Here is a 56,060-nt window from a genome sequence, read left to right as displayed (position 1 = left end):
TACCCTTCCGCGCGCATGGCCGGCAGCGCGCCAAAGGAAACCGTCGCGTATGTGGCGAGCTTCGATCCGTCGCGCGAAACGCCCGACGAACTCGCCGTCGTCGATGTCGATCCGGGCTCGGCGGAATACGGGCGCATCGTCGGCCGTGTGCCGATGCCCAACGCGGGCGACGAACTGCATCACTTCGGCTGGAACGCGTGCAGTTCGTGTCTGTGCCCGAACGCGCCGCATCCGCATACGGAGCGCCGCTATCTCGTCGTGCCGGGGCTGCGTTCGTCGCGCATCCACATTCTCGATACGAAGCCGGACAAGCGGAAACCGAAGATCGTGCGCGTGCTCGAACCTGCTGAAGTCGCGGACAAGGCGGGCTATACGCGTCCACATACCGTGCACTGCGGGCCGGCGGGCATCTATGTGGTGTCGCTCGCGAACGCGCAAGGCGAAGCGCCCGGCGGCATCTTCCTGATGGACCACGAAACGTTCGATATCCGCGGCCAGTGGGAAATCGATCGCGGCCCGCAGGAACTCGCGTATGACGGCTGGTGGCACCTCGGCTACGACACCGTCGTGACGAGCGAATGGGGCCTGCCAGCGACCTTCGAAAACGGCCTCGTGCCGGAAGTGCTGCTCGGCGGGCAGTATGGGCACAGGCTGCACTTCTGGGACATGAACACGCGCAAGCACAAACAGGTCGTCGACTTCGGCGCGGAGAACCAGCTCGTGTTCGAATTGCGTCCCGCACACGATCCGACTAAAGCGTATGGCTTCGTCAACTCGGTGATCAGCCTGAAGGATCTGTCGGCGTCGATCTGGACGTGGTATCGCGACGGCGATCAGTGGGCCGCGCGCAAAGTGATCGAGATTCCCGCCGAGCCCGCCGACGCCTCGCTACTCCCGCCGATGCTCAAAGGCTTCGGCGCGGTGCCGCCACTCGTCACGGATATCGCGCTGTCGCTCGACGACCGCTTTCTGTACGTCTCATGCTGGGGTACGGGCGATCTCCGGCAATACGACGTCTCCGATCCGATGAAGCCGGAACTGACGGGCACGGTGCGCATCGGCGGGATTGTTTCGCGCGCGACGCACGCGGCGGCAGGCGGCCGGCCGCTGAACGGCGGCCCGCAGATGGTCGAGGTGAGCCGCGACGGGAGCCGCGTGTACTTCACCAACTCGCTATACGGTGCGATCGACGAGCAGTTCTATACGGATGGCCTCAGCGGCTGGATGGTGAAGCTCGACGCGGACAAGAACGGCGGCCTCAACGTGGCGAGCGACTTCTTCGTCGACTGGCCGAAGTCGCACCGGCCGCATCAGATACGGCTCGAAGGCGGCGACGCGTCGTCGGATTCGTATTGCTATCCGTGAACATGAGCGTGAGCGAGCAATGAACGGCGTGTGGGCGACGGTGATCGGCAGCGGGATTTTTCATGGCGTGAATCCCGCTATGGGCTGGCTGTTCGCAGCCGCGCTCGGGCTTCAGCATCGCAGCCGCAAGGCCTTGCTGATGGCGCTGCCGCCGCTCGCGCTCGGGCACGCCGTCGCCGTGATGTTCGTGACGACGTCGGCTGTGGCGCTCGGGCTTTTCACGCACACGGAGCATCTGCGGCTCTACATGGGCATTCTGCTGATCGCGTGGGCCGCGTATCACCATTTCTATGGACACCGGCAGCATGTGCGCGTCGGCATGACGGCGGGCTTCGTCGGGCTCGCGCTGTGGTCGGCGGCGATGGCGACGATGCACGGCGCGGGCCTGATGTTGCTGCCCGCGCTGCTGCCGCTGTGCGGCGCGGGTATGCCTGTCGGCAGTTCGCTCGAATCGGTCGGCCAGGTAACGGTCGTGCATACCGTCGTCACGCTCGCGACGGTTGGCGCGATCGCCCTCGCCGCCTATCAGTATCTCGGGCTTGGTCTGCTGCGCCGTGGCTGGATCAATTTCGACTGGCTCTGGTGCGGCGCGCTGACCGTTACGGGCGTGCTGCTGATCGTCACCGGCTAGCCGTGTTCTTGACCGACGCGAAAGCTCCCGAATAACCTCACCTTTAGCTACAGTGCCGTGCGGGTTGCAAGGCAACTCACCGTTGCGCGGCTCCCGAAACGTCTCACCTCAAGCCCATTCGTGAGCCTACCGACTACCGGCAAGCTCACCGTTCACCAAGGCCACGGAGACCCGCGATGACCACCGTCCGCCCGTTCCTGCTGTTCCAGGACCACAACGCCGAAGACGCGATGAAGTTCTACGTGTCGCTGTTCGACGACGGCAAGATCGTCGAAATCGTCCATTACGCGTCGGATTCGCCGGGGCAGGAAGGTTCGGTGATGAAAGGCACGTTCGAGATCGCGGGACAGACGGTGATGTGCACCGACAGCATCGCGAAGCACGACTTCGCGTTCACACCGGCGTTCTCGCTATTCGTCGATTGCGATTCGCAAGCGCAGCAGGAGCGGCTGTGCGCAGCGCTGTCCGAAGGCGGCGCGCAACTGATGCCGCTCGACAACTACGGCTTCAGCCGCCGCTTCGCGTGGGTCAGCGACCGCTATGGCGTGTCGTGGCAACTGAACCTGCCTTAAATGGTCCGCGCGGCATCCGTCATATCAATTCCGTTATGGAGCGCATAACGGATTTCAATTTCGACCTCGATATTGGCTTACGAACATCTTCGCTGACACTTTTCCCGTCTCCGGAGATTTCATGAAAACAAGAATGGCCCGCGCAGTCTTGCGCTCGCTGCGCGCCCCGGCCGCGCTCCTCGCCACGTTCGGCGCCGCCGCGGTCCTCAGCACCGCCGCAACCGCCGCTGAGCCGATGGGCGTCGCGTTCGTCTATCTCGGCAATCCCGGCGATGCCGGCTGGACCTACGCGCACGAGCAAGGCGTGAAAGCGATCGAAGCGAAGTATGGCGACAAGATCAAGGTCACGCGCGTCGAGAACGTGCCGGAATCGGCGGATTCGGAACGCGTGTTCCGCGATCTCGCGAGCAAGGGCAACAAGATCATCGTCGGCTCGAGCTTTGGCTTCCAGGACTTCGAACTGAAGACCGCGAAGGATTATCCCGACACCGTCTTCGAGCACGCGACGGGCTACAAGAAGGCCGCGAACTTCGCCACGTATGACGTGCGCACGTATCAGAGCGCGTATCTCGCCGGGCTGGTCGGCGGCTACACGACGAAGTCGAACACACTCGGCTTCGTCGCGTCGGTGCCCGTGCCGGAAGTGGTGCGCAACATCAACGCGTTCACGATGGGCGCGCGCTCGGTCAATCCGAATGCGAAGGTGAAGGTGGTATGGATCAACACATGGTTCGATCCGGGCAAGGAAAAGCAGGCTGCCGAAACGCTGATCGGCCAGGGCGCCGACGTGCTGATCCAGAACACCGATTCGACGGCCACGATGCAAACGGCCGAGCAGAAGAAGGTGCACGCATTCGGCTGGGACTCGGACATGAAGCAGTTCGGCCCGAACGCGCAACTGGGCGCATGCGTGAGCTATTGGGGCGTCTACTATTCGCATCTGATCGATCAGGTGCAGTCGGGCAAGTGGACTAATGCGCCGACGTGGTGGGGTCTCAAGGAAAAGGCAATCGATCTCGCGAGCATCAACACGCAAGCCGTGTCGCCGACTGCGCAGAAAGCGCTGGCGCAAAAGCGTGATGACATCATCGCGGGCAAGTTCGATCCGTTTGCCGGGCCGATCAAGGATCAGGGCGGCGTGATCAAGGTGGCGGCGGGCAAGTCCCTGTCGGATGCGGATCTGCTGCGCCTGAACTGGTTCGTGCAGGGCGTCGACGGATCGCTGCCGAAGTAAGCGCGAACGCGACCATATACGGAGGAGACACCGTTTGAGCCTGACCACTTCATCACAACACAGCGCGTCGGACTTCCCCGAACAGGGGCTTGCGCCGACGCGCGAACAGATCGTGCGCCATCTGCGCCGTGCGAGCGTCGTCGCGGAACGCGCAACGCTGATGGGCCATCATCCGTTTGGCGCGATACTCGTCGGCCCGGATCAGGAGACCGTGCTGATCGAGCAAGGCAACGTCGATACCGTCAATCATGCGGAATCGGTGCTTGCGCGTATCGCGGCGCTCAACTTCACGCCGCAGTATCTGTGGAGTTGCACGCTCTATACGACCGTCGAACCATGCTGTATGTGTGCCGGCACGGCGTATTGGGCGAACATCGGCCGCGTGGTGTTCGGGATGACGGAAGAGCGTCTGTTGCAAGCAACCGGCAATCACGCGGAGAACCCGACCATGAGCGTATCGTCGCGATACGTGTTCGATCATTGTCAGAAGCGCGTCGAACTGATCGGGCCTGTCGCCGAAGTCGAAGAAGAAATCATGCAGGTTCAGCGCGCTTTCTGGGCTTCGCGTTCTGACTGAGCGTGTCGATTCGTTGATTTTTCTCAGTGTCGAAAGGCACCATTCGGTGCCTATACTCGGCTCCATCGCTGGCTACTCTCCACAATCATGGACGCCCGGGTTTTGCTCATACCGCTTTGCATCGTCACGCTGACGTACGACATAATTGCGCGGGCCGCCGAGCGTGCCGACGCGCCCGTCACCACCTATCGCAGCCCGCTTCAGAAGAACTTCTATTCATCCAGCGCTGCGTCACCCAAAGACACCTCGGACTTCGACCGACGTTGCAGGGAACTCATGCATATCTATGTCGAGTCGTTCAGGCCACCGCAGCAGGATCGGACGAACGCGGTTGTGCCGAGGTTCTTAGGCAATAACGGTGAGCCTGAAACAACCTTGCAGGGCTACTTCAAACGTCAGGAAGCGGAAAAGGCTTATCGTGCAGCCCGATGTGACTAATCGGCGTAATTGTTAAGTGGATTTCCTGCACCACCGCAACAATCTGTTCTTCCCGATATAGCTATTCATAGGCATATTCGCCCACTACTATTCGCGTTCAATCAGAGGCGGCGTCATTGCGTCGCACTCTATAGCGAATTGATTACGCGAAGTTCATCGATTGCCTATGACGTCCCACGCTTCATTTCAAAGCGCCAGCAAGCCGCTGCGCTATAGCCGCACAGCCATCGCATTGCACTGGCTGGTTGCGCTGCTGATGATCTGCGGCTTCTATCTCGGCTGGATCATGACGGACATTCCGGGCTTCACGCCGACGAAGCTCAAATACGTGTCGTGGCATAAATGGATCGGCGTCACCGTGTTTGCGCTCGCCGTGCTGCGCGTGATCTGGCGCGCAACGCATGCAGCGCCGTCGATGCCCGCCGCGATGCCCGCATGGCAAAAGGCCGCGGCGCACGCAACGCATGGCCTGCTTTACGTGCTGATGCTTGCGATTCCGCTGACCGGCTACTTCTTCAGCTCGGCCGCGGGCGTGCAGGTTGTGTACCTCGGCGTGTTGCCGCTGCCTACCTTCATCGGCCCGGACCACGCGCTGAAGGCAATCTTGCGCATCACGCATATCGCGTTGAATTACACGCTGCTTGTGCTCGTCGCGATGCATGTGCTGGCGGCGCTCAAGCATCAGTTCATCGAACGCGACGGATTGCTTGCACGCATGATTCCCTTCCTCAAATGAGCGCGGTTTTCAGGGCGCTTTCACGTTGAACTTATGTTGGACTTAAGCTGAGTCATCGAATGAACATGAAGAACATCACTTACCGCCGTGTGCTCGCGGGCGCTGCCGCCGTTCTGTTCGCCGCCGCGCTGCCGGCCTTCGCGCAGGTCGATGCTGGCAAGAGCACGGTCGTCGCGACGTCGAAGCAGATGAACGTGCCTGTCGACGGCACGTTCAAGAAGTTCAGCGCGCAGCTGACGTTCGATCCCGCGAAGCCGACGGCAGGCAGCGCGAACCTGTCGATCGACACGGGCAGCTACGATCTCGGCGACGACGAATACAACAAGCAGGTGCGCGGCAAGGAATGGTTCGACAGCGCGAGCTTCCCGCAAGCCACGTTCGTTTCGACGGCGATCGCACCGGCGGGCGGCAACCAGTACAAGGTCACGGGCAAGCTGACCATCAAGGGCAAATCGCAGGTTGTCACCGTGCCGGTTGCGATCACGCAGCAGGGCGCGACGCAGACCTTCGACGGCTCGTTGCCGATCAGGCGGACGGCTTACGACGTTGGCACGGGCGAATGGAAAGACACGTCGGTGGTTGCCGACGACGTCGTCATCAAGTTTCACATCGTCGCCGCAAAGCATTGAGCGCGCGGGGCACACTCATCAATTCAGGAGAATAACGTGAAGAAACAACTGTTGATCGCAGCGGGCGCGCTGATCGCTGGTATGTCGTTCAATGCAATGGCAGCCGATACGTATCAGCTGGATCCGAACCACACGTACCCGAGCTTCGAAGCCGATCACTTCGGCGGCATTTCGGTGTGGCGCGGCAAGTTCAAGAAGTCGAGCGGCGTTGTCACGCTCGATCGCGCAGCGAAGACGGGCACGGTGGACGTGACGATCGATACGACGTCGATCGATACGGGTAACGACAAGCTCGACAAGCATCTGCAAACGCCGGAGTTCTTCGATGCTGCGAAGTATCCGACGGCGACCTATAAGGGCACGCAGATCCGCTTTGACGGCGACACGCCGGTTGAGGTGATCGGTACGCTGACGCTGCATGGCGTGACGAAGCCGCTGAACCTGAAGATCGATTCGTTCAAGTGCTTTATCAACCCGATGCTCAAGCGTGAAGTGTGTGGCACGGAGTCGAGCGCGACGTTCGATCGCGCGGACTTTGGGATTGATTGGGGTAAGGCGTATGGGTTCAATACGAAGACCGTGTTGCATATTCAGGCTGAAGGTGTGAAGCAATAAGCACTTCGTGCTGTGAGCCGCCTTCGGGCGGTTTTTTTGTTTTTGTTCTGGGATTCGCGGTTTTGTGTTTGTTCTGGCATCCGCGGTTTTGCTTTTGTTCTGGCATCCGCGGTTTGTCTTGCCTGCTTCACGCGTCGCCCCTGTGCGGGGCGGCACCTACTTTTCTTTGCCGCGGCAAAGAAAAGTAGGCAAAAGAAAGCCGCTGAACACCGCTAATTCTTGTTCCTGCCTGAGGGCCCCCAACGGGTCTTCCGCTTCACACGACAACCTGCTTTTCACTGCCCGTTGCCAACGCTCTTATTGAGCGCCTCACCCGCTTCACACTCCCGCGTCACCACATATGCGATCAAATCGCTCCCGTTCTATAGCGGCAAACTGTGTGTAGGGTTTCGCGGCGTACACGCACTCACTCCGGACTGAAAAAACACGGTCGGTGTCGTAAGAGCGCTGAGGTGTGAAGCACTACGACCTACACACAGTTTGCCACCTGGGCGGCCGTAACCATTCGCTGCCGTTTGCTGCGCTACGGGTGCTTGAAGTCGGTGAGGCGCCTGTTCGAAGCGCTGGCAACGGGCATTGAAAGGCAGAAAGCCGATTGAGGCGGAGGAACTGTTGGGGGCCCTCAGGCGGTGGTCAAGAGCGGGCGGTGTTAGCCCGCTTTCTTTGCTTACTTTCTTTGCGGCGGCAAAGAAAGTAAGTGCCGCCCCGCACAGGGGCAACGCGTGAAGCACGAAGGCAAATCGCGGATGCCAGCGAAAGCGAAAGCGAAACCAAAACCAAAACCAAAACCAAAACCAAAAAACCAAAACACCCCCGAAAACCCTCACCTAAAACCCAGCCAGGTCCCCGGCAAACAAAAACCATCACTCACCGTACTCCGAGTACTTGCGCGAATCGCCGCGCACCTTATGCGCCGGATACTTCACGCAATTCAGCTCAATCTTCTCCAGCACAGCCGCATACAAATCGACATCAAGCCGATCGGCAAGCATCACAAGATAAGCAAGCACATCAGCCATCTCATGACGAACCGCCACCAGCTTGTCGTCATCGAGCTCGCTCTTCTCCCCCGACTGCAGCCACTGAAACGGCTCGAGCAGTTCGCTCGCCTCGACACTCAACGCCGTCGCGAGATTCTTAGGCGAATGAAACCGCGACCAGTCGCGCTCGCGAACGAATTCCCGCAACAAATCCCGCACCGCGAGCAAATCGCTACTGCGTTCCTTCTCCATACACTCACTCCAGAATTCATTGTCCCGTCCGGCTGAGTACCAGCCGATGCACCGGCACGCCCGGCAGAAACGACGTCTTCTCGCCGCGCACCCACGCTTCGTGACCGGCAAGAAAATACGGCGACATCGGATGCCCCGACTGTCCGCCCGGCATTTCGAAGATGCCGCTCTGCTCGCGTCCCGGCGATACGACCATCCGCTCCGACGCACCGAAGTTCGGCGTCTGCACGCGCGGCATATTCATGTCGCCCGGCAGCGCGTCGTGCGGCGCGCTGAGCCAGCCGTGCACCCAAGGCAGCCAGGCCGGCACGATACGCGCAAACGGATGCTCGATGGCCGCGCGGTTGCGCTCGCCCCAGCGCGCGTCCTCGACCGGCATGCCGGCGGGCAACTGCGCAATCGTGCGATCAATGCGGTCGAGCACGAATGCGCGCCAGTCCGCGAAGCCATCCGGCACCCACGCGTGATGCTCGGCGAGCGTCTCCATCACCGCTTCGTAGCGCGAGTTCGCCACACGCAGACTGAGCGTCAGATTACCGATGCCGCCGCCCGGCACCGCGCCCGCGAGGTCGACATCGAGCCTGCCGAACCACGCGTCGTACAGCGAGAAAAAGAAGCCGCGCGTAAGCCGATAGCCGACCGCATCGGTATCCGCGCGCCCATTCCATGCGACGAGTTGCTGCCGGAACGCCGCGCGCTGCGGATGCCCTTCCAGCGCACCGGCATCGAGCGCGTCGAGCGCGACGCGCCGCCACACTTCGATCCATTGCGCCCGGTCGTCGGTCTGGATCGACAGCATTGCGTGTTCGTCGGGACTCGGCGCGGCGAGCAGATCGTCGCGAATCTGCGAGGCGCGCGCGCCGAGATCCGCCCCTGAATCGCCGATCAACGCGGCTTCGCCCGACATGATCACGCGGTTGTTCGCCGTCCACAGGCGGCCGAGCGGCGGATCGACGCGCTTCGGATACGACGCGGGCGACAAATAGCGCTGCCAGCCTTTGTATGTCGACGAATCGTAGGGTGTGTCGCTGTCGGGTCCGCTTTGCGTGTCGCCCGGATTGCGCTGCGGCAGCGGACCCGCGAGCGTCCAGCCAATCTTGCCGCGCGAATCGGCAACCATGAAATTCTGCGTCGGGATGCCACTGGTTTGCGCGACGCGCAGCGCTTCGTCGATCGTCTTCGCGTCTTCGAGTTTTTGCAGATTGAGGTTCACCGCCTCGGGATCGTGCGCGACCCAGCGCAACGCATACGCACGCGCGCCGATCGTCAGCTCCGGTCCCCAGCGCGTCTCAACGACCGGCAAGTCGACACTCGCGCCGCCCTTCACATCGATACGCTCGTGATAAACCGTCGCGCGCGCCCACGTGCCGTCGGGCATGCGGTATTGCAGCGGATCGGCGGCCTTGCGATGCAGTTCGATCAGGTCGATGTAGCGGCCGTAGCTGTTCGTGAAGCCCCACGCAATCTTGCCATTGCTGCCCACCGTCACGGTCGGCGTGCCGGGCAGCGTCACGCCCGTCAGCGTGTGCATCGGCAGATCGTCGCCCGCGGGCCACATCAGCGACACGCGGTACCAGATGTTCGGCAGCGACAGCCCGAGGTGCATGTCGCTCGCGAGAATCGCGCCGCCATGCGCGCTGTGTGCGCCGTCGACGACCCAGCCGTTGCTGCCGACGGCCGAGTCGCCCGCATCGTCGATAGGCTCGCTTGCGATGCTCGCGGGTTTCGGCGCTGCCAGCCAGTCGGGACGTGTGGAAGGAATACGCGCCGGTGCGACGTGCGGCGTCGATGCGCTGTCGAACGGCGCGTCCCAATGGCTCGCGGCAGGCAGCAAAAACGCGTACAGGTCGTCGCTCACACGGTCGCGCAGCACAGCGCGCGTGAGAATGCGGCGCGTCTCCGACGATTGCAGATCGAAGTACATCGCGTAGACGACCAGCAGCGAATCTTCGGCTCGCCACGGCTGTGGCTGCGTACGCAGCATCCAGTATTCGAACGGCCGCGACGACAGCGCCGCCAGCCCGGCATTGACACCCGCCGTGTAACGCTCGAGCCGTTCGCGCTGATCGGCGGGCAGCGCTTCGAGGATCGCATGCGCGCGCGCGCGGAAACGATGCAGGCGGTTGCGCCGGTCGAGTTCGAGCGCATTCGGCCCGACCAGCGCCGACATCTCGCCCGCCGCGACGCGCCTGAGCAGGTCCATCTGAAGGAAGCGGTCTTGCGCGTGCAGAAAGCCCGTTGCGTACGCGACGTCGTCGCGGGTTGCCGCGTGGATGGTCGGCACGCCGAGCGCATCGCGCTCGATCGTCACCGCCGACGACAGCGACGGCGCGTGCTGCGTGCCGTCGAGCTGCGCGAGACTGCCGCGCAGCAGCAGCCAGCCGCCGAGCAGCGCCGCGCACAGCAACACAACGATAAGACCCGCCAGCACGAGCGCGGCAAGGCCGACGGTTCGACCGATCGATCGGCTTGACGACTGACTCGAGACGGCGGGACGTCGGCTCATCGCTGGAATCGCAGTTGTTCAGGAAAGTCCCGACGAAACCGGGACGTCCGGGCATTGTGCACGAAGCAGTTTGCGCACTCACATTCGACTGTAGCGAAAGCGCACGCTATCCAACATACTGGAATTTTGATCCAGTATGCTAACGTCCATGGACATCAATACCCTGATTGCGCGCCGCGTGCGCGAACTGCGCGACTACCATGGCCTGTCGCTCGAGGCGCTCGCCGAACGCAGCGGCGTGAGTCGCTCGAACATCTCGCTGATCGAGCGCGGGCAGAGCAGCCCGACGGCGGCCGTGCTCGACAAACTGGCCACGGCGCTGGGCGTCGCGCTCGCGTCGCTGTTCGAAGCGCCGGCCGCAGCCGTTGCGTCGTCGCCGCTCGCGCGCGCCGCCGAGCAGGCCGTCTGGACGGATCCCGCGTCGGGTTACGTGCGGCGTGCGCTGTCGCCAGCGCTGCCGTCGCCGATCCAGTTAGTGGAGGTTCACTTTCCTGCCGGGCAGCGCGTGGCGTACGAGACAGGCGCGCGCGATGCCGAAATCCATCAGCAGATCTGGCTGATCGAAGGCGCCATGGAAATCAGCGCGGGCGACCAGCATTGGCGGCTCGAAGTGGGCGATTGCGTGGCGATGCGCCTCGATGCCCCAACCGTGTTCCACAACCCGACCCGCAAGCCGGCGCGCTACCTGGTCGCGCTGTCGACGCTGCCTTTTACGCCCGTCAGGAGAAGCGCATGACAGACGAAGCGATACGCGTGCGGCGCGTCAGCGCGCGCGAGGCCGCGCAGTGCATCGAAGCACTGGCGGATGTTTTGATCGATTGCGTGGCGGGCGGTGCGTCGGTCAGCTTCATGTGGCCGCTTCCGCGCGACAAGGCGGTTGCGTTCTGGCAGAAGGTGGCGGAAGGCGTCGAAGAAGGCGAACGCGCGCTGCTGGTCGCGCAAGATGCCGACGGCCGCATCGCCGGCACGGTTCAGCTCGTGCTTGCGCAGCCCGACAACCAGCCGCATCGCGCCGATGTCGCGAAGATGCTCGTGCATCGCCGCGCACGCCGGCGCGGCGTCGCGCATCGGCTGATGGCGGCCGCCGACGACGTCGCCCGTGACGAAGGCAAAACCGTGCTCGTGCTCGACACCGTGACGGGCGGCGACGCCGAGCGCGTGTACGAGCGCGCGGGCTGGCAGCGCGTAGGCAACGTGCCAGATTATGCGTTGATGCCGGATGGATCGTTTTGCGGCACGACCTTCTATTTCAAGCATCTCTGAAGCGGCCATTCAGCGCGCGATGAAAAAATCGGAAACATGAGGTTCGACAAACGTTTGCGGTTTAGGGAAATCAGCCCTTAACCTTTTCCGCCACGCGCCGATATCGCTAGAGCATTCCCAATTTTCTTCTCAGGCGACATGGCCAAGACCCTTCCGTTTCCCGGCGGCAACCAGGCAGCGCGCGCGCGGCAAGCAAAGGCATTGCTGCTGCCGATCCCGCGCAGCATGGCCGTCGAACTGATCCTGCCCGTCCACATCGCGCTCGACGCGCTGCGCCGCGGCGCAGGCAGCATGAGCGCCGTGCAGACACTCACGCAGACGATGCTGCTGACCGGCTTCCTGTGCGACCTCGGCTACGGTGAGATGACTTACGAGCAGCTGCGCACCGCCGATCACGCGCTCGCCGTTACGTTCGAGCGCGGCCGCGTGAGCGACGAATGGCGCTTCGACGAAGCGCATCTCGAACTGTTCTCGTACATCGTCAGTACTTACGACGCGCAATTGCAGCGCGCGCCGCTCAGCGCGCTAACGGATGCGAGCGCGCAACTCGACCGCATCATCGCCAATGGCGACGCGCAGCCGACGCTGCGCAAACAGGCGTAACGGCGACGCGACACACGCTCCCGAAAAGCCTCACCGTTGTCTCATCGTCAGGCACGCGCACGAACACCGGCTCGCCGCGCATCGCTTCGCGCGCGATGCGCGAGCCGGGCAAGCGCAGCAGCAAACATGCATTGCCTGTATCCTCTGCTGTACCCGACGCGCCACACATGGCGAACGTTGCCCGACAGTGGAGAGGCTTCATGACAGACGACAAGCGCAGCCCCGAGGACATCGATCCTGAGCTGCTCGAAGTGGCGCGCGAAATTTTCGACGCTGCCCGGCGCGGCGAAGCGAACATGCTGGCCGCCGTCATCGAGAAAGGCGCGCCGCCGAATCTGCGCAACGAGAAAGGCGACAGCCTCGTCATGCTCGCCGCGTATCACGGCCATGCGGACGCCGTGCGCGTGCTGCTGGAACGCGGCGCGGACCCGAACCTGCGCAACGACAACGGACAGACACCGCTCGCGGGCGCGGCTTTCAAGGGCTTCAAGGATGTCGTGCAGACGCTGCTCGCCAATGGCGCGGACGTCGAAGGCGCATCGCCCGATGGACGCACCGCGCTGATGGTCGCCGCAATGTTCAATCGCACGGAAATGGTCGAATTGCTGCTCGCGCATGGCGCCGATCCGAACGCGCGCGACGCGAACGGTGTGTCAGCCGCCGACGCCGCAAGCCGCATGGGCGCGCCCGAAACCGCTGCACTGCTCGCGAAGAAGGCGGGCGCATGACACTGGAAGGCAAGACCGTTGCCGTCGTCGCGCCGGCAGGCGTGCCCGATATGGAGCATGTCGAGCGCAGCGTTGCATTGCTCGAAAGCTGGGGCCTGCGCGTGCAGGTCGGCGCGCATGTGCGCGACCGCTTCCGCTATCACGCGGGCAAGCATGAAGACCGTGCTGCGGATCTGCATCGCGCGTTGACCGATCCCGCCGTCGATATCGTGTGGGTCGCGCGCGGCGGCTACGGCAGCATTTATACGCTGCATGCCGTGCCCGAAACCGTGCCGTGCGCGAAAACGCTCGTCGGATTTTCGGATGCGACTGCACTATTCGGTGCGCTGCATGGCAAGCCGAACGTGCGCGTCATTCACGGTCCAACCTTGAACGGACTCGCGACGAAACACGACGACGCATCGCGCGCAAGCGTGCTCGCCGAGTTGCGCGAAGAGCGCGCCGCGCCCGTGCCGTTGCAACGTCTATATGGTTCGGATGCGCGCCGCGTCGAAGGACATGTTGCCGGTGGCAACATCACCGTGATGGCGAGCCTCGCCGGCACGCAGTGGCAGGCGAGTTGCGACGGCGCCATCGTGCTGCTCGAAGACGTGACCGAGCTTGCCTACCGGATCGACCGCAGCATCATGCAGTTGCGCGAAGCGGGCGTGTTCGACGGCGCGCGTGCATTCGTGCTCGGCGAATTCGTCCGCTGTCCGTTGCCGCAAAACGCGGACTTCACGCTGCATGACATGCTCGTCGATCTGCTGAAGCCGTACGACGTGCCGATTTACGCAGGCTTTCCGATCGGCCATGGTACGCAGAACCATGCGTGGACCTATGGCGCGCCTGCCGCACTCGAAGGCGATCAGCTGGTGCGCTAGCGCGTCAGTTGAGTAACGATGCGCCGGATCGTTTCGATGTCCGGTGCGTCTTCTTTCAGCGCTTCGCGCGCGCACCACGGATACGGCAAGCGGCTCACCCAATGCAACACGCTATCGGCCTGCGCTGCGGGTAGCGTCGCCATCTCTTCGATCGTGATGTGCAGCCGCGTCACCCGCGACGTTTGCATGTCCCCCGTCCAATCGTATCGTCCATAACCGGTGCGCGCTGCGCCTGTCGACTTCTCTGTCATGCAGACGAGCCAGTCGCATGAGAACGCGTGCTGGTCATCGGCAGGGATCGCGCCGACGCAAAACGTGTACACGTTCTCGTACTTCAGTGCGAAGTCGCTTACGAGCACCGCTGCAATCGCATCGCGGCCCTGCGTTTCCTGCGGAAAAGTGATCGAATCTGTCTTCACCGTCATAGCGAGCGACGCATCGTGCGCGAACGCATTCATCAAGAGATGCGGACGATTACCGTCTTTCGCCAATATGTAGGATTCGATTGCGTCTTTGAGTTGCGTCATTTGTCAGAGCGCGTCAGCGTAACGAGCCAATCAGTCTAAGCGCTTCACTTCGTTGCAATGCGCTTGCCCTTGATGCCGTGCGGGCTTCTGCCGCTTTTTCGAATGCGCCGCGCATTCTTTGCACAACATGACGAAACCAGCGTTGCGCGCGATGTGCATTGCGGCCGACAATGCCTTTTCCGTGCGCCATTCCCCGCTCGTGCACGCATCCCACAGTTCGAACACGCGCCCTCGATGAACTCCCGCTTCGCCAGTCTCACGCGCATTCATTCTTTCATGCCGCTTGCCGGCGCGACGCTGATGCTGGGCATCGCGATGTCGTTCACCGCGCCGTATCTGTCGTTATTCGGCGTCGAGCAGGCTGGCATGACGCCGCTGAAACTCGGTCTCTTCATGACGCTGATCGCGGCAAGCGGCGTGGTCGCAAGCGCGTGGGCGGGCAAATGGTCCGACAAGCATGGGCATCATCGCGGCTTGCTGCTTGCAGCGTTGATCGCGGCGTCCCTTGGCTTTCTGCTGCTTTGTTTCGTGCGCAACTATCCGACGCTGCTCGCGATCGGCGTTGCGTTTCTCGGCGCGGGCGGCTCGGCAATGTCGCTGGTGTTTTCGTTCGGCCGCTCGGCGCTGCCCGTGCACGACGAAGCCGAACGCTCGTTTGCACTGGCAACACTGCGCACGGTGCTGTCGATGGCTTGGGTGTTCGGGCCGTCGGTCGGCGCACTCGTGCTGGCGGGCGCGGGCTTTTATGGGCTCTTTCTGTTCGCGGCCGCATGCTTTGCTGCGTGCGGCGTGATCGTGTGGCGCATGCGCGAGTCGCCCGCGGGCGATCCGCACAGCACGCCCACGCACTATGCGGGCGACCCGGCGTCATCGCTCGAAGTGACGACGGTGACCGAACCTGCCGAACCGCCTCCGCCCTCGCCGCCTCATGCGCCCGGCACGCAGCGGCAAATCTGGCGCTCCGTCGTCGCGCTGACATTGATCGGCCTCGCCGCGAACGCAACGATGATCGTGTTGCCGCTTTATGTCGTGCATGGCCTGAAAGGCACGCGGCTCGATGTGTCGATCATGCTCGGCCTCGGCGCATTCCTCGAAATCCCGATGATGCTCGCGCTCGGCGCGCGCGGCTCGACGCTCAACAAGCTGCGATGGCTTGCGGCGTGCGCGGCCGTGCATGTCGTGTATTTCATTGCCGTCGCGGCGGCGGGCACGATCGATGTGCTGATTCCGATGCAGGCGTTCAACGCGTTCGTCGTGGCCGTCACGTCGTGTCTTGGCATGACGTATATGCAGGATCTGATGCCGCGCTCGCCGGGCGCGGCGACGGCGCTGTTCTTCAACGCGTCGCGGGTCGGCTCGATTCTGTCGGGCGTGTTGTCGGGCGTGCTGGTCGCGGGTCTTGGTTATCGCGGGACGTTTCTGGTCTGCGGATGCCTTGCGCTCGGTGCGCTGATCCTGTTCGCCGATCCACCGTGGAAGCGCATGGCGTTGCGCGTGCGAGGGTGGTGGGAAGAGTGGCGGGATCGCGGGCAATGAGTATCGTCGATGTTCAATCCAATGGAGAACCGTCATGAGCCGTCCGGATTTCATCAAGCACTGGACTGAACTCGAAGATCCGAAGCCGCATGTCTATCGCGGCGATACCGAACCCATGGCGCTCGACTCACCGCTTTCCGCCGCGCTCGGCATCACGCGCATCGGTATTCACCATGTGAGGGTTCCGCCCGGCCGAAGGACGTCGTATCCCCATGCCGAGAGCACCGAGCAGGAGTTCGTGTTCGTGCTCGAAGGCACGCCCGACGTGTGGATCGACGGCACGCTTCATCGCATCGGTGAAGGCGACTCGGTCGCGTTTCCGGCAGGCACGGGCATCTGTCATACCTTCATCAACAATACGAAGGAGGAAGTCCGGCTGATGGTGATCGGCGAACGTCCACGCGACGATAACCGTGTCCGGTATCCCGTCAACGAAGCGCATGAACTTACACGCGCGGATCGCTGGGTGGACTGGCCAGAGCGGCCGCTTGGCGACCATAACGGCAAGCCGGATTGACCTGCGCGCAAGCCGCGCGCCAGCTCCCGAAAACCCTCACCTTACCCGCTCACGCCCGCCACCAGGCAGACCCATCCGATGACAAGTAGAATCAGGTAGAGCCCACTGCGGTGAGGTCCGGCAGGACGCACAGGCTCAGCAGTCGACCCGTACCAGGGATACCAGTCACGAAAGCCCGGCGCGGCACGTCCAGCACGCGCGCGCCCTTTCCGACGCAAGGAGATCTCATGAAGGTGCTCGCTGTTCACCCCAGTGGCCTGATGTACACCCGCGTGTATCTGCGCCTCGAACCGCTCGGACTCGAAACGGTCGCCGCCGTGATACGCGAAGCCGGCCACGATATCCGCCTGATCGACCTGCAGGTCGAATCCCATCACGCGCTGCACAAACTCGTCGGGACATGGCGGCCCGACGTCGTCTGTTTCTCCGGCAACTATCTTGCCAACATTCCCGAGATCATCGATCTGTCGAAGGCGATCAAGGCGCAGTTGCCGGGCTGCTTCGTATTCGTCGGTGGACACAGCGCGTCGTTTACGGCACGCGATATGCTGCGTCACGCGCAAGGCGCGATCGATTGCGTGCTCAAAGGCGAAGGCGAAGCCAAAGTAGTCGAACTGCTCGCCGCCGTGGCGCGCAAGGACGAGCTGCTGCGGATTCCCGGCGTCATCACGCGCGAAGGCGAAGGGCCGCCGCCGGGCTTTGTCGAAAGCCTCGATCAGATACGTCCCGCGCGCGATCTGCTGCGGCATCGCCGCAAGTACTTTATCGGCGTGCTCGATCCGTGCGCGTCGATCGAATTCGCGCGCGGCTGCCCGTGGGACTGCACGTTCTGCAGCGCGTGGACGTTCTATGGGCGCAGCTATCGTTCGCGCAGCCCCGAAGTGGTCGCCGAAGAGCTGGCGTCGATCCGCGAGCCGGGCGTGTTTATCGTCGACGATGTCGCCTTCGTGCATGCCGATCACGGCATGGCGATCGGGCGCGAAGTGGAGCGGCGCGGCATCCACAAGAAGTATTACCTCGAAACGCGCGGCGACGTGCTCCTGCGCAACAAGGAAGTGTTCGAGTATTGGCGCAAGCTCGGCCTGCAATACATGTTCATCGGACTCGAAGCCGTCGACGCCGAAGGGCTGAAGGCGTTTCGCAAACGCATCGATGTCGACAAGAACTTCGAGGCGCTCGCGTTTGCGCGCTCGCTCGGCATCACGGTGGCCGTCAATCTGATCGCCGATCCGGACTGGGATCACGCACGCTTCGAGACGATCCGGCAATGGTGCCTGGAGATTCCCGAGATCGTGAACATCAGCGTGAATACGCCGTATCCGGGCACGGAAATATGGTTGCGCGAGCAGCGGCAGCTGACGAGCCTCGACTACCGGCTCTACGACATCCAGCACGCCGTGCTGCCGACCAAACTCCCCTTGCCCGAGTTCTACGCGGAACTGGTGCGCACGCAGCAGGTGCTCAACCGCAAGCATCTCGGCTGGGGCGCGCTGTATCGCGCGGCTGGCGAAGCCGCTTCACTGCTGATGCGTGGACAGACGAACTTCGTGCGCATGCTGTGGCGCTTCAATTCGGTGTTCAATCCGAATCTGCAATTGAGCGACCACGCGCGCGAAGTGCGCTACGAGATGACGCCGCCGCCCGCGCAACGGCCCGAAGAAAGCAACGTGAAGGTGCTGTACGTGCACGGCCCGACGGGACGCAAGGGCCGCAAGATCGACGACGCAACCGAAACCTTCGTCGATCAGAGCCGCATGGGAACGGGCTGATATCGGTCCAATCGCGCGGACTAAATGGCGAGCGCGATCAGAACGGCTCCTTGAACGGCCGCAGATCTATTTCGTGCGTCCACGCGGACGGATGCTGTAAATGAAGCTGCCAGTACGCTTCGGCGATGGCATCGACATTCAGCAAGCCGTTCTCGCCGCGCTCGGCGGCCGCTTGCGGACGCCGGCTATGCAGACGCTCCCCGTCGATACCGCCGTCGATCACCACATGCGCGACATGCAGCCCGAGCGGCCCGAACTCGCGCGCCATACTTTGCGCGACCATCCGCAGCCCCGCTTTTGCCGCGGCGAAATGCGCGAAGCCGGGCTTGCCGCGCAAGCTTGCCGATGCGCCCGTGAAGATCACCGTGCCGCGCCCGAGCGGCGCGAGACGTCGCGCCGCTTCGCGTCCCACCAGAAAACCGCCGACCGGCCCAGAGCGCAGGAAATCCAGCATCTGCGCTTCCGTGAGATCGACAAACGGAACGTGCAGGTTGTTGCCCACGTTGTAGATCACGAGCGAAGGGACGTCGACACCGTCGGGCGGGGACATCGCCTTATCGAACAGGCGCACCACATCCGCTTCCGACGCGCCGTCCATTGCAAATGATTCGGCCGATCCGCCGTGGCTCGCGATGTCGTTCGTCACGGCATCCAGCTTCGCCTGCGTGCGCCCTGCGACGTACACGTGATATCCGTTGGCGGCAATTTTCCTGCACAGCGCCGCGCCCAGACCGAGTTCGGCGCCGACGCCGATCACCAATGCGCTGTTTCGCTTCATCGCGTGTCTCCGTTGTCCTCTCGCGCAGGCCGCGCGGGAATTGTCGCGTGATTATAGGCAGCGGGGGCGCGCGGCTGCCCGTGAACTGCCACGCGCGCGGCAACGGCATACGCGTCAGGGCTCCGGATTGTCCAGGTCCGATTGCACGACCGTTTCGCCATGGCGTTGCGCCGCCTCGCGCGCGAGGTCGCCGTCGATGAACGGACCGATGTCGGGTGCGCCCGTGAACGGAAACAGCAGCCGGCCGTCCGTCTTGCGCACGACCTTCAGCTGGCCCATATACGAACCGTCCGTCGTGCGACGGTAGGTTGCGTAGATCTGATAGTCGTCCTTCGACTCGGGCTTCGCGGCCACAGCGTTGCGCGCTTTCGGGAAAATCATCCGTGGCCTTGTCATCTTGCACTCCCGTACTGTGGATGCCGGGTTCGGCGCTTATGCCGGCATACCGGTTGAAATGACGCATCCGTAATCGCGCTGTGTGCGCGGGCGAATGCGCGACGATTCGATTCATGCGTTGTTACCAGCGCGGCAAAAATTGCCGCTGTTGCACTGCATGCGATGGAAACGGCATGCACGCGGACGGTCCAGCTTTCAGCGTCCCTGTCCGTTCTTTCAGCAAGCGACGTACCGCTTTTCGGCCAACGCTTCACGCGCGAGCGTCTGGTGCGATTCAGGACCTATGGCGAACGTGCCGGGAACGGCAGATGCTCGTCTAAGCGCATGCCGGGTCGTGCGCTGGTGATGCAGCGCAGGCAAGGCGCGTTGGAGCAAGCAAAGGAGAGCGACATGCCACTGAAACGAGGCACATCGAAGGAAACCATCGGCCACAACATCAAGACAGAAAAGAAGGCGGGCAAACCGCAGAAACAGGCGGTCGCGATCGCGCTGAATCAGGCGCGCAAGTCAGGCGCGAAGATTCCGAAGAAGCAGCATCAATAGCGTTATCGATGCGCGTGTGAAGAAGGAAGAAGCAGCGCGGGCAGATCGATTCCCGCCCGCGCTGCGTATCTCCGCCGATGTACCGCTCCAGCTAGTGCTGGCGTTCCTCGTCGTACTCCGGCCGCACGCCGCGTGGCAGCCACGGTTCCTTGCGCTTGCACCAGAGTTCATATGCGGGTTCGAACAGTCCGGTGTCGTCGAATGCGCCTATCGGTACGGCAATTTCATCGCGGTTGGTGTACACCATGAACGCAACCGACCCGCATTGCGGGCAGAAATGCCGCCGGCCATGCTCCGAACTCTGCCATTCGCTCGTGTTACCGGTCAGCGTGACGGCATCGCGGTGATAGATCGCGTATGAGCCGAAAGCCGACCCATGCACCCGCCGGCATGTCATGCAGTGACACATGCCCACACGGGTGGGCGAGCCGCTCGCGCGAAAACGTACGGCGCCGCAGGCACATCCGCCTTCGTAGCTCTGTTGCTGGTTCATCGCTTTGCCTCCATGAGACTGAGCATGACGGGAACGCAGGGAACATACCCACGTCAATACCGCGAATAACGACGCAATGCCTCCAACGTAACACCTATACTCCTTCGATAACGGCCCGTCTGCCGTTGGCACGCGCGACAACGCGCGGCGAACCCTTCTCCACCGAGCATCATGAGCGACGGCATCGAAAACGCCCGCAGGGCGGGCGTACTGCGCACTGACGATCTGAAGGACCGGCCCGCGCGCGCGCCCGACCACGCCGCCGAAGTCCGCACGCTCGTCACGGTTGCCGGCGCGCAGACAGGACGCCGCGACACGTTGCTGCAAGCCATCGCCGATGCCGCGCTCGCCGCATGCCGCGCAGGCAGTGCCGGCATCAGCCTGCTGGAAACTACTAGCGAAGGCGAAGCGGTGTTTCGCTGGCGCGCGGTAGCGGGCGCGTGCGCGGCGTTCGAAGGCAGGACCACCGCGTGGGCCGAGTGTCCTTGCGGCATGACACTCGAACTCGGCGCCGCGCAACTCTTCGTCGAGCCGCACACCTTCTTCAAGAGCTTGCGCGATGCCGGCGCGGTGATCACGGAAGGCATCATCACACCCATTCCGATCCGCTGCCCCGAGTCGAAGCAGCTTGGCGCGATCTGGGTCGCGTCGCACGACGCGCATCGCTTCGATAGCGAAGATGTGCGCCTGCTCGGCAATCTCGCCGTGCTCGCCGGCGCGGCGCTCACGTTGCTCGATGCACAACAGGCGGCCGAAGCGGAAGCCGCCGCCGCACAACAGGCAAGGCGCGCGCTCGAAGACGCGGCACATCGGCGCGACGAGTTCATCGCGATGCTCGGTCACGAACTGCGCAACCCGATGGCGCCCATCGACAGCTCCATCGCCGCACTCAGGCTGCTATGCGCCGGCGAAGAGCAAGCCACCGATGTCCTCGCCATCGCGCAGCGGCAGATGCGCCAGCTGCGCACGCTCGTCGACGATCTGCTCGATGCTGCGCGCCTGCGGCACGGCAAGCTTGCGATCAAATACAGCCGCACGTCGCTGAACGAGATCGTCTATGACGCGATCACCGCGCTCAAGCATCACATCGACGCGCGCAAGCATCGGCTGGTGATCGACGGATTGGATCAGCCGGTTCATGTGCGCGCCGATCATGTGCGCCTGAGCCAGGTGGTTGGCAACCTGCTGTCGAACGCGGCGAAGTACACGCCTGCGGGCGGCACGCTGCGACTGGGCGTGCAGACCGGCGCGGACGCGCATGACGGCATGGTGTCGATCGTCATCGAGGACAACGGTGTTGGCATGAGCCGCGAAGCGCTCGACCACGTGTTCGAGCTGTTCGCGCAGTCGCCGTCGAGCATGCGGCGCTCGGAGGGCGGACTGGGTATCGGGCTCGCGGTCGTGAAGCGGCTCGTCGAACTGCACGACGGCACGATCGCGCTCGACAGTCAGGGCATTGGACGCGGCACGCGCGTCACGCTGCGGCTGCCGATACTCGACCGCGATCCGCGCGTCGCGCACGAGACGACGGTGATCGCGAGCGCTGCGCCGAGCCGTATCCTGCTGGTCGACGACAACGCCGATGCGCTCGACGCGCTGCATCTGCTGCTCGAACTCGAAGGCCATCAGGTGATCGTCGCCCGCAGCGGCCACGATGCATTGAAGATCGCGGAGAAGGAAGCGCCCGAAATCGGCATCATCGATATCGGCATGCCGGAGATGGACGGCTTCGAAGTGGCGCGTGCCATCCGCGCGAACGCGGCGCTCGCGCACATGTTTCTGATCGCACTGACGGGCTACTCGTCCGAGTCGGACAAGTCGCGCGCGCTCGCGGCAGGCTTCGACTATCACCTCACGAAACCCGTTTCGATGGAACGCCTCGCCGATGTGCTGTCGCATCGCGACGGCAGGCACATTAGCGGTCTTGTCTGATGTAAGCCCGCGCGCGGTAAAGGTGAGTCGTGTTGCGCGCACCGGCGTCACTTTTCCTGGGTCCCGCAAAGCCTCACCATTGATCCGGCAGCGCCTTCAAACGCATCCTTAACGACTCAAGCGAACCCTTATGTATCAAGGGTTTGCGGACAGCTACGGTGCGCATACCAACGGGTTGTTGCTCACTCCCGAATCTTCTCACCTTTATGCTGCACGTCCCGTTCGCAACGAGCTTCTGTTCGCAGACCCAGGTAAAGCGCGGCGCTCGCCCGTGCCTGTCCGAACCCATGCATTTGTGTTTGGACGTCGTGCTAAATCGTTGATTTACCAGGGTTCTGCATTCGCCCATCATGTGTTTCGTCAACAGCATTCCTCTTCTGCCGGAGCACATCATGTCCATGCAAGCCCTCGTTCTCAGCCAGTACAAAGGCCCTCTCGTTCCGACGACGATGCCGATTCCCGAACCCGCGCGCGGCGAAGTGCTCGTGCGGATTCACGCAAGCGGCCTCAATCCGCTCGACACCAAGATTCGTGCAGGCGCCGCCGCGCATGCACGTCATCCGTTGCCGCTCGTGCTCGGTATCGATCTGGCGGGCGTGATCGTCGCGCTCGGCGCGGATGTGTCGGGCTTCAAGGTCGGCGATGAGGTCTATGGGATGACGGGCGGCGTCGGCGGCATTCAGGGTTCGCTGGCGCAATACGCGGCCGTCGATGCACAACTGCTCGCACACAAGCCATCCAATCTGTCGATGCGCGAAGCCGCCGCGCTGCCGCTCGCGTTCATCACGTCGTATGCGGGGATCGTCGACCGCGCGCATTTGCAGGCCGGTCAAACCGTGCTCGTGCAAGGCGGTGCGGGCGGTGTCGGGCATGTGTCGGTGCAACTGGCGCGCGCGCTCGGCGCACAGGTCTACGCGACGGCCAGCGCCCGCGATCAGGATATCGTTGCGCGCTTCGGCGCGACGCCGATCGACTACGCGGCGCGTACGGTCGAGCAATATGTCTTCGAACTGACGGCCGGCGAAGGCTTCGATCTCGTCGCCGATACCGTTGGCGGCGCCACGCTCGATGCATCGTTTGCGGCCGTCAAGCACTTTGGCCATGTGGTGAGCGCGCTCGGCTGGGGCACGCATGCGCTTGCGCCGCTGTCATTCCGCGAAGCGACGTATTCCGGTGTGTTCACGCTGCATCCGCTACTCACCGGCAAGCATCGCGCGCATCACGGCGAGATGATGGCCGAAGCGACACGCCTGGTTGAGCAAGGCAAGCTCACGCCGCATCTCGATCCGCGCCGCTTCGATCTCGCCTCGGCGGAACGTGCGTACGATGCGATCACGGAGCGCACCGCTCGCGGCAAGATCGTCGTTGAAATCGAATGATGATGGTGTGACGGCTCACACGTTGGCGAGCCGCTCGATCACGACATCGAGCACTGCGCGCAGGCGCGCAAGGCGCTTCAGGTCGCGATGATAGCCAAGCCATACGTCGCGGCCAGGCGGCGCTTCGCCCAGATCGATGCGCCGCAAGCCCGGCGTGTTGTCGCCGAGCGGACACGGCAACACCGCAAAGCCGCCGCCTTCCGCGCACATGCGCGCCTGCACGCCGCGGTTGTTGCTTGCGTAAGCGACATGCGCGTTTGGCAGCATCTGCCTGATCCAGGCAACGTCGGGCAGTTCGCCGAATGCCGAGTCCATGGTGATCAAAGACTGGCCCGCGCCATCACCGCGCGTGGGCGCGACGAGATCGATACGTCCGTAGAGCGCGTAATCCATGTGCATCAGCTTGCGCTGGATAACGTCCGGTTCGTCGAACGGCGTGATGCGGAACACCAGATCGGCTTCGCGACGCGCGAGGTTGTAGCGGCGCGAGTCGGTGATCAGTTCGATCGACATCTGCGGATGACGCGCGAGGAACGAAGCGAACACGGGCGTCAGCACATGAATGCCGTACCAGTCCGACGACGATACGCGCAGACCGCCCGTCAGCTGCTGTTCGTTGCCCGCAAGCGAGCGCATGAACGCGTGCGCTTCTTCTTCCATGCGCTCGGCGTACATCAGCACGGCATGGCCTTCATCGGTGAGCACGAAGCCTTCGGCCGTGCGCTGAAAGAGCGCGTGGCCGACCGCTTCTTCGAGCGCACGCAGACGCCGGCCCATGGTCGGCTGGGTCTGCCCGACTTCGCGCGCAGCCGCGCCCAGCGTGCCGCAGCGGGCGACCGCGAGGAAGATGCGCACGTCGCTCCAGTCCAGTTTTGAATCGTTCATAACCGCCTTTAGCCGCATGCGATGGCTCGCGTTGCCTGCGATTATGAACGGCACCGGCATGCTTGCGGTGATTGTCGTGCTCGAAGAATTTGCACGGTTGGGCGGTGAAGGTGAGGAGTTTCGGGAGCCGGCACTGCTTGCGATCCAGCACCCGAAAAGGCTCACCTTTGATGCATCGATGGCCGGTCTGACATGTACCGAATGCTGGCCGTCGAAATTTTTATGCCTTGTTTTCAGGGGTTTTTTCGCTTCAGGTGATGTGCGAATCCACGTTCACGATCACCGGAAGCGAGACTCCCGAAAAGCCTCACCGTTTGTACATGGCGCGCGTTTGTGGATTAGTAAGCCAGCGCGTCGCCAGTTTCGCGCGATGTCTTTCGCGCGACCCATTGCGCGCTTCGACGCTCATCTGAAGACGATTCGTCACGCGGAACGGTCCATCCCATGCCACGGACGTTGCGGATCAGGTTGCGGCCGAAGCGCTTTCTCATTGCGTGAATCAGCACGTCGATCGCATTGCTTTCGACTTCTCTGCCCCACCCGTAAATACGTTCTTCGAGCTGGCCGCGCGAGAGTATGCTGCCGCGCCGTTCGATAAACGCATGCATCAGCGCGAATTCACGCGCGGACAGTGCAGACACGGCACCGTTACGGCAGATCGTGCGATTGTGCAGATCGAGACTGAGCGCTTCGTCGCCAATGCGCGAAGTCGCGTAACCCGCGGCCCTGCGCAGCACGGCTCGAATGCGCGCCAGCAGTTCGCGGATATCGATTGGTTTGAGCAGACAATCATCGGCGCCGATGTCGAGACCACGCACACGCGTGTCGGGATCATCGCGCTCGGTGAGCAACAGCACGGGAACCCGGCTGCCCGCGGCGCGCGACGACCTCAGCAGATCCATCCCGCAAACGCCCGCGACACCCGGATTGAGCAGCACGAACGCGTAATAGGCGGAGGCGATTGCCGTGCTGCCGGACTTTCCATCGCGAACCCAGTCGACGTTGTAGTCCGCGCTTTTAAGTGCACAAAACAGTTTCTGGCCAACATCCAGATCATTCTCAACCATCAAGACTCGCATTTTTCCCTCATCGCATAGCCGCAGGCGCCCGGTGCGTGCCGTCCGCGCCATTGGGATCGGTAACCTCCCCGTTCAATTCGGATTACGTTCAGCTTTTGTGGATTTGTCAGACGGTTGCGCGTCGCGTGGCTTTGGTTTGTTCGCTTGATCGTTTGTGCCATACGCTGAACCGCTCTTCCTGTTCGCTGTTGCAAAGACTGCAACGCGCGCGCTTTCTATAGATGATTGTGTAGTAGTTGTAGTAGCGCGTTACTAGGAAGTGAGTGAATTCTAGTGCGGTTCTTAAAGCCTACAATAAGGGTAAATACTTATCTTTCGTGCTCGTTTTGATGGTGCGCCGCCGCAGCGTGTGGAAACGCTTCCTCGCAAGCCAGTATTAGGTTCCGCAATACCCGCTGTAGCACGCGTGCAGCAGTTGATGTGCGCTCGCCGGCTCCCATAACGCTGAATGCCAAGTAGCGAGTGCTTTCGATTTTTAGTTTAGTTTCAGTAGCGCGTTACTGGCTGAAACACAGAAGCGCGTGACGCATTACTGCGTAGTTCTCCAGTACACTCGAGCGCAAATCGGTCGACACTGAGGTTGAGATGGACGTATTGCAGGGTGCAGGCAATCTCCGCGAGCAGGTTCTCGAGCGGGTGCGCTCAGAGATCGTATCGGGGCGCATACCTGCTGGCACTGTCTACTCGGTGCCGGGCCTCGCAACCGAACTGGGCATATCGACCACGCCCGTACGAGAAGCATTGCTGGAATTGACGCGTAACGGTCTGCTCGTAGCAATGCGAAACCGCGGGTTTCGCGTCGAGCCGCTTTCTCTCGAAGCGCTGGATAACCTCTTCACCATGCGCGAACTGCTCGAGCGCTTCGCACTCGAGACACTCGCCCGTCAAGGTCTGAAAGACCGCGCCCCTCTCGTTGCACTCGCGGATGAAGTGGCACAAGCGGTCGAAGCGGCCGACGTCCCCGCATACATCGCCACCGATCGCGCGTTTCACGAAGCGCTAGTCGGGCAGGTCGGCAATCCTTTGCTGACGAAAATGGTGATGCAGTTACGCGACGACATGCGCCTGTATGGGATCGATTCTCCTGAGGGCCTGAAGCGCCAGGAGGAATCGGTGAAAGAGCACTATCAGATGATCGATCTGGCCGGCGAACAGGACGTCGATCAAATCGGAAAGCTGATCAGCCTGCACATTCTTGCGTGGAAGCCGCTTTTCGAAGCGACTCTCGATCCGGACAGCGTTAGAACTTCACCTTCACCTGAAACCCGATCGTGAACGGCAGGTTATCGGAAGGAATGGGCGGAATCAGAATGAAGTTCGCGCCGACGCGCTTGTAATCGACCATCACGATAGGCGCAGCGACAGGCCCGACCGAGTGATTGTGGCCGAGGCCCCAGTTGCCGTAGTTGTAGCCGGAAATGATGCCGCCCATCACCGCGAGGCGGATGAAGCCCCAGTGCACGAACTCGGGTGCCCACACGCCACCGCCATAGTACGACGGACGACGCAATGAGTTGCGAAAGCCGCCTGCCGTCAAAGCCCACTGCCCGTTGAGCCAGCACTCGACGCCAAGACCAGGATTGAACTGCTCGAAATCGGTGCCCGGGTCGGGATCGATGTGATACGAGCCGAGCATCGCATCGACCCATACGCCGCCGCTACACCAGTCGGCCGCCTGTGCGCCCGACGCGCCCATCAGTCCGATGCCCGCTACCGCTGCTGCCACGCATGCTCGACGAATCTTGTTCTTGATCTTTCCAAACGGCATGTGTTCTCCGCAACCGGTCGCGCGCCGGCGTCTGAATGTCGGGATTAGTATCGAATTGCTCTCCAGTCGCGCACTGTACCCCACAAGCCTGCGGTTGAGATGGAGTGTGCGCTCGGAACGACACCACGCATAAAGACGGCAACGATAGCGAATGAACGGTTGCAGCTTCGTGAACGCGCCGCGCGCGCGTTCACCGTTGCAACGACTGCGTATTACAGGCCCAGATCCGACAATCCCGGATGATCGTCCGGACGGCGACCCAGCGGCCAGCGATACAGGCGCTCTTCTTCGCGGATCGGCTTGTCGTTGATGCTTGCGTGGCGATACGCCATCAATCCGTTCTCGTCGAACTCCCAGTTCTCGTTGCCATACGAACGGAACCAGTTGCCCGAATCGTCGTGCCATTCATACGCGAAGCGCACGGCGATGCGGTTATCGGTGAACGCCCACAGTTCCTTGATCAAACGGTAGTCGAGTTCCCTCGCCCACTTGCGCTGCAGGAACGCGACGATCTCCGCACGTCCCTGAGGGAAATCCGCACGATTGCGCCATTTACTATCCGGCGTGTAAGCGAGCGATACGCGCTCCGGTTCGCGCGTGTTCCAGGCATCTTCAGCAGCGCGCACTTTCTGGATGGCCGTCTCGCGCGTGAACGGCGGGACGGGAGGACGTCTTTCGATTTCGGCCATGATGGTTCCTCGTTGAACTGCGTCAGGTGGATGCTCGCGCGTTCGGCGAGCGGGTGCTTGCATGGGTGGAGTCGAGCAGATGCCCGGCTGCGGCGCGTGCGTCGAGCGCGGCGTCGGCATCGCCGCTCACGAGTGCGACGCCAATCGCGCCATCGATCAGGATCAGCCACTGCCGTGACAGACGCGCCGCGCGCCGGCTGTCGCTGCCCGTCGATGCTGCATATTCGTCGCATTGCGCGCGCACGAATTCGAGCAGTCGTTCCTTGTGTTCTCGCGCAACGACGCGGATCGGATCGTCAGGCGAAGCGATCTCGCCCGCGGCATTCAGAAACGCGCAGCCGTGAAAATCGTCCGACACGAACCATTCGCGCAATACGTCGAACATCGCGAGCAGACGCGCACGTGGCTGCTTGCCGCGACGTAATGTTCCTTCGATAAACCATTTCATCCAGCGCTCGTCGCGCCGCTCGAGCGCGGCCGCCACCAGCGCATCTTTCGATTCGAAGTGCGTGTAGAAGCTTTTGCGCGCCGTGCCCGACTGCCGGACGATCGCATCCACGCCCGTTGCGTGAATGCCGCCCGCGTAAATCAACGCTTCCGCTGCGTCGAGCAGACGCTCGCGCGCGCTACCCGCTGTGTCATCAGATGTAGCCATGCGCGAAGGGTAGAACGATCATTCTCCTTCGTCAAGTATTCGTTATACGTTGGCTCGCTTCGCATTGCCTGTCGCTTTGGCGCGGCATGCATTATCGTGTTGTGGAATCGTTCAAAAGGATGAGTGTCATGGGCATCGATTTTCGCCGTGCTGCGCTTGTGTCCGTCGTTGCGTTGTCCGTGGTGACGGCGCTGGGCGCGTGCACACCGCTGCAGGTCGTCACGCACACAGTCACGCAGACGGAAGCGCGCGTGCCTGCCGGTCAGTACAAGCTCGACCCGCATCACACGAGTGTCACATTCAACGTCGATCACCTGAAGTTTTCGCGCTTCATGATTCGCTTCGATCGCGTGGCGGGTGAGATCGACTGGAAGGAAGGTGGGCTCGACAAGAGTCAGGTCGCGGTGACGATCGACGCGGCGAGTATCGACACGAATGTTCCACTGCTCGACAAGATGGTGAAGGGGTCGGACATGCTCGATGTGGAGCGCAATCCGCAGATCCGTTTTGTCAGCACGCGTTTCGAGCGCACGGGCGAGGCGCGCGGCAAGCTGACCGGCGATCTGACGATACGCGGCGTCACGCAACCCGTGACGCTCGATGTGACGTTCAACGGCTACGGACTCGATCCGCTGACGAAAGCCTATACGCTGGGCTTTTCGGCGGACGGACAGTTCAGCCGTTCGAAGTTTGGTCTGACGACATGGTATCCCGCGGTGGGCGACGACATCCACGTCATCATTCAGACGGAGGCCGCGCGACCTCCTGAGGGTTGAGTTTTTGCGGCTCTGTTAAGCGGCTCTGTTAAGCGGTGCTGTTAAGCGGTCCAGTCGAGAACCACTTTGCCGCTTTCACCCGACAGCATCGTCGCAAACGCTTTTTCGTAATCGTCGACGGCGAAGCGGTGCGTGAGAATCGGCGAGAGATCCAGTCCGCTTTGCAGCATCGCGACCATCTTGTACCAGGTCTCGAACATCTCGCGGCCATAAATGCCCTTGATTTCGAGGCCTTTGAAGATGACCTGATTCCAGTCGATCGCCGTTTGCGCAGGCGGAATGCCGAGCAGCGCAACCTTGCCGCCGTGGTTCATCGCTTCGAGCATCGACGTGAACGCGCTCGGCACACCCGACATTTCGAGGCCCACGTCGAAGCCTTCCGTCATGTGCAGTTCGCTCATCACGTCGCGCAGCGATTCACGCGACACGTTCACCGCGCGCGTCGCGCCCATCTTGCGCGCGAGCTCGAGACGGTAATCGTTGACATCGGTGATCACGACATTACGCGCACCGACGTGTTTCGCAATCGCCACGGCCATGATGCCGATCGGGCCCGCGCCTGTGATCAACACGTCTTCGCCGACCAGATTGAATGACAATGCCGTGTGCGTCGCGTTGCCGAACGGATCGAAGATCGCCGCGAGATCGTCGGAGATTTCAGGCGGAATCTTGAACGCGTTGAACGCGGGAATCACGAGATATTCCGCAAACGCGCCTTCACGATTCACGCCGACGCCAACGGTATTGCGGCACAGATGGCGACGTCCCGCGCGACAGTTGCGACAGAAGCCGCATGTGATATGCCCTTCGCCCGACACGCGATCGCCGATCGAAAAGCCGCGCACTTCCTGGCCCATTTCGACGATTTCGCCGACGTATTCATGGCCGACGTGCATCGGCACAGGAATCGTTTTTTGGGCCCAATCGTCCCACTTCCAGATATGAATATCAGTGCCGCAAATGGCCGTGCGCGTGATGCGGATCATCACGTCGTTATGACCCACTTCGGGTTTCTTCACGCGGGTCAACGTGAGGCCCGGTGCGCGTTCGAGTTTTGCCAGTGCTTTCATTGCTGTTGATGCCCCGTTTCAGATCACGCCAAGCGAACGGCCGACGCGCGCGAACGCATCGACGGCACGATCGATCTGTTCTGCCGTGTGCGCGGCGCTCATCTGCGTGCGAATGCGCGCGCGGCCCTTCGGCACAACGGGATACGAAAAGCCGATCACGTACACGCCTTCCTTCAGCAGCGCGTCGGCCATGTTCGACGCGAGTTGCGCATCGCCGAGCATCACGGGAATGATCGGATGTTCGCCGGGCACGAGCGTGAAGCCGTGCGCGCTCATTGCCTGACGGAAATGCGCACCGTTTGCGCGCACGCGTTCGCGCAATTGCTTGCCTTCGTCGCTGGCGAGCAGTTCGAGTACTTCCAGCGATGCAGCAGCGATGCTCGGCGTGAGCGTGTTCGAAAACAGATAGGGACGCGAGCGCTGACGCAACAGATCGACAATTTCCTGGCGCGCCGCGACATAGCCGCCGGATGCACCACCGAGCGCCTTGCCCAATGTGCCCGTGATGATGTCGACGCGATCGAGCACACCGCAATGCTCAGGCGTGCCGCGTCCGTGTTCGCCGATGAAACCCACCGCGTGCGAATCGTCGACCATGACGAGCGCGCCGTAGCGGTCAGCGAGATCGCAGATGCCCGCGAGGTCGGCGATGATGCCATCCATCGAAAACACGCCGTCGGTTGCGATCAGCTTGAAGCGCGCACCCGCGGCATCGGCTTCGCGCAGCTTTGCTTCGAGATCGGCGAGGTCGTTGTTCTTGTAGCGGAAACGCTTGGCTTTCGACAGACGCACGCCGTCGATGATGCTCGCGTGATTCAGTTCGTCGCTGATGATCGCGTCGTTGTCGTCGAGCAGCGTTTCGAACAGGCCGCCGTTCGCGTCGAAGCAGCTCGAGTAGAGAATGCAGTCGTCGGTTTTCAGGAAAGCCGACAGCGCGCGTTCGAGTTCCTTGTGCACGGTTTGCGTGCCGCAGATGAAACGCACCGACGCCATGCCGAAGCCATCCTTGTCGAGCCCGTCTTTTGCTGCGGCGATCAGGCGCGCATCGTTCGCGAGACCGAGATAGTTGTTCGCGCAGAAGTTCAACACCTCGGCGCCGCTCTGCAGACGAATATCGGACGATTGCTGGCTCGCAATCACACGTTCGGTCTTGTGAAAACCATCGGCGCGAATCTGGTCGAGCGTGCTGCGCAGATGCGCGAGGAAGGGGTCACGCATGAAACGGCTCCTTGAATGGCCGGCTCTGCAGCGCACCATGCGGCGCGCCGGCCTGTTATAGTCGGCTTCGGTTTTATCGGAAATTTTCGTTTTTTCGAACTAAAGTTCGATATGTCGAACAACTCTAAACGATAGGTCTGGAAATGGCAAGTTCGGGAACGCGCAGGAGTTCGTCGACTACGGCGACGACGGCCGCGCAGTCGATATCGGCGCCGCCGCGCGTCGGCGAGCAGATTCAGCGGTTGCGCAGTGAACGCAAAATGACGCTCGACGATCTGTCGCGCGCAGCGGGCGTGTCGAAATCGATGTTGTCGGAAATCGAGCGGGACAAGGCGAATCCGACGATTGCGGTTGCATGGCGGCTGACGAACGCGTTGGGTGTGAGCCTCGATTCGCTGTTCGCGCCGCAGAAGGCGCCGGATCCGATTGCGGTGTCCGGGCCGCACGAGATTCCGACGCTGAGCGGCCACGAAGCGAAATATCAGTTGCGCGTTTGGGGACCGATTGAACTGGCCGGCAAGTTCGAGTGGTATGAACTGACGCTGCAACCCGGTGGTGCGCTGGTGTCGAGCGCGCACGAGCCCGGGACGCGCGAGCACCTGACGGTTTTGCACGGCACGATCGATATCGACGCGGCAGGGACGACGAAGCGCCTGAAAGCCGCCGACACCGCGCGTTACGTCGCCGACGAGCCGCACGCGATACGCAACGGCGGCAAAGGCGAGGCGAAAGCGTTGCTTGTTGTCATTCACGGGTAGCCTGAATCGCTATTCTTTGGCGTACTCCCCGGTTGCAGTCAATACTGTATGTTTGTACAGTATACGCAGTCCGACGGAGCCGAAGAATGAATGAGTTGAACAACGAACAGGATCTGGCTGCGCTGCGCTTCAAGTCCGCAGCGCGTGACCTCGAACACATCGTCCGGCACATCGCGCGCCGGTATATCGTGCAGCAGGTGCCGCTGACATGGCGGCTTCTGCATGCGATCGAAGCAGAAGCGCTTGCGGATCTCGGGTTCGCCAGCCGTCACGATCCCTTCATGCTCGGGCTGTTCCAACGGCCCGACGATTTCCAGTTTCCCGAAACAGATGACTGCGTCGATTTCGGCCGCTCGAATGCGCTGCCGGCTGTCTTCGCGTTCGCTGTTGCTGCCTATGACGAGGCGGCGAAATCGAAGTCGACTGCAATCGACACTATGGTTGTGGCCCGAGACCGGGCAGTCGGCAGAGCGTGGGGTGGTTGAGCAACCGGGGACCCGTTGAGGGTCGGGCTCAGGCGGCGAGAGTTTATGCGCGTAAAGTCTGCGCGGCTGACCAAACCTCGCGCGCCGAGCCGCCTGACAGACGTCCGGTCTTGTACCGGCTACAATGATTTTGACGCAACTAACGGAAGCATAGTTTATGGTCTCCATCGATCCCGTTGGCTCCGCTGGAACATCCACCTCCAGCGATGATCTGTTCGATCGCGAACGTCAGGACTGGCTGGTCGATCCCCGTGCCGCGTTCGACGCATGGCTGGCCGGCCAAAACTTTCGGAACTCGTCGGCCGACGTGTATCGCGCCCAGTGGGGACTGTTTCTTGAGTGGCTGCAGGCACGACATAAGAATCTCGTCACGGTCGACATGCCGTCGATTGCAGAATTCGTCGGAGGCTTGTCTATCCGGAAACCGCAACGCGCGCGGTATTTGCGACTGATCGAACGTGTGCTCGATCATGTGCGTGAGATCGAACTTGCGTCGACCAATCCCGCCCGGTTCATTGCTCAGGATGGCGAAGCAGAATGGCGCAATGCACGCGACAACGAGCCGACGGGATTTCTTTCCATTGGAGAACGTTCCGCGTTGATCGCTTATCTGTTTTCGCCCGTGACTGACATGACTTCCGCGCAGCGCTGGCGCGAGCGTCGCGACCGCGCATTGATCGCTGTGTTCCTGGGTGGCGGAATCAAGACGGGCGAGGCTCGCACGCTTTCGGTTAGTTGCGTGATGACCAGTTCGCCGTGGGTCGTAATCGAGGCGTCCAACCCGTTGTTCACACGCAGAACGCGCCTCGCGCCGTTCGCGGTCTCCGTGCTCGACGCGTGGCTCGACGAACGTAGGGAAGCCGGATTGCCGGGCGAACTGGTTTTTCCCGCTTCGCCATCCGGACGTCCGATGCACAAAGCGACAATGCTTCGCGCCGTCGATGCGCTCATCGAAGCGGCCGGAATCAGCCAGGCGCGCGACGCGCGCGCGAGTCCGCACACGTTGCGCAATTCATTCGCGGCCGATCTGTTCGAAAGCGGGGTGGAACCAGACGTCGTCGGGCAATGGCTTGGATTCGCACAGGCCGTTTCCGCAAATCGGCTGCATCGCGCATGGAAGAACTGGAACGATCAGGAACAGATCGATGCGCAGATGCAGCGCGAAGAAGCGCCGACTTCTCTCGAAGACCCCAGTCAGATGCGGGACGACGGCTAGAAGTCCCCCGTAAACCTTCACCTTTGGGCTCCTGCAAACGCTCACCTCGAACGCGTTCGCGGAAACGCGCCTGATTGAGATCAGGTCAATGCTGACGTTTTCCCCGTGGACATGAAGCGCGTCACGGCCGCCAACCGGGAAGCGCCCGTTCCCGACGAATGCTCGCACTCGGGGCAAAGCAATTCGTAGTGGTGATCGACCTGCGAAAGCTCCGGCTCACCTTCGACGCATTTTGGGCAGCGCGCTGGCAGCGCGACATGTCCATCGACCGCCGTGCCGATCGACTCCAGTTCTTCGCCGCTTAATTTTCCATTGCTAGCAAGCTGACACAGCAATTGCGCGATGCCGGGATCGATGCCTTGCTGGGCACGCAGCGCAGCCATCTGGCGAGTCAGGAGATCGAGTTCGTCCGACTGCTCGCGCATTTGCGCTTCGAGCCTGTCCCCGCGGGCTTTGGCGGCAGCCAGTTGCTGGATGAAGTCGAATTCCTTCCTGTTCGCATCGCGTACGCCGGCCTGATACGTCGCCGCCATTGCACGCAACGAATCAAGTTCGACGAGCATGGGCTTCACGCGGCGCTCGGCTTCCGCGACCGCATCCTTGATCTGTTGAGCGTAGTGCTCCGCGTTTTGGCGCATCTCACCATGCAGTGCATCGAGGCGGTCCCGCAGACCTGCATTCGTCGACTGCTCGGTGTCGAGACGCTTATGAAGCGACTCGTTTTCGGCTTCAAGCCGGCGCACCGAAGATTTCAATCCTTCCTGATGTGCCGATCCGCTGGTATTGGCTGCGGCAAGTTGAGTTTCAAGAACGCGAACGCGTTCCCAGGCAGCGTCTGCGCGTGACTCGCTGCGTTGAATAGCCTCTTCAGACACTTCTTTTCGAATCTTGCCTTCATGCGAATCGCGTTCAGCTGCAGCGCGTAACGTCTGAAGTTCGTGGCGCTCTTCATCGAGCGACGCTTTGGCATGAATCAATGCGTCTTCAAACAACGCGCCGAGCAATTCGCCTGCTTTCTCTTCTAGCGCTTTAGGAATGACACCAGCGCCGACGCGCACGCGCGACGCAGATCGAATGCGCTCCCAAAAGCTGTCGATGTCTTTCGGGATATCGCTTGCGCTACCTGTTTGTGTCAGGTCTCTGACAGCGGCCATGGATGGCCGGATACCAAGATCGAAGAAAAGACGCTTGCAGGCGTGGAGGGATAATTCCTGTCGGCGGGCGCCGTTTGCGCGCAACGTGTCGAGTTCTTTTCGGATGGCCTGGCGTTCTTCGTCGAGGTTCATGGTTCTCTCTGCGCTGCATGAATTCGACGAATAATAACAATTTACGTAGTGTTTGATACGTTTTTTGGTTTCTGTGCGTCTTTCTCGCCACAAGGTAGCTGGTAAGGCTTCGATTACGCGTGTTCGCTTGAACAGTGCCACCTGATTCGTGAAACAAAACGAAGAGTGGCCACTAAGTTATTGTTAACGAATGGATTTCCGTGTTTGCAGATTGGTTTGGCACTGTTTCACGGAAGTGCGTGAGGGTTTGGGTGTCGATTCTTCGTTTTTCGGAAGACTCGCGGGGCGGTTCTAGAGAGTAATAAAAGTAAACACCTTTGAACCTTAGTTAACTACGTTAACGCCAGGCAAAAGCCTTACTGGATAAGGCTCGACAGGCAATCGGGTGAAGCTTTACGGGAATCATGGTGAGCTTCGGCAGGATAGCGCAGTGATGGGGTTCGGGGATAGTGGTGAGCTATCTCAGGAAAGATCGTGAGTGGCTTCGGGAACACCCTGATGGCCAGTTGCGAGGATAGGTGAAGGTTTTCGGGAACCGCGGCTGATCTGTGCCCCGTAAACGCTGATTCGCCTGTTTTTGCGATAACGGAACGCGGTGAGGGGATTCAGGAGGCTGCCTGGCGCGCGTTTTTGAACGATTTCACGAGCTCGAAACGTGTTCGGTGAGCGCTCACAGGAGAAAAATGGATTCGAAGGTGAGGTTTTTCGGGGTTAAGAAGCCGTTTTCGTGTGAGATTTCGCCTGACTAGACGAAAAGGTGAGGTTTTACGGGAGTTTGCGAGGTCCAAAGGGAGCCGAAATTCGCTTTTACAGCGCATAAAATCCAAAGGTGAGCGAATTCAGGACCCGAAAAAGACACGCATTTCTTGCGCCAGAATGCACCCGGAAAAATCAAAAGGTGAGCGTTTTCAGGGGGAGTAAAAGACCCGTTTGAACGCAAAGGTGAGGAAATTCGGGATAGGTAAACTGACCGTCGTCGCGGATAAGCAGTGCTGATGCGGGTATTGTCGAGCGGCGTTGGTCCCGAACATTTTGGTGCAGGTGAGAATTTTCGGGAGTTTTGGACGCCCAGTTTTTGAGCATAGGTTTCCCGCGCTGTTGGCTAATGGTGAGAATTTTCGGGGAGTGTTCAGCGCATCGCATGAAAAATGGTCAACATTGCTATATTTTAAGTAATTGAATTTAAATGGATTTTTGTCATTTCCTCGTCAAGGTGAGCATATCCGGGAGCCAGTACGCCGGAGGTCGGCTCGTCGCTGATTTCCGACGATGGCGGCTAAAGGTGAGGATTTTCAGGAGCGAATCGGCGCCGCCGACTCGTGGTTCAGGCGAGGAACGCTGGCCTGTAGTGGATTGCGTCCCGGTGAAGGTGAGAATATTCGGGACCATTGCTCGAGTCGCGTTTACGCACGCCGGTCGCGAGAGGTGGCGCGTCGCTGGCCGTCTGCAAGCTTCCTGTATCGGGAGCGCGACATCGAGTTTGCGAACGAATGGATCCGCGGTGCGTGCGGACGCGCTCGGGCACTAGAAGGCTGTCCAATGTCTGTCCGGCCACATACTAGGCCGGATCCATGCTCCTCCCTGTTAAAGCGAAAGAAATAGAAGTGCCGCGAAACGGCGGGCGGCTCTCCCGTGCAGGCGAGCACCGCGCGCCCTTGCGTCCAGCTGACGCTAATCAAGAAATCGAGTCGTATATTTGCGACGTTCGTAGTGGTGAGTACTTTCGGGAGTCGATCGGCCGGGTTGAAAAGGACGCGAGTCGACACGGTTTACACCTGGCCCACGAGTATCAACGATGCCAGAACAGGCGTCGGGCGATCCAAGGTGAGGCTTTTCGGGACCCGTCGCTGGTGAGTCAGGTGACGTAAACCGATTTCACCCCAGGTAGGTGAGAGAGGTGCTATAGACGTGCATCACCACAGCCGGTATGCTTTCGCGAAATCTCTTCCCGACTCGACGCATGGCTACGAAGCGCGCGAAAAAAACCGATGTGGTGAGCCCAAGCTCCGCCGAATTGCGCAAAGCCGTCGAGGCGATCGCCATTCAGCCCAAGAGCGGCAAAATCACGCTGCTCACCCGCAAACTGTTCAACGTCTTGCTAGCCGTCGCGCAGCAGGCGGACGAATCGGGCGACACGTATCGCGCGCTGCTCTCGGACATCGTCGCCAACTCCGCGTTCGATTCGAACGACACCGCCCTCGTCAAGGAGCATTTGCGCCGCATGGTTTCCGTGCAGGTCGAATGGAGTCAGGGAACATCCAGTCAGAAGCCCGGCCGCAAGTGGGGTATCTCGACGCTGATCGCCGATGCGGAAATTCTCGAAGATCCGGCGACGCGCCGCGTCTGGGTCGAATTCTCGTTCGCGCCAAAGATCAAGAAGAAACTGCTGGACCCCGTGCAATACGCACGCCTGAGTCTGCAGTTCCAAAGCCAGTTGCGCAGCAGTGCGGGACTCGCGCTCTACGAAATCTGCGTGCGTTACCTGACCAACCCGAGCCATCTGACGATGCGTGAGGCGTGGGAATGGTGGCGACCCATCCTGTCGGGCACACCCGACACCGAAGCCGGCGATGAAGCCAAGCGCGAGTACAAATACTTCAAGCGCGACTACCTGCGTCCGGCAATCGCGGAAGTAAATGCCGTCACCAATATCTTCGTTGAACTGATTGAACATCGCGAAGGTCGTCGGGTGGCCGAAATCCAGTTCCGCGTGACCGAGCGCAAGCAGCCTATGCTAGCGCTCGATGAGCATCCCAATGTTTTCGACAGCACGCTCGTCGACCGGATGGTGAAGATCGGCATTCCGCTCAAGGAAGCTCAGACGCTGTACGCGGATAGTGAGGAAAACCGGATTCGCGCGGCGCTGCAAATGACCGAGCAGCGGATGCGCAGCACGACGCTGCCTCCTGTGCGCAGCGCGCCAGCGCTGTTCAAGGACGCGTTGAAGAAGGGCTATGCACCGCCCGTCGATGCGTTGCCTTCGGCACCGGCCGGCAAAGGCTCCGCAGGCGTGCCTGCAGACGATCTGAAAGCGCGGTTGCTCGGCGAGTACATGGCGCATCGGCGCAAGGAAGCGCAGGCGCTGTACGAAGAGCAGGGCGATGGTGAGCGCGAAGTTGCCCGGCATTCGTTCGAGGAAGATGAGCTACCGGGCCTCGGCGCTCACCTGCGCGACGATTGGCGTCGACGTGGGCTGGAGTCGAAGCTGACGGAAACGGCTTTCTTCGACTGGCTCGCTCGCAAGACATGGGGCGAGCCGACGGACGGCGATCTACTCGCGTTCACACTGAGCCAATCGCGAGCTGCCTGATTCTGATGAAGCGCGCCGTGTCCGGCGCGCTTTTTTTTCCTTCCCAGGTTACGACTGTTCGGCCAGCATCTGTTCGATTTGCCGAAGGATCTCGTCGCGCTTGTCACGCGATAATCCACGCAATTTCAGTTCGAGCCGGTCGTCGCCGTACGACTTCAGATCGCCGACAGCGACGCCGCCGAGCTTGATGTCGAGCCGCTGCGCGTAACGCTGACGTCCCGCCGGCTTCGCGCTTTCTTGCGCCGTCGCTCTTCCCTTCACGATGTCCGCGACCTGACGCGTGCTCAGATCGTCAGACAGGATCTTGTTGATCAGACGCAGCGTCGAGTCCGTGCCGCGGGCTGAGTGATATCGGCCAACCTGATACGCCATGTTCGAGCCGAACCGATCGGGCCGCGCCACCATCTCCTGCATCACCGTTTCCGGCAGTTTCGCGATCGACAGCGCGACGGCGATCGTCGATTCGTCCAGACCTAGATGCTCTGCGAGTTCCTTCTGACTCTGAAAGTGCTTCTCGTCCAGAAACCGGCGCCACACGACGGCGTTATCGAACACCGTCTGTGAATCGCGCTGAACGTTGAGGTCGTATCCGAGCTTGTAGCTCTGAATGCCGATGGGCAGATCGATGACGATCGCCTTTACCGTTTCCTTGTTTGCTTCTTTCAGCGCGCGGACGCGTCGTCCGCCATCGCTGACGAAGTAGCTTCCCGGGTTGTCGTAATCGGGAATGACGTGGATGGCTTGTTGCTGTCCTTGCTTCGCGAGATTGACTGCAAGCTCGGCAATCGACGACTTCACGTAGAAGTATCGTGGGTTGAACGGACTCGGCTTGATCGCCTTCAATGGAAGTTCAACGATCTGTCCAGGGCGATAGGCGTGTTCGGCGCGCCAGGCGCGGTATTCGATCGATTCGTTTGCGGCATCGGTAACTTCCGCTTCGCCAGACGATGCGGGAGATACAACAGGACTCTTGAATGCGGCGATGTTCGCGTTCTTCGGAGCGTTCTGCACGAGTCCGTCGATCGCATTGAGCCGGTCGAGCGCCGTGCGCTTTTCGCTGCTGGTCGAATCGGGACGTGCCTGGAAGCCTTTGGCGAATTGGGACGGTTTCATTCAAGTACCTTTATGCGCATAAATTCAGGGAAGCAGAGCCGCGATCTCATCGGCGCACGCGCGAATTTCGAGGCTGGCGAGCTTGGCGCCTCGGTCGTTCATCTGCAATACGGTTTGACCTAATGCCATGGCCTGTTTGTATGCCTCGCGCGTCGGGATCTGGGTGCGCAAAAGCGGGAAACCGAGTTCCTCGAGCGCGCGCTTGAGCTCGCGGGTCAGCATCCGTTTCTCCTCCGTCTTGTTGAGGAGAAAAACGGCACGAAGGTCTTCATTCATGACCTGTGCTTGTTGAACCAGCTTGACGAGACCGACACTCGACCAATAGTCGGCGGGCGAAGAAGACGTTGGAATGACGGCAACCGTTGCGGCGAGGAGGACGACGCCTGAGACCTTTTCCGTGATCGACGGAGGGCAATCGACGACGATCAGGTCGTAGTCCGCGACGAACTTCTTGATCTCGCGATGGATCTGCGCGCCCGCTTCCGAGAGGTTCACAACAGGAAAGGGAATGCCGGAGTCGCTGTCCGAGGAGGCGCTGGCCCAGTGGATGAGGGTGTTTTGACCGTCGGCGTCGACGACGAGAACGCGCTTGCCTCTTTCATGGAAGGCTGCGCCGAGGTGCATCGCAATCGTGCTTTTACCGACCCCGCCCTTCTGCTGTGTAACTGCGATGATTTCTGCTGCCAATGTTCACCTCCTCTTTTTGCTCGCCGCTGAATTTTACCTGGATGATTTTGTAATTCAAACATTTTTGGTTACATGCAACGGTTATAGGCCGTTTGACGTGGCTTTATGCGCATAAAGGTCGGGCGCACTGTGTCGTGCGCATAGAAAATGGACGATGCTTTGCAGATGCGTGAGCAGGAAACCGCGGATCCGAGGGCGAACACCAAACGCGAAAGCGGTGCCTTACTCGACGTTCGCGGGTGACGTAGGGTGAGGGCTGTGAATGTGTGATCGCCGGACCGAACAACATCCGCTCGGTTTATGCGCATAAAGATGACGACCAAACGGACAGGTCTGCTGCGCTAACACGCGAAAGCAATGACCTATTTCGTAGCAGTTGGTCCTCGCGTTTATGCGCATAAAGTCGATCAGAGAGTGATGTACCGACAGAGCGCTCGTCGCCTGAACAGAGAATGTTTGACCGGGCTCATGCCTTCAAGGCATCAACTTGCGCGCTAGATCACGAACGCACCCGGCGCCCATGGAAAGGGCCCCGTCTTCGATGGATCGATCCGGACACGACCCGAGGCAGTCATACCAACACCGAGTCGAACTCATCCGCGACTGGCACCACGACACACCCTCCGCGCACCCGCTAAAATCTCCAACCCGTCTTCCACTCCCGCGTGACGCGCATGATCACCATCTACCACAACCCGCGCTGCTCGAAATCCCGTGGCGCTTGCGAGCTCATCGCTGATGTGTACAACCCGAAGAACGAGCCTGTCGAGGTGGTCGAATACCTCCGCACGCCGTTGTCTGTGGCGCAGTTGAAGGAATTGCACCGGATGCTTGGCTGTCCCCTTCGCGAGATGATGCGAGACTCGGAATCGGTCTACAAGGAACTGCACCTGGACGATCCATCGATGAGTGACGATCAGTTATACGAAGCGATCGTGGCGAATCCGATTCTGCTCCAACGTCCGATCGTGGTTCGCAATGGCCGTGCAGTGATCGGTCGGCCGCCAGAAAACGTCGAGGCTTTGTTCCCCGAACTGGCGAAGTGATGTGACGGGCGCGGTACGACACTTACCCGCACCGCGCGTGCAACGGACGACCGCTTACGCTTTTGCCCCGAGAACGGCTTCCTTCGTCACGATTTTGGACGGAATGATGCGCAACTCAGTGAATGTGTCTGCGATTCTCTGCTGCTCTGCGAGCACGCCGGCATCGATGGGCTTGTAGACGTGCGCATAGTGCCGCAAGCTCGCCTCGACCACACTGGCGTCGAGTCCCTGAATTGGCGCCAGCTGTGCGGCTGCTTCGCCGTAGTGCTCGCGGACCCAGGCGCCTTCCTTGCCGACTTCGGCGATAACGGCATCGATCAGTTCAGCGTTTTGTTGCGCAAACGGGCGCGCGCTGAGAAAGAACTGGTGATGGCTAACAATGCCCGCACCGTCGGTCAGGAGCCTCGCATTCGATTGCCGCTTTGCTGCTTCGAGAAACGGATCCCAGACGGCCCATGCATCGATGGCGCCTCGCTCGAACGCGGCCCGCGCGTCTGCGGGCGGCAGGAAAACAGGCTGGATATCGGTGTACTTCACTCCCGCTTTCTGAAGGGCCGCGACCAGAAACCAGTGCACGTCGGAACCCTTGTTCAGCGCGACGCGCTTGCCTTTCAGGTCGGCAACCGACTGAATCGGCGCGTCGCGATGGACCAGAATGCCTTCGGCCTGCGGCGTCGGGATCTCATACGCGGTGTACACGAAGTTCGCGCCAGCCGCCTGCGCAATCACGGGTGGCGCCTCGCCGACGTAGCCAAAGTCGATTGAACCGACGTTCAGTCCTTCAAGCAACTGCGGACCCGCCGGAAACTCCGTCCATTTCACACTGATGCCCTGCGGCGCGAAGCGCTTTTCGAGCGTGCCGTGGGCTTTCAGCAATACGAGCGTACTCGCTGCCTTTTGATACCCGATGCGAATTTCCTTCGCCGGGGATTGCGCGAAAGTAGGCCAGGCGGCAGACGCCAGTAGTGCGCCGGCCCCCGCAAGAAAGGTGCGGCGCGTGAATGTGGAATGTTGAGACATGGCAGGATTCGATGTAGCGGCGACGGTCGCAACAGGGACCGATTGCGCTCAACGATAAGCTGGCGGCTATTCCACGCGAACCGATAATTTCGCATAAGCAAATCACGATGTCGCGAACATCGACCGATGCATACGGCATGGCAGGAATTGATGCCTTACTGACGCAATTGCCTTTTCCCGTCTCTTTACACTGCAAGCTCCGCTCTCCCACAGCGGCGAAGACGCCCAGACCTTTTTGCTCCGGAGATTGAAGATGCTCGAATTGAGACCGTCGTGTGAAGGCTGCGGCAAGGCACTTCCGCCCAACGCAAGCGATGCAATGATCTGCAGTTACGAATGTACGTTTTGCGAAGTCTGCGCGTTGACTGCGCTGCGTAACGTGTGCCCAAACTGCGGCGGAAATTTCCAGCATCGGCCGGTTCGTCCCGCCGCAATGCGGGAGAAACACCCGGCTTCGTCCGAACGACACCCCGTCGGCGTAGACGAGGTCTCGCATAGTGCGTTCTTCGCGCGGTATCGCGACGTCCCGCCGTCGGAACGCTAACCGGTGGGGGAAGGGCCTCTATGGCGGGCCCTACCCAATCCCTCCCCTTCAATTCCCAGCGAAACTCGCCCGAACTCAGATTTTTCTCGGCAACAGCAACTTTCAACAATCCATAAATCCGTTTGTCCACAAGTTCGTCGCAGAACTGTATCCGCGAGCGAGGTTCGATGCCGTTTGTTGCGTAAGGCGACAGACCGATAACGCGCTTGATTGATAAGGCAAAGATTCGACCTATCCACAGGGTTATCCAGAAAATCTGTGGATAACTTTTTGGCCCCTCGAGTTATCCACCGGCGGTCACAGAAACGTCACGTCGATACACAAAGCGGGCCGTGTTGCGATGCCCTCCGATCGCTATGATTGACAGGTCGCACCCCTTTTGCGCGTTTCGCGCCAACCGAGGAAGGAAGACATGGCCTATCACATTGCAGTGGTCGTCGGCAGCTTGCGCCGCGACTCGACTAATCGGCAGCTTGCCAAGGCGTTGACCTCGCTCGCGCCTTCAGACTTTTCTTTCGAATTTCTCGATATCGGTTCTCTCCCGCTTTATAGCCAGGACTACGACGACGATTTCCCGGAAGTTGCGCGCAACTTTAAGCAACGGATCCAGGCTGCCAACGGGCTGCTGTTCGTCACACCCGAGTACAACCGCTCAATGCCGGGTGTGCTGAAAAACGCGCTCGACTGGGGTTCGCGCCCTTGGGGCCATAGTGTGTGGGGTGGCAAGCCGGGCGCCGTGGTCGGCACGTCGCCGGGCGCGACGGGTACGGCGCTCGCGCAACAGCATCTGCGCAACGTGCTCGCCTATCTCGATGTGCCGACACTCGGTCAGCCTGAGATGTTCATCAAGCACACGGCTGGACAGATCGACGAAAACGGCAACATCGCCAGCGATGACACGCGCAAGTTCCTGCAGAAGTTCGTCGATCGATACGTCGACTGGGTGAAACGGCACGCCGGCTGAACCCACCTCTCGCCAGTAACGCGGCGCCCAACGCAGGGCGCCGCGATCCGATTAGCGATGGCGATGCGGATGTCCCGTCACGCGATCCCACCCGTGCTGCACGGCGGACTTGAAACGCTCCCAACTCCCCACTGTCTTGTCGCGCTCCCAATCCTCACGGACCTCGGGCTCCACCTCATCCCACGATTTGTCCTGGTAACGGATTTCGCGCGCCATCGTCGCACCGTAGTGATAGGCAGGCACGTACTCGTCATAGCGCAGGCCTTCGTGCGCGTACTCCGCGTCGTAATGCTCGCGGAAATCCTCTTCATATTCGAGAAACTCGTCCGGCACCTGTTGCGGCATCGCGCGCGCGGGCGCGGCGGTGTCGGGTGTCATCACGGCGCCCGAGCCCGCGATACCTGCTGACGCAATCGCCGCCGCCGAAGGCGAATCGCCCTCGCGCGCCGCCGGTCGGTTTGCGCCGGTGGGGACGCCATAGTCGGGATACTGGGCCGCGGGCGGCTGCGGTTCCGTCGGCGGCATATCGGGCCGCATGACCGCGCCGGCGCCCGGCGCGCTTGCGGCGGCCAGCGCTTCAGCGGAGAGCTCGTCGACAGGCGGCACGCCGTGCAGCGCGTCCATCCGTGTGCGCGTACGCGCCTCTTCCGCGGCAAGCTGCGCGTCATTCGATGGACGGGCGCCTCGCGTGCCGATGCCGAGTTCGTCGAACACCGAGTGCTCGCGGCCTGCGTCAGGCGCAAGCGGATCGGCGTCGGGTGCCCGTTCGCTCACTTCGATTGCGCCGAGCTTGCTGAGCGAATTGCGCGCGAGTTCCGCATGGGATTCGCTCGCGGCATTCACGGCCACCAGCACGGCACCGCGCCGCACGGCATCCGTGTAGCGCTCGGCTTCGGACGCAGTCGGGCCCGACGTGGCGAACAGACTCGACAAAAACCGTTCGATGTTGGCGATGACGCCGGGCGACTGGGCGGCGGCAGCGTCGGCGGGTGTTTCGGGATTCGCCTGCAACTCGATGTCGGTCGAGGCGAACCCGGTTTGCACGAGCATGTTCCGCGCGCTCTCGGCCTGCGCGTAGTTGGCGAAAAGACCAATCACAGTGTGTCGCATGTCTGCCTCCCGTCGGCTTTCCAGGGGGATGCGGCGGCGCACCGCAGCATCCTCGGTAACGGAAAGCCGCAACGTTCATGCCGGATTCGGAAGGCCGGCGCCAGCGGGATCAGGCCAACGCCATCGGAAGGACTTGCGCGCCAGCTGCATGGCGCGCTTTTACAAATGCCTGGTAATCCCCGGCAAAAGGCGCTCAGCCAGCCGGATGGGTCGGCGTATGGGCAAGATCGCGCTGCAGCGTCTGCAGGTATTTGTCGAGCAGCGCGATATCGAACGGTTTCGACAGTACGCGTGCATCGACGTGACGGGCGCGCTCCAGTTCTTCCGCGTAACCCGTGACGAGAATCACCGGAAGCTTCGTCTCGAAAGCCTGCACACGTTCCGCGAGATCGATGCCGTTCAGCGTGCCCGGCATATGGATATCGGAAATCACGAGATCGAATGGCAGCGGCTCGCCCGTTTCCTTCTGCTGTGCGTGCGCGGCGTCGAAGCGTTCCATCGCGGCGTCGGCGTTGAACACGCAGGTGACTTCGTGACCCATCATCTGTAGCAGCGCTTCCGTACCGGCCGCGACTTCGTCGTTGTCTTCGACGAGCAGAATGCGCAGGCCGTGCGGCGCGCCCGCTTCTTCCGCGACGGGTTCGGCGGGCCGCTCCACTTCCGGCGCCTGCGTGGCGCGCGGCAGATAGAGCCGCACCGACGTACCCGCGCCGATGGCGCTATCGATCGCCGCCAGCCCGCCCGAGCGCTCGCAGAACGCGAACACCTGCGGCAAGCCGAGACCCGTGCCCATGCCTTTCGGCTTGGTCGTGAACAGCGGTTCGAACGCGCGCGACAGCACGTCGGGCGGCATGCCGACGCCGGTATCTTCCAGCGACAGCTGCACGAAATCGCCGGTGATCGGGAAGCCGTCTCCGTGGCGAAAGCTCACGTTGTTCGCGCGCACCGTGTAGCGGCCGCCATTCGGCATCGCATCGCGCGCATTGACGGCAACGTTGATCAGCGCGAGTTCGAGTTCGGCGACATCGACCTGCATCGGCCACACGCCCGTGCCCACATCCATCACCAGCGCGACCTTCGCACCGAGCGACGCGCGCAGCAGATCGCGACAGCCTGGCAACCAGCGTTCGACATCGAGCGTTTCGTTGCGCAGCGGCTGTTTGCGCGCGACGCCGAGCAACTGCCGCGTCAGCGACTGCCCGCTCTTGAGCGCGCGCTCGACGGCGGACAGCTCGCGATCGAACGCCACTGCGCCGCGCCTTCGCACGATCTGCACATTGGCGGAGACGATCATCAGCAGGTTGTTGAAGTCGTGCGCGACGCTGCCCACCAGATTGCCGAGCGCTTCCATCTTGCGCGACTGCCGGTACGCGGATTCGATCGAACGACGCATCGACGCTTCCGCCTGCCAGCGCTCCCACGCCTCTTCTTCCACGCCGAGCCGTTTGAGCGACAGCCAGATCACGCACCACAACACGATGGACGGCACGAACGTCGACAGGATGAGCACGCTCAGATGGCGATACCACGCGGCCCAGATCGCCGACGTCCGATAGCCGACGGCCACATACACGGGATACGAACCGACGCGGCGAAACGCGACGATCAGGCGTTCGTTGTCAGGCGCCGCGCGCACCCGCACGACACCTGCGCGCCTGCCTTCTGCAAGCGCATCGGTGTACGCGTCGCGGCGCGCGGGTTCCTGCGACTTCGAAGGCAGTCCGACGGGATAACGCGCGAGCACGGCAGCGTCGGAGCGCGTGAGAGCCATCGTCATCGGCGAGTCGTTGCCGCCCAGAAGCTCGCGATAGAACGCCGCGAAATAGCTGGGCCGCAACGCCACCGAAACCATGCCCGCGAACCCGCCATCGTCGCCGCGCCGCGCGACGCCCGTATTGAATACGACCTCGCCGGCGACGTGCCCGACCATCACCTTCGACACATGCCCAAGCGCCTGGCCGTCGCGAATACCGACGAAATCCTCCCGCTGGCTGATCGACACGGCGGGCGCAGGATAAAAACGGCTGCTGGCGAGCAGCATGCCGTCGTGACCGAAGATCGACACAGCCGCGACCTGCGGATAGCCGCCGCCCATCGTCTGCAATTTTTCGTGGATCGCGGCTTCGCGCTCGCGGATGCCGTCGTCGTCGAGTCCTTGAACGAGATCGACGACGCGCGCGTCGAGCGCTTCGTTCATGTCGAACACTTTCAGCGCGTGCTCTTCGGCGACGCGCACGGTGCGCAGCGTGACATCGGTGGCGTCGGCTTCGCGCGTGCGCAGATCACTGAACGCCATCGCCGCAACGAACACGCACGGCACGACCACCGCCGCCACCAGCAGCGCGATCAGCGTCATGCGGCGCACGGCAAAATTTTGCTCGGGTACGGCGGGGAATAGCGTTTCGTCCGGCCGCGCGCCGGCGGCTCGTTCTTCGGGGAGGTTCGCGTCGGCGGAATCGTGCCGGTCAGCTGTCATGGCGCAAGCCGCGCGCGCGGCCGGTGAGAGACGAGTGAGTATTCATCATAGGTTCAGTGGACCATCCGTTCGCGCGCAATGCAACAAAGCGGTCGCCGCCGCTGCACGGGCGCGGCCCGGACGCTTTAGTCATACGAGTCCGCGAATCAGCGACGAATCCGGAAGCGCAAACGTACACAAAAGTATAAAGACGATCATTTATCTGACGAATGCTTACGTTTTGACTCAATTCTGACTCAAACGAGTTAAATTCCTTCGACGAAAGCATTCTGGCGAGTTGCCTTTCCGCCGATTTGCTTCGAAAATTGCGTTCAGATAAATAATCAGCCCGCCATGATCGGGCGAATTCCGCGCGAGGGACCGGGCTTTGCACGCGATGCAAGTCTGGGCAGACCCTCGCGGAGACCAGCGGGGCACCACGGAGCCATGAACACCGTCTTGCCACCGCAGCACTATCTACGGGGTAGGCTTCGAACATGCCGGTCATAGCCGTTGTCCATTGCGCGCGCGCTTCAGCGCCCGCGCGCCGCACGCACAGCACCTGGGGACGGGTGCGCCTGTCGCCGTGCCGCCTCGCGTCAGCAACGCTTCTGCCGACCGCTCCCGATTCCCGCCTTGTTGCTGGTGACGCGACTGCGCGAGCGGCCGCTAAAGTTCGTTCAGGTACCGCCGTTAACACGTAAGAGCCCACTCCGTTTCCAGTCTGCCGCCATGTCTTTGCCCATTGTGATCGCCGATGATTCGCTGCTTGCCCGCAAGGTGCTCACGAAAGCATTGCCGGACGGCTGGGACGTCGACATTACCTATGCGTCCAACGGACGCGAAGCGCTCGAGCATTATCGCAAGGGACTTGCGTCGGTGATGTTTCTCGACCTGACGATGCCCGACATGACGGGCTATCAGGTTCTGGAGGCCCTGCAGCACGAGGACCTGAATACCTTCGTGATCGTCGTGTCCGCCGATGTCCAGCCGATGGCAAGGGAACGCGTGCGCGCGCTGGGCGCGATCGCTTTCATCGCCAAGCCCGTGACTACCGAGGCGGTGCTTCCCATCCTCAAGGAGTACGGGTTGTATGTCTGAACCAGTCCTCAACGAAGATCAGCGCGACGCGCTGCAGGAGGTCGCCAATCTGGCGATGGGCCAGGCCGCGACGCGCCTTGCGGTCCTCCTCGATGCGTTTATCGAATTGTCCGTGCCGCGCGTGCGCGTGGTGGCCGTGCGCGAGGCGGCGCAGGCGCTGCGCGAAATGACGGGCATCAACGAGCCCGTCAGTGCCGTGCGACAGGGATTCCGCTCGGATATCAAGGGCGAGGCGCTGGTGATCTGCCGCAGCGGCAGCATCGAGCAGTTGTGCTCGCTGGTGAGCGACCCGTATGCGAAGTCCGCTTACGAAGCGACGACGCAGGAAGAACTGGTGTTCGACGTCGCGAATATCCTGACAGGCGCATGCGTGTCGTGCATTCTCGACCAGCTTGGCCGCACGCCGGTGTTTTCGGCGCCGGGCCTGCTCGGCTCGGCGATGTCGCTCGACGATGTGTTCCAGCCGAACGTGCTCGCGTGGGAAGTCGCGCTGCTGGTCGAAGTGAATTTTGCTTTAGAGGATCAGAGTTTCCGCGCTCACCTCGTGATGCTGATGGCGGAAGACTCGATCCGTCATCTGAGCATGGCGCTGGACGCGCTCCTTTCCAGTATATGAATGTCCCGCTTCCTTCGCTGAGCGACCTGGTTGTCGAACGGGTCGGTTTTGGCATTTTCGTGCTCGACCGTCAGATGAACGTGCTGATGTGGAACCGCTTCATGCACGATCACAGCGGTCTTGCAGCCGAAAAGGTAGTCGGCAAGTCGATTTTCGCAAGCTTTCCGGAATTGCCGCGCGTGTGGCTCACGCGCAAGCTCGAAAGCGTGTTCCAGCTGGGCAGCTTTGCGTTCAGTTCGTGGGAACAGCGCCCGTATCTGTTCAAGTTCGATCACGACCGGCCGATCACAGGCGGCGTCGACTTCATGCAGCAGGACTGCACGTTCATGCCGATCATGCGCGACCGCGAGGTCGAGGCCGTGTGCGTGACGGTGTCGGACGTGACGCACGTGAGCATCATGCAGCGCGAGCGCGAAGAAGCCGTCGCGAAGCTGCAGGAATACGCGGACCGCGACGGGCTGACGGGCATCGCGAACCGCCGCTATTTCGAAGCGCGGCTGCGCGAGGAATACACGCGCTGGCAGCGCTACGGCGGCGAGCTGTCGATCCTGCTGTTCGATCTCGACCACTTCAAGAAGATCAACGACCAGTTCGGCCACGTGGTTGGCGATACCGTGTTGCGCGAGATGGCGCAGCGCGTGTCGCACGTGGTGCGCGCGCAGGATACGTTCGGGCGTTTCGGTGGCGAGGAGTTCGCGCTGCTGTTGCCGTGCACGCCGCTCGAAGATGCGATGCTGGTCGCGGAGAAGATCCGCAATACGATCGGCGACAGGGCTGTCGACGTGCAAGGCGTCGATGTGCCCGTAACGGCGAGTGTCGGCGGCGCGGCCGCGCGGGCGGGTGTGCCCGCCTACGAGGCGCTGATCAACGAGGCGGACGCCGCGCTGTACAGCGCGAAACGGCAAGGACGCAACCGGTCGGTCGCGTTTATCTGAAGACGGGCGGGCGTGCGCCCGCTGTGGCTCATCACTTTACCGGCGGGTCATCCACGATCCGACGACGCGCCACTGGCCGTCGCGGCGGGCGAAGTCGTCCTTGAACGCGAACACCGCTTGCTGACCGTCCGGCGCCATGAACTGACTTTCGCCGATCGCGACAGCGCGGTCGCCATACACGCGAATTTCGAGATCGCGCAGTATCTGCCTGGATCCAGCCGGCGCAGGCGGCGTGCTGAGAACGTCGCGCTTCGACCGCGTGGCGCCTGACGGCATCACGCCGCGATACGAATCGTCGAGTAGCGCCTGCAACGTGTCCCGATCCTGCTGCATGCTCGCCTGGATCCACGTGTTTTCCATCCGGCGGATCATCGCTTCGTCTTCCTGCGACGCGAAACCCGACGCCGAGAAGCCGAAAGCGGCAAGAACGGGCGCGGCACACAGCAGATGCAGTTTCATTTCTCTTCCTTAAAACAGATTCAGATAAATAATCGGATTTATTGATATTTAATATCGATCGCGATTGAATTAATATTCATCATTCGATAATCGGATCAAATGCATTTCAATTGAGCGTCATTCAGAGAATTTGCTCATTGGCTTGCTGCAAGCGGCTTCCGAGGCTCTCGCGTGTTGCGCACCGCCTCGCCATGTGTCAAAAGATAATCTGAATCTGTTTAGATGTATTTCGGATGAGTCTTAATTTGAGATAAGAGGTGATCGATTTTCGACAATCGTCGAATAAGAAATCTGTGTCTTTTTGTTTATCCGGCATCGGGCTTCTGCTCGCGTACGCCGCAGTGGCGGTCCACACCCGGGCGACCGCCGTTCCTGCGTCGCCTATGAAAGGTTGGTATACTTTTGCCCGTTTTCCGGTCTTTCCGGCCGGTGTTTCGCGCGTGTCCGCGCGCGCGGGCGGCTTGCCCCCTGCGGGTAGGCATGACTTCTTGATCGCCCCGTCGGGGTGTCTCAGCGGAGATCGTCTTGGCCGTTTCCAATCTCGTCGTGGACGACACACAAACTGACGCAGCTGCCGCGAGTTCCGGCAGCTCGTTTTATCTCGCGATGCGCATCTTGCCGCCTGCGCAACGCGATGCGATGTATCAGGTGTACGCGTTCTGCCGCGCCGTCGACGATATCGCCGACAGCGACCTGCCGCGCGCCGAGCGCGCCGCGGGTCTCGAGCGCTGGCGCGCGGACATCGATGCGTGCTACGCAGGCTCGCCGCGCGCGTCGCTGCTCGAGCTGACCCGGCACATCCACACGTTTCATCTGCAGCGCGAAGACTTCCACGCGATGATCGACGGCATGGCAATGGACGCCGCCGCCGACATCTGCGCGCCCGACGAAGCCACGCTCGATCTGTACTGCGATCGCGTCGCGAGCGCTGCCGGACGGCTATCGGTGAGGATTTTCGGGATGCAGGAACAGCCCGGTATCGAGCTGTCGCACCATCTGGGCCGCGCGCTGCAACTGACGAATATCCTGCGCGACATCGACGAAGACGCGGGCATCAACCGCTGCTATCTGCCGTACGAGCTGCTCGCACGGGAAGGCATCGCGGCGACGAATCCGCTCACGATCGCCGACGATCCGTCGCTGCCGCGCGTGTGCGCGACGCTCGCCGAGCGCGCGAAGCAGCATTTCGCCGCTTCCGACGCGATCATGGACGCGCAGCCGCGCGCGCACGTCAAGGCGCCGCGCATCATGTCGGGCGTGTACCGCTTGCTGCTCGAGCGCACGCTGGAACGCGGCTTCGACATTCCGCGCACGAAAGTCAGCAAGCCGAAGCTGCGGATGCTGGCAATCGTGGCGCGCTACGCTTTCTTTTGATGCGAAAGCTGGTTCACGTGATCGGCGCAGGGCTGGCCGGTCTGGCCGCCGCCGTGCAACTGCAACGGCGCGGCGCGCAGGTCGTGTTGTACGAAGCAGCAGAGCAGGCAGGCGGCCGCTGCCGCACGTACTATGACCGGGCGCTCGCTGCGACGGTCGACAGCGGTAATCATCTGGTGCTGTCGGGCCAGCAGGCCACGTTGAACTACGTGCGCGCGATCGGTTCCGCCGACGAACTCGTCGGGCCGACGCAACCCGAATACCCGTTCGTCGATCTCGCAACGAACCAGCGCTGGACGGTCCGCATGTCGGCGGGACGTTTTCCGGCGTGGATTTTCGAAGCTGCCGCGCGCGCGCCCGACACGCAATGGACCGACTACCTGTTCGTCGTGCCGCTGCTGCTGGCCAAACCCGGCCGCACCGTCGCGCAGACGATGCGCAGCAACGGACCGCTGTGGGATCGCATGCTGCGTCCGCTGCTGCTGGCCATGACGAACACGGAGCCGCGCAATGCGACGGCGGAACTGGTCAGCGCGGCGCTGCGCGACACCTTTGCCGCGGGCGGGCCGTCCAGCCGGCCGCTGATCGCGCGCAACGGTTTGGGTTCTGCCTTCGTCGAACCGGCGCTTCGGCTGTTGCAGCATGGCGGCGCGGCGATCCGGCTCGGTGCGCGGGTCGATGCACTGGAGTTCACCGAAGAAGGCGCGCAAAGCCGTGTCGCCGCGCTGCGCCTCGACGGTGACGAGCGCATCGAAATCGGTGTGAACGAGGCCGTCGTGCTTGCCGTGACGCCCGACGTCGCGCAGGCGCTAGTGCCCGGTGTGGCGGCGCCGCGCCGTTTTTCAGCCGTGGTGACGGCCCATTTCGCCGTCGAGCCGCCGCTTGGCCATCCGCCGCTGATGGGTCTCGTCAACGCGAGCGCAAGCTGGCTGATCGCGTCGGATGGACGTCTGTCGGTGACGGTCTATGACGCTGGAAAACTCACCGATACCCCGCGCGAAGACCTCGCGCGCAAGCTGTGGGCCGATGTTGCACAAGTGACGGGCTTGTCGGCCGATCTGCCGCTGAAGTGGCAAGTAACCGTCGAGCCGCACGCGACCTTCGCCGCGCAGCCCGACGACGAGATGCGCCGCCCGGCCGCGCGCACTCGCTGGAATAACCTGATGCTCGCGGGCGACTGGACGGCAACCGGTCTGCCGCCGGGCATCGAAGGCGCGATCCGCTCCGGCCAGAAGGCCGCGGATACGCTATTGAACGAACCGATGGAACGCCGATGAACGATTTATTCACGACCCAGACGCTGGGCGACGCACTGCCTCAAACGCTGATCGACGATCACGCTCCCGTGGCCGCCGCGCTGGCGACGGGCGCCGCACCCGTCGACGCGCTCGACGCCGCCGTCACGCGCGCGACGGACGCGATCCTCGCCGCACAAAAGGACGACGGCCACTGGGTCTACGAACTCGAAGCCGACGCGACGATTCCCGCCGAATACGTGCTGCTCGTCCACTACCTCGGCGAAACGCCGAACGTCGAGCTGGAACAGAAGATCGCGCGCTATCTGCGCCGTATCCAGATGGCCGACGGCGGCTGGCCGCTCTTCACCGACGGCGCGATGGACGTCAGCGCGAGCGTGAAGGCGTACTTCGCGCTGAAGATGATCGGCGACGCGGAAGACGCCGAACACATGGTCCGCGCGCGCGAGTGCATTCTCGCGAACGGCGGCGCGGAAGCTGCGAACGTGTTCACGCGCATCCTGCTCGCGCTGTTCGGCGTCGTCACGTGGTACGCAGTGCCGATGATGCCCGTCGAAATCATGCTGCTGCCGAAGTGGTTCCCGTTCCATCTGTCGAAGGTGTCGTACTGGGCGCGTACCGTGATCGTGCCGCTGCTGGTGCTGAACGCGAAACGGCCCGTGGCGCGCAATCCGCGCCGCGTGCGGATCGACGAACTGTTCCGTGGCGCGCCCGTCACGACGGGGCCACGTCCGCGCGCGGGCCATCAGAGCAAGGCTTGGTTCGCGTTCTTCCGCGCGGTGGACGGCGTGCTGCGCGTGACAGACGGTCTGTTCCCGAAGGCCTCGCGCGAGCGCGCGATCAAGGCTGCCGTCAGTTTTGTGGATGAACGTCTGAACGGCGAAGACGGCCTCGGCGCGATTTTCCCGGCGATGGCGAACTCCGTGATGATGTACGACGTGCTCGGCTATCCCGCCGATCACCCGAATCGCGCGATCGCACGCAAATCGATCGAGAAACTGCTCGTTATCCACGAAGACGAAGCGTATTGCCAGCCGTGCCTTTCGCCCGTGTGGGATACGTCGCTCGCGGCGCACGCGCTGCTCGAAACGGGCGATGCGCGTGCGGAAGAGGCGGCTGAGCGCGGTCTCGCATGGCTGCGTCCGCTGCAGATTCTGGACGTGCGCGGCGACTGGATTTCGCGCCGTCCCGACGTGCGTCCGGGCGGCTGGGCGTTCCAGTACAACAACGCGCATTACCCCGACGTCGACGATACGGCGGTGGTCGCGGCGGCCATGCATCGCTCGGCAGGGCTGACGAAATCGGATGTCGACGCGAACGCGATTTCGCGCGCCCGCGAATGGGTGGTCGGCATGCAGAGCAGCGACGGCGGCTGGGGCGCGTTCGAGCCGGAAAACACGCAGTATTACCTGAACAACATCCCGTTCTCCGATCACGGCGCCCTGCTCGATCCGCCGACGGCCGACGTCTCCGGCCGCTGCCTGTCGATGCTCGCGCAACTCGGCGAAATGCCCGCGACCAGCGAGCCGGCGCGCCGCGCTTACGACTATCTGCTGAAAGAGCAGGAAGACGACGGCAGCTGGTACGGCCGCTGGGGCATGAACTTCATCTATGGCACGTGGACGGCGCTGTGCGCGCTGAACGCAGCGGGCATCTCGCATGACGACGCGCGCGTGAAGCGCGCCGCGCAGTGGCTCGTGTCGATCCAGAACGCCGACGGCGGCTGGGGCGAAGACGGCACCAGCTACAAGCTCGACTATCGCGGCTACGAAAAGGCGCCGAGCATTCCGTCGCAGACGGCGTGGGCGCTGCTCGGGCTGATGGCGGTCGGCTATGTCGATCATCCGGCGGTCGCGCGCGGTATCGAATACCTGCAGAGCGAGCAGCGCGATCACGGCCTGTGGGACGAAGCGCGCTTTTCGGCGACGGGCTTCCCGCGCGTGTTCTATCTGCGCTACCACGGCTATCGCAAGTTCTTCCCGCTGTGGGCGCTCGCGCGCTATCGCAACCTGAAGCGCTCCGGCGAAAAGCGCGTCGCGTTCGGCCTGTGATGGCGGCCCGCCCTGATCTGATGAACGCGAAACTGCCCGTCATCGCCGTGACGGGCATGGCGTTCGAAGCGCGTATCGCGCGCGGCAACGGCGTCGAAGCAGTGTTCGCGGCGCGCGCCGATCTGCTCGAACGCGCGCTGAACGCCGCGATTGCGCGCGGCTGCTCGGGCATCATCAGCTTCGGCACGGCCGGCGGTCTCGCGCCCGATCTGGCGCCGGGCACGCTGATCGTCGCGAGCAGCGTGCATAGCCCGCTGGGCGTCGGCGAAACA

General features: G+C 61.9%; 55 protein-coding genes and 1 pseudogene (1 of these 56 running past the window's edge). 36 read left to right on the top strand and 20 right to left on the bottom strand.

Annotated elements, in window-relative coordinates; all coding sequences use genetic code 11:
• The 9 genes from G3O01_RS25620 to G3O01_RS25580 form a co-directional block, all read left to right on the top strand.
• Nucleotides 1-1,365, top strand: the 3' portion of a protein-coding gene (locus G3O01_RS25620) for a selenium-binding family protein (protein ID WP_205809336.1). 30 nt of this gene lie to the left of the window's left edge; 1,365 of the gene's 1,395 nt are visible here — the last part of the coding sequence; its start codon lies beyond the left edge, outside the window; its stop codon occupies nt 1,363-1,365.
• A 19-nt stretch (nt 1,366-1,384) separates the two neighbouring features.
• Nucleotides 1,385-1,996, top strand: a complete 612-nt coding sequence (locus G3O01_RS25615) for a hypothetical protein (RefSeq protein WP_205809334.1) — start codon at nt 1,385-1,387, stop codon at nt 1,994-1,996.
• 176 nt (nt 1,997-2,172) lie between these two features.
• Nucleotides 2,173-2,568: a VOC family protein gene (locus G3O01_RS25610; RefSeq protein WP_205809332.1), complete on the top strand. Its 396-nt coding sequence runs from the start codon at nt 2,173-2,175 to the stop codon at nt 2,566-2,568.
• 121 nt (nt 2,569-2,689) lie between these two features.
• Nucleotides 2,690-3,802 carry a BMP family ABC transporter substrate-binding protein gene (locus G3O01_RS25605; RefSeq protein WP_205809330.1) on the top strand — a complete coding sequence of 371 codons (1,113 nt, stop codon included), beginning with the start codon at nt 2,690-2,692 and terminating at the stop codon, nt 3,800-3,802.
• Nucleotides 3,803-3,836: 34 nt separating this feature from the next.
• The gene (locus tag G3O01_RS25600; protein ID WP_205809329.1) at nt 3,837-4,379 is read left to right on the top strand and encodes a nucleoside deaminase; all 543 of its coding nucleotides are present in this window, start codon (nt 3,837-3,839) and stop codon (nt 4,377-4,379) included.
• An 87-nt stretch (nt 4,380-4,466) separates the two neighbouring features.
• The gene (locus G3O01_RS25595) at nt 4,467-4,817 is read left to right on the top strand and encodes a hypothetical protein (RefSeq protein ID WP_205809327.1); all 351 of its coding nucleotides are present in this window, start codon (nt 4,467-4,469) and stop codon (nt 4,815-4,817) included.
• Between the two features lie 166 nt (nt 4,818-4,983).
• The gene (locus G3O01_RS25590) at nt 4,984-5,553 is read left to right on the top strand and encodes a cytochrome b (protein WP_205809325.1); all 570 of its coding nucleotides are present in this window, start codon (nt 4,984-4,986) and stop codon (nt 5,551-5,553) included.
• Nucleotides 5,554-5,618: 65 nt separating this feature from the next.
• The gene (locus G3O01_RS25585) at nt 5,619-6,182 is read left to right on the top strand and encodes a YceI family protein (protein WP_205809323.1); all 564 of its coding nucleotides are present in this window, start codon (nt 5,619-5,621) and stop codon (nt 6,180-6,182) included.
• Nucleotides 6,183-6,218: 36 nt separating this feature from the next.
• Nucleotides 6,219-6,797: a YceI family protein gene (locus G3O01_RS25580; protein ID WP_205809321.1), complete on the top strand. Its 579-nt coding sequence runs from the start codon at nt 6,219-6,221 to the stop codon at nt 6,795-6,797.
• 863 nt (nt 6,798-7,660) lie between these two features.
• Here the strand turns inward: G3O01_RS25580 and G3O01_RS25575 are convergent.
• Together G3O01_RS25575 and G3O01_RS25570 are read right to left on the bottom strand one after the other, a co-directional pair.
• Nucleotides 7,661-8,029, bottom strand: coding sequence for a nucleotide pyrophosphohydrolase (locus G3O01_RS25575; RefSeq protein ID WP_205809319.1), 369 nt, complete (start codon nt 8,027-8,029; stop codon nt 7,661-7,663).
• A 16-nt stretch (nt 8,030-8,045) separates the two neighbouring features.
• Nucleotides 8,046-10,535, bottom strand: coding sequence for a penicillin acylase family protein (locus G3O01_RS25570; protein WP_205809317.1), 2,490 nt, complete (start codon nt 10,533-10,535; stop codon nt 8,046-8,048).
• Between the two features lie 148 nt (nt 10,536-10,683).
• Here G3O01_RS25570 and G3O01_RS25565 point away from each other — a divergent pair, with 148 nt between their 5' ends.
• From G3O01_RS25565 to G3O01_RS25545, 5 genes are all read left to right on the top strand, one after another.
• On the top strand, nt 10,684-11,271 hold the full coding sequence (locus tag G3O01_RS25565) for an XRE family transcriptional regulator (RefSeq protein WP_205809315.1): 588 nt from the start codon (nt 10,684-10,686) through the stop codon (nt 11,269-11,271).
• Nucleotides 11,268-11,798 (top strand): GNAT family N-acetyltransferase, encoded by a 531-nt coding sequence (locus G3O01_RS25560; protein ID WP_205809313.1) that lies wholly within the window; start codon nt 11,268-11,270, stop codon nt 11,796-11,798. The genes G3O01_RS25565 and G3O01_RS25560 overlap by 4 nt, the downstream gene beginning before the upstream one ends.
• Before the next feature lie 138 nt (nt 11,799-11,936).
• A complete protein-coding gene (locus G3O01_RS25555) occupies nt 11,937-12,401 on the top strand; it encodes a hypothetical protein (protein ID WP_205809311.1) in 465 nt (154 codons plus the stop codon).
• A gap of 200 nt (nt 12,402-12,601) precedes the next feature.
• Complete coding sequence (locus G3O01_RS25550) at nt 12,602-13,129, top strand: ankyrin repeat domain-containing protein (protein WP_205809309.1); 528 nt, start codon at nt 12,602-12,604, stop codon at nt 13,127-13,129.
• Nucleotides 13,126-13,992, top strand: a complete 867-nt coding sequence (locus G3O01_RS25545; RefSeq protein ID WP_205809307.1) for an LD-carboxypeptidase — start codon at nt 13,126-13,128, stop codon at nt 13,990-13,992. Before G3O01_RS25550 ends, G3O01_RS25545 begins: the two co-directional genes overlap by 4 nt.
• Here G3O01_RS25545 and G3O01_RS25540 read toward each other — a convergent pair.
• Nucleotides 13,989-14,519 (bottom strand): hypothetical protein, encoded by a 531-nt coding sequence (locus G3O01_RS25540; protein WP_205809305.1) that lies wholly within the window; start codon nt 14,517-14,519, stop codon nt 13,989-13,991. The two genes, G3O01_RS25545 and G3O01_RS25540, sit on opposite strands and share 4 nt — an antisense overlap.
• 234 nt (nt 14,520-14,753) lie before the next feature.
• Between G3O01_RS25540 and G3O01_RS25535 the strand changes: the two genes are divergently transcribed.
• The 3 genes from G3O01_RS25535 to hpnR all read left to right on the top strand — a co-directional run bounded on the left by G3O01_RS25535 (nt 14,754) and on the right by hpnR (nt 18,341).
• Complete coding sequence (locus G3O01_RS25535) at nt 14,754-16,055, top strand: sugar efflux transporter (protein WP_205809303.1); 1,302 nt, start codon at nt 14,754-14,756, stop codon at nt 16,053-16,055.
• Between the two features lie 34 nt (nt 16,056-16,089).
• The gene (locus tag G3O01_RS25530; protein ID WP_205809301.1) at nt 16,090-16,572 is read left to right on the top strand and encodes a cupin domain-containing protein; all 483 of its coding nucleotides are present in this window, start codon (nt 16,090-16,092) and stop codon (nt 16,570-16,572) included.
• Nucleotides 16,573-16,799: 227 nt separating this feature from the next.
• Nucleotides 16,800-18,341, top strand: coding sequence for a hopanoid C-3 methylase HpnR (gene hpnR, locus G3O01_RS25525; protein WP_205809299.1), 1,542 nt, complete (start codon nt 16,800-16,802; stop codon nt 18,339-18,341).
• Nucleotides 18,342-18,378: 37 nt separating this feature from the next.
• Here the strand turns inward: hpnR and G3O01_RS25520 are convergent, their stop codons facing one another.
• Both G3O01_RS25520 and G3O01_RS25515 read right to left on the bottom strand, forming a co-directional pair.
• Nucleotides 18,379-19,119 (bottom strand): SDR family NAD(P)-dependent oxidoreductase, encoded by a 741-nt coding sequence (locus G3O01_RS25520; protein ID WP_205809297.1) that lies wholly within the window; start codon nt 19,117-19,119, stop codon nt 18,379-18,381.
• Between the two features lie 114 nt (nt 19,120-19,233).
• The gene (locus G3O01_RS25515; RefSeq protein WP_205809295.1) at nt 19,234-19,515 is read right to left on the bottom strand and encodes a DUF6723 family protein; all 282 of its coding nucleotides are present in this window, start codon (nt 19,513-19,515) and stop codon (nt 19,234-19,236) included.
• Nucleotides 19,516-19,905: 390 nt separating this feature from the next.
• Between G3O01_RS25515 and G3O01_RS25510 the strand changes: the two genes are divergently transcribed.
• Entirely contained in the window at nt 19,906-20,058 is a 153-nt protein-coding gene (locus G3O01_RS25510) for a DUF6496 domain-containing protein (protein WP_205809293.1), read from the top strand.
• A gap of 91 nt (nt 20,059-20,149) precedes the next feature.
• On the opposite strand, the gene G3O01_RS25505 is transcribed toward G3O01_RS25510, so the two are convergent.
• Nucleotides 20,150-20,551: a GFA family protein gene (locus G3O01_RS25505; protein ID WP_205809291.1), complete on the bottom strand. Its 402-nt coding sequence runs from the start codon at nt 20,549-20,551 to the stop codon at nt 20,150-20,152.
• A gap of 171 nt (nt 20,552-20,722) precedes the next feature.
• Between G3O01_RS25505 and G3O01_RS25500 the strand changes: the two genes are divergently transcribed.
• Entirely contained in the window at nt 20,723-22,483 is a 1,761-nt protein-coding gene (locus G3O01_RS25500) for a hybrid sensor histidine kinase/response regulator (protein WP_205809289.1), read from the top strand.
• A 392-nt stretch (nt 22,484-22,875) separates the two neighbouring features.
• Nucleotides 22,876-23,862: a zinc-dependent alcohol dehydrogenase family protein gene (locus G3O01_RS25495; protein ID WP_205809287.1), complete on the top strand. Its 987-nt coding sequence runs from the start codon at nt 22,876-22,878 to the stop codon at nt 23,860-23,862.
• A gap of 15 nt (nt 23,863-23,877) precedes the next feature.
• Here the strand turns inward: G3O01_RS25495 and G3O01_RS25490 are convergent, their stop codons facing one another.
• Nucleotides 23,878-24,747, bottom strand: coding sequence for a LysR family transcriptional regulator (locus tag G3O01_RS25490; protein ID WP_205809285.1), 870 nt, complete (start codon nt 24,745-24,747; stop codon nt 23,878-23,880).
• A gap of 338 nt (nt 24,748-25,085) precedes the next feature.
• Entirely contained in the window at nt 25,086-25,826 is a 741-nt protein-coding gene (locus G3O01_RS25485) for a response regulator transcription factor (protein WP_205809283.1), read from the bottom strand.
• A 585-nt stretch (nt 25,827-26,411) separates the two neighbouring features.
• On the opposite strand from G3O01_RS25485, the gene G3O01_RS25480 reads away from it, so the two are divergent.
• Nucleotides 26,412-27,101, top strand: a complete 690-nt coding sequence (locus G3O01_RS25480) for a GntR family transcriptional regulator (protein ID WP_205809281.1) — start codon at nt 26,412-26,414, stop codon at nt 27,099-27,101.
• Here the strand turns inward: G3O01_RS25480 and G3O01_RS25475 are convergent.
• The 3 genes from G3O01_RS25475 to G3O01_RS25465 all read right to left on the bottom strand — a co-directional run bounded on the left by G3O01_RS25475 (nt 27,067) and on the right by G3O01_RS25465 (nt 28,938).
• Nucleotides 27,067-27,594, bottom strand: a complete 528-nt coding sequence (locus G3O01_RS25475) for a hypothetical protein (protein ID WP_205809279.1) — start codon at nt 27,592-27,594, stop codon at nt 27,067-27,069. The two genes, G3O01_RS25480 and G3O01_RS25475, sit on opposite strands and share 35 nt — an antisense overlap.
• 212 nt (nt 27,595-27,806) lie before the next feature.
• Nucleotides 27,807-28,283 (bottom strand): nuclear transport factor 2 family protein, encoded by a 477-nt coding sequence (locus G3O01_RS25470; protein WP_205809277.1) that lies wholly within the window; start codon nt 28,281-28,283, stop codon nt 27,807-27,809.
• Nucleotides 28,284-28,305: 22 nt separating this feature from the next.
• Complete coding sequence (locus G3O01_RS25465) at nt 28,306-28,938, bottom strand: TetR/AcrR family transcriptional regulator (RefSeq protein WP_205809275.1); 633 nt, start codon at nt 28,936-28,938, stop codon at nt 28,306-28,308.
• A gap of 128 nt (nt 28,939-29,066) precedes the next feature.
• On the opposite strand from G3O01_RS25465, the gene G3O01_RS25460 reads away from it, so the two are divergent.
• Complete coding sequence (locus G3O01_RS25460; RefSeq protein WP_205809273.1) at nt 29,067-29,714, top strand: YceI family protein; 648 nt, start codon at nt 29,067-29,069, stop codon at nt 29,712-29,714.
• A gap of 41 nt (nt 29,715-29,755) precedes the next feature.
• Here the strand turns inward: G3O01_RS25460 and tdh are convergent, their stop codons facing one another.
• Both tdh and G3O01_RS25450 read right to left on the bottom strand, forming a co-directional pair.
• A complete protein-coding gene (gene tdh, locus G3O01_RS25455; protein WP_205809271.1) occupies nt 29,756-30,784 on the bottom strand; it encodes an L-threonine 3-dehydrogenase in 1,029 nt (342 codons plus the stop codon).
• A gap of 18 nt (nt 30,785-30,802) precedes the next feature.
• Complete coding sequence (locus tag G3O01_RS25450) at nt 30,803-32,002, bottom strand: glycine C-acetyltransferase (protein WP_205809269.1); 1,200 nt, start codon at nt 32,000-32,002, stop codon at nt 30,803-30,805.
• 143 nt (nt 32,003-32,145) lie between these two features.
• Here G3O01_RS25450 and G3O01_RS25445 point away from each other — a divergent pair, with 143 nt between their 5' ends.
• From G3O01_RS25445 to G3O01_RS25435, 3 genes are all read left to right on the top strand, one after another.
• Nucleotides 32,146-32,760 (top strand): XRE family transcriptional regulator, encoded by a 615-nt coding sequence (locus G3O01_RS25445; protein ID WP_205809266.1) that lies wholly within the window; start codon nt 32,146-32,148, stop codon nt 32,758-32,760.
• An 86-nt stretch (nt 32,761-32,846) separates the two neighbouring features.
• The gene (locus G3O01_RS25440; RefSeq protein ID WP_205809264.1) at nt 32,847-33,245 is read left to right on the top strand and encodes a DUF2471 family protein; all 399 of its coding nucleotides are present in this window, start codon (nt 32,847-32,849) and stop codon (nt 33,243-33,245) included.
• Between the two features lie 157 nt (nt 33,246-33,402).
• Nucleotides 33,403-34,461 carry a tyrosine-type recombinase/integrase gene (locus G3O01_RS25435; protein WP_205809262.1) on the top strand — a complete coding sequence of 353 codons (1,059 nt, stop codon included), beginning with the start codon at nt 33,403-33,405 and terminating at the stop codon, nt 34,459-34,461.
• 80 nt (nt 34,462-34,541) lie between these two features.
• Here the strand turns inward: G3O01_RS25435 and G3O01_RS25430 are convergent, their stop codons facing one another.
• A complete protein-coding gene (locus G3O01_RS25430) occupies nt 34,542-35,747 on the bottom strand; it encodes a DNA-binding protein (RefSeq protein WP_205809260.1) in 1,206 nt (401 codons plus the stop codon).
• A gap of 1,960 nt (nt 35,748-37,707) precedes the next feature.
• Here G3O01_RS25430 and G3O01_RS25425 point away from each other — a divergent pair.
• Entirely contained in the window at nt 37,708-39,057 is a 1,350-nt protein-coding gene (locus G3O01_RS25425; protein ID WP_205809258.1) for a replication initiation protein, read from the top strand.
• A 48-nt stretch (nt 39,058-39,105) separates the two neighbouring features.
• On the opposite strand, the gene G3O01_RS25420 is transcribed toward G3O01_RS25425, so the two are convergent.
• Both G3O01_RS25420 and parA read right to left on the bottom strand, forming a co-directional pair.
• Nucleotides 39,106-40,170, bottom strand: a complete 1,065-nt coding sequence (locus G3O01_RS25420; RefSeq protein WP_205809256.1) for a ParB/RepB/Spo0J family partition protein — start codon at nt 40,168-40,170, stop codon at nt 39,106-39,108.
• A 24-nt stretch (nt 40,171-40,194) separates the two neighbouring features.
• A complete protein-coding gene (gene parA, locus G3O01_RS25415) occupies nt 40,195-40,857 on the bottom strand; it encodes a ParA family partition ATPase (protein ID WP_054923833.1) in 663 nt (220 codons plus the stop codon).
• A 674-nt stretch (nt 40,858-41,531) separates the two neighbouring features.
• Between parA and arsC the strand changes: the two genes are divergently transcribed.
• A complete protein-coding gene (gene arsC / locus G3O01_RS25410; protein ID WP_205809254.1) occupies nt 41,532-41,903 on the top strand; it encodes an arsenate reductase (glutaredoxin) in 372 nt (123 codons plus the stop codon).
• A gap of 54 nt (nt 41,904-41,957) precedes the next feature.
• On the opposite strand, the gene G3O01_RS25405 is transcribed toward arsC, so the two are convergent.
• Nucleotides 41,958-42,923 (bottom strand): sulfonate ABC transporter substrate-binding protein, encoded by a 966-nt coding sequence (locus G3O01_RS25405; RefSeq protein ID WP_205809252.1) that lies wholly within the window; start codon nt 42,921-42,923, stop codon nt 41,958-41,960.
• A gap of 253 nt (nt 42,924-43,176) precedes the next feature.
• Here G3O01_RS25405 and G3O01_RS25400 point away from each other — a divergent pair, with 253 nt between their 5' ends.
• Together G3O01_RS25400 and G3O01_RS25395 are read left to right on the top strand one after the other, a co-directional pair.
• Entirely contained in the window at nt 43,177-43,467 is a 291-nt protein-coding gene (locus tag G3O01_RS25400; protein WP_205809250.1) for a DUF1272 domain-containing protein, read from the top strand.
• A 412-nt stretch (nt 43,468-43,879) separates the two neighbouring features.
• The gene (locus G3O01_RS25395) at nt 43,880-44,431 is read left to right on the top strand and encodes an NAD(P)H-dependent oxidoreductase (RefSeq protein WP_205809248.1); all 552 of its coding nucleotides are present in this window, start codon (nt 43,880-43,882) and stop codon (nt 44,429-44,431) included.
• A gap of 51 nt (nt 44,432-44,482) precedes the next feature.
• Here the strand turns inward: G3O01_RS25395 and G3O01_RS25390 are convergent, their stop codons facing one another.
• Complete coding sequence (locus tag G3O01_RS25390; RefSeq protein ID WP_205809246.1) at nt 44,483-45,541, bottom strand: hypothetical protein; 1,059 nt, start codon at nt 45,539-45,541, stop codon at nt 44,483-44,485.
• A 193-nt stretch (nt 45,542-45,734) separates the two neighbouring features.
• Complete coding sequence (locus G3O01_RS25385) at nt 45,735-48,017, bottom strand: hybrid sensor histidine kinase/response regulator (protein ID WP_205809245.1); 2,283 nt, start codon at nt 48,015-48,017, stop codon at nt 45,735-45,737.
• 711 nt (nt 48,018-48,728) lie between these two features.
• Here G3O01_RS25385 and G3O01_RS25380 point away from each other — a divergent pair.
• Genes G3O01_RS25380 through G3O01_RS25370 form a run of 3 tightly spaced genes read left to right on the top strand, consistent with a single transcriptional unit; the run spans nt 48,729 to nt 50,648 of the window.
• Nucleotides 48,729-49,097 (top strand): response regulator, encoded by a 369-nt coding sequence (locus tag G3O01_RS25380; RefSeq protein WP_205809244.1) that lies wholly within the window; start codon nt 48,729-48,731, stop codon nt 49,095-49,097.
• Complete coding sequence (locus G3O01_RS25375) at nt 49,090-49,713, top strand: chemotaxis protein CheC (protein WP_205809243.1); 624 nt, start codon at nt 49,090-49,092, stop codon at nt 49,711-49,713. The genes G3O01_RS25380 and G3O01_RS25375 overlap by 8 nt, the downstream gene beginning before the upstream one ends.
• Nucleotides 49,710-50,648 (top strand): diguanylate cyclase, encoded by a 939-nt coding sequence (locus tag G3O01_RS25370; RefSeq protein ID WP_205809239.1) that lies wholly within the window; start codon nt 49,710-49,712, stop codon nt 50,646-50,648. Before G3O01_RS25375 ends, G3O01_RS25370 begins: the two co-directional genes overlap by 4 nt.
• A gap of 36 nt (nt 50,649-50,684) precedes the next feature.
• On the opposite strand, the gene G3O01_RS25365 is transcribed toward G3O01_RS25370, so the two are convergent.
• The gene (locus tag G3O01_RS25365) at nt 50,685-51,107 is read right to left on the bottom strand and encodes a nuclear transport factor 2 family protein (protein ID WP_205809224.1); all 423 of its coding nucleotides are present in this window, start codon (nt 51,105-51,107) and stop codon (nt 50,685-50,687) included.
• 525 nt (nt 51,108-51,632) lie between these two features.
• Between G3O01_RS25365 and hpnD the strand changes: the two genes are divergently transcribed.
• The 4 genes and pseudogenes from hpnD to G3O01_RS25345 form a co-directional block, all read left to right on the top strand.
• Nucleotides 51,633-52,481, top strand: coding sequence for a presqualene diphosphate synthase HpnD (gene hpnD / locus G3O01_RS25360; RefSeq protein WP_205809222.1), 849 nt, complete (start codon nt 51,633-51,635; stop codon nt 52,479-52,481).
• On the top strand, nt 52,481-53,758 hold the full coding sequence (gene hpnE, locus G3O01_RS25355) for a hydroxysqualene dehydroxylase HpnE (RefSeq protein WP_205809220.1): 1,278 nt from the start codon (nt 52,481-52,483) through the stop codon (nt 53,756-53,758). Before hpnD ends, hpnE begins: the two co-directional genes overlap by 1 nt.
• Entirely contained in the window at nt 53,755-55,788 is a 2,034-nt protein-coding gene (shc, locus tag G3O01_RS25350) for a squalene--hopene cyclase (RefSeq protein ID WP_205809219.1), read from the top strand. Before hpnE ends, shc begins: the two co-directional genes overlap by 4 nt.
• Nucleotides 55,788-56,060, top strand: a pseudogene (locus tag G3O01_RS25345) (hypothetical protein); the annotation flags it as partial. The gene shc and the pseudogene G3O01_RS25345, both read left to right, overlap by 1 nt.

This window comes from Burkholderia sp. Ac-20365, assembly GCF_017104715.1.
Lineage (GTDB): Bacteria > Pseudomonadota > Gammaproteobacteria > Burkholderiales > Burkholderiaceae > Paraburkholderia.
This window is presented reverse-complemented; position numbering and strand designations above follow the sequence as displayed.

Bases quoted from the DNA above. Each gene is read 5' to 3' on its own strand.
- G3O01_RS25485 (WP_205809283.1), bottom strand. From the start codon at position 25,826: ATGCGAGTCTTGATGGTTGAGAATGATCTGGATGTTGGCCAGAAACTG.
- tdh (WP_205809271.1), bottom strand. From the start codon at position 30,784: ATGAAAGCACTGGCAAAACTCGAACGCGCACCGGGCCTCACGTTGACC.
- G3O01_RS25550 (WP_205809309.1), top strand. From the start codon at position 12,602: ATGACAGACGACAAGCGCAGCCCCGAGGACATCGATCCTGAGCTGCTC.
- G3O01_RS25390 (WP_205809246.1), bottom strand. From the start codon at position 45,541: ATGCGACACACTGTGATTGGTCTTTTCGCCAACTACGCGCAGGCCGAG.
- G3O01_RS25510 (WP_205809293.1), top strand. From the start codon at position 19,906: ATGCCACTGAAACGAGGCACATCGAAGGAAACCATCGGCCACAACATC.
- G3O01_RS25610 (WP_205809332.1), top strand. From the start codon at position 2,173: ATGACCACCGTCCGCCCGTTCCTGCTGTTCCAGGACCACAACGCCGAA.
- arsC (WP_205809254.1), top strand. From the start codon at position 41,532: ATGATCACCATCTACCACAACCCGCGCTGCTCGAAATCCCGTGGCGCT.
- G3O01_RS25585 (WP_205809323.1), top strand. From the start codon at position 5,619: ATGAAGAACATCACTTACCGCCGTGTGCTCGCGGGCGCTGCCGCCGTT.
- G3O01_RS25560 (WP_205809313.1), top strand. From the start codon at position 11,268: ATGACAGACGAAGCGATACGCGTGCGGCGCGTCAGCGCGCGCGAGGCC.
- G3O01_RS25425 (WP_205809258.1), top strand. From the start codon at position 37,708: ATGGCTACGAAGCGCGCGAAAAAAACCGATGTGGTGAGCCCAAGCTCC.
- G3O01_RS25540 (WP_205809305.1), bottom strand. From the start codon at position 14,519: ATGACGCAACTCAAAGACGCAATCGAATCCTACATATTGGCGAAAGAC.
- G3O01_RS25570 (WP_205809317.1), bottom strand. From the start codon at position 10,535: ATGAGCCGACGTCCCGCCGTCTCGAGTCAGTCGTCAAGCCGATCGATC.
- G3O01_RS25520 (WP_205809297.1), bottom strand. From the start codon at position 19,119: ATGAAGCGAAACAGCGCATTGGTGATCGGCGTCGGCGCCGAACTCGGT.
- G3O01_RS25430 (WP_205809260.1), bottom strand. From the start codon at position 35,747: ATGAACCTCGACGAAGAACGCCAGGCCATCCGAAAAGAACTCGACACG.
- G3O01_RS25515 (WP_205809295.1), bottom strand. From the start codon at position 19,515: ATGACAAGGCCACGGATGATTTTCCCGAAAGCGCGCAACGCTGTGGCC.
- G3O01_RS25380 (WP_205809244.1), top strand. From the start codon at position 48,729: ATGTCTTTGCCCATTGTGATCGCCGATGATTCGCTGCTTGCCCGCAAG.
- G3O01_RS25445 (WP_205809266.1), top strand. From the start codon at position 32,146: ATGGCAAGTTCGGGAACGCGCAGGAGTTCGTCGACTACGGCGACGACG.
- G3O01_RS25475 (WP_205809279.1), bottom strand. From the start codon at position 27,594: ATGCCGTTTGGAAAGATCAAGAACAAGATTCGTCGAGCATGCGTGGCA.
- G3O01_RS25615 (WP_205809334.1), top strand. From the start codon at position 1,385: ATGAACGGCGTGTGGGCGACGGTGATCGGCAGCGGGATTTTTCATGGC.
- G3O01_RS25545 (WP_205809307.1), top strand. From the start codon at position 13,126: ATGACACTGGAAGGCAAGACCGTTGCCGTCGTCGCGCCGGCAGGCGTG.
- G3O01_RS25565 (WP_205809315.1), top strand. From the start codon at position 10,684: ATGGACATCAATACCCTGATTGCGCGCCGCGTGCGCGAACTGCGCGAC.
- G3O01_RS25375 (WP_205809243.1), top strand. From the start codon at position 49,090: ATGTCTGAACCAGTCCTCAACGAAGATCAGCGCGACGCGCTGCAGGAG.
- G3O01_RS25370 (WP_205809239.1), top strand. From the start codon at position 49,710: ATGAATGTCCCGCTTCCTTCGCTGAGCGACCTGGTTGTCGAACGGGTC.
- G3O01_RS25435 (WP_205809262.1), top strand. From the start codon at position 33,403: ATGGTCTCCATCGATCCCGTTGGCTCCGCTGGAACATCCACCTCCAGC.
- G3O01_RS25495 (WP_205809287.1), top strand. From the start codon at position 22,876: ATGTCCATGCAAGCCCTCGTTCTCAGCCAGTACAAAGGCCCTCTCGTT.
- shc (WP_205809219.1), top strand. From the start codon at position 53,755: ATGAACGATTTATTCACGACCCAGACGCTGGGCGACGCACTGCCTCAA.
- G3O01_RS25500 (WP_205809289.1), top strand. From the start codon at position 20,723: ATGAGCGACGGCATCGAAAACGCCCGCAGGGCGGGCGTACTGCGCACT.
- G3O01_RS25595 (WP_205809327.1), top strand. From the start codon at position 4,467: ATGGACGCCCGGGTTTTGCTCATACCGCTTTGCATCGTCACGCTGACG.
- G3O01_RS25535 (WP_205809303.1), top strand. From the start codon at position 14,754: ATGAACTCCCGCTTCGCCAGTCTCACGCGCATTCATTCTTTCATGCCG.
- G3O01_RS25605 (WP_205809330.1), top strand. From the start codon at position 2,690: ATGAAAACAAGAATGGCCCGCGCAGTCTTGCGCTCGCTGCGCGCCCCG.
- hpnE (WP_205809220.1), top strand. From the start codon at position 52,481: ATGCGAAAGCTGGTTCACGTGATCGGCGCAGGGCTGGCCGGTCTGGCC.
- G3O01_RS25575 (WP_205809319.1), bottom strand. From the start codon at position 8,029: ATGGAGAAGGAACGCAGTAGCGATTTGCTCGCGGTGCGGGATTTGTTG.
- G3O01_RS25480 (WP_205809281.1), top strand. From the start codon at position 26,412: ATGGACGTATTGCAGGGTGCAGGCAATCTCCGCGAGCAGGTTCTCGAG.
- G3O01_RS25490 (WP_205809285.1), bottom strand. From the start codon at position 24,747: ATGAACGATTCAAAACTGGACTGGAGCGACGTGCGCATCTTCCTCGCG.
- G3O01_RS25385 (WP_205809245.1), bottom strand. From the start codon at position 48,017: ATGACAGCTGACCGGCACGATTCCGCCGACGCGAACCTCCCCGAAGAA.
- G3O01_RS25590 (WP_205809325.1), top strand. From the start codon at position 4,984: ATGACGTCCCACGCTTCATTTCAAAGCGCCAGCAAGCCGCTGCGCTAT.
- G3O01_RS25505 (WP_205809291.1), bottom strand. From the start codon at position 20,551: ATGAACCAGCAACAGAGCTACGAAGGCGGATGTGCCTGCGGCGCCGTA.
- G3O01_RS25395 (WP_205809248.1), top strand. From the start codon at position 43,880: ATGGCCTATCACATTGCAGTGGTCGTCGGCAGCTTGCGCCGCGACTCG.
- G3O01_RS25420 (WP_205809256.1), bottom strand. From the start codon at position 40,170: ATGAAACCGTCCCAATTCGCCAAAGGCTTCCAGGCACGTCCCGATTCG.
- G3O01_RS25365 (WP_205809224.1), bottom strand. From the start codon at position 51,107: ATGAAACTGCATCTGCTGTGTGCCGCGCCCGTTCTTGCCGCTTTCGGC.
- G3O01_RS25530 (WP_205809301.1), top strand. From the start codon at position 16,090: ATGAGCCGTCCGGATTTCATCAAGCACTGGACTGAACTCGAAGATCCG.
- G3O01_RS25440 (WP_205809264.1), top strand. From the start codon at position 32,847: ATGAATGAGTTGAACAACGAACAGGATCTGGCTGCGCTGCGCTTCAAG.
- G3O01_RS25460 (WP_205809273.1), top strand. From the start codon at position 29,067: ATGGGCATCGATTTTCGCCGTGCTGCGCTTGTGTCCGTCGTTGCGTTG.
- G3O01_RS25470 (WP_205809277.1), bottom strand. From the start codon at position 28,283: ATGGCCGAAATCGAAAGACGTCCTCCCGTCCCGCCGTTCACGCGCGAG.
- G3O01_RS25405 (WP_205809252.1), bottom strand. From the start codon at position 42,923: ATGTCTCAACATTCCACATTCACGCGCCGCACCTTTCTTGCGGGGGCC.
- G3O01_RS25555 (WP_205809311.1), top strand. From the start codon at position 11,937: ATGGCCAAGACCCTTCCGTTTCCCGGCGGCAACCAGGCAGCGCGCGCG.
- G3O01_RS25465 (WP_205809275.1), bottom strand. From the start codon at position 28,938: ATGGCTACATCTGATGACACAGCGGGTAGCGCGCGCGAGCGTCTGCTC.
- G3O01_RS25400 (WP_205809250.1), top strand. From the start codon at position 43,177: ATGCTCGAATTGAGACCGTCGTGTGAAGGCTGCGGCAAGGCACTTCCG.
- hpnR (WP_205809299.1), top strand. From the start codon at position 16,800: ATGAAGGTGCTCGCTGTTCACCCCAGTGGCCTGATGTACACCCGCGTG.
- G3O01_RS25450 (WP_205809269.1), bottom strand. From the start codon at position 32,002: ATGCGTGACCCCTTCCTCGCGCATCTGCGCAGCACGCTCGACCAGATT.